Genomic DNA, 56,709 nt, shown 5'->3' on the forward strand with positions numbered 1-56,709 from the left:
TCTGTTTTGTCGCTCTTATTTCGCCGGAATTGAAAGAGAAGAATTAAATTCTTTTCTTTCGGCTTCAATAAGCGCGGACTTCGTAAAATTTTTGAGTCTCCGGAATCGTGAAATTCCGGCGCTCCTCAGGAGCTCCTCAAGCTTTCCGATGTTCACACTTATCGGTTCGTTGAATCTGATTTTTAAAGAACTGCGCTGCGTTTAAGCAGCGAAGGATTTGAATCATATAGAAGTCATATCCTTTTGTCAAGAGCTCAGGAAGAAAATTTTTAAATTCGCTTCAGAGCTGCTTGTTCTTTGCTGCCTCGTTTCCGAAGCAGGATGCGAATTATGAGGATGAAGAATCGATTTGTCAAGAGTGCGCAAAAAATATTTTTCCGTCCCTCGATGCCGCCTCAAGCTCCTCGTGCGTATTGAGGTTTGCGAAAGCCGACTCATCCGGGAAGGAAACAGCTTCGGCGCCAAGCGTTTTGTACCAGAAGCGGAGTCTGCGTTCATCCGCGTCAATCGACGCTTTTGCAAGCCCCAGACACTCCGTCCTCACGCAGGCGACCGCACTCTGATAGTGGCCGGAGGTCTGCGCGACGAAGGCTTTCGGATTTCTGCCGTCGTGAAGGGCAAGCTCTTCGGCTTCAGAGAAGCGCTCCACGAGATCCGCCGGGAGCCAGGGCGCGTCGCAAGGAGCGGTAAGCACCCACTCAGTCTGAATGAAGCCGGAAGCATAAGCAGCATCAAGCGCTGCGAGCGGTCCGGGGAAATTCTCCGTACGGTCATGAACGACATACGGTGAAAAAGCCCTGAAGGATTCCGGATCGCGGTTCGCGGAAATAACGAGGCGTGAAGTCTGCGGCCCGAGGCAATCCGCCACCCAGGCAATGAGCGGACGACTATTCATCTGAAGGAGCGCCTTGTTGGCGCCTCCCATCCTCGTAGCTCTTCCGCCCGCAAAGATGAGACCGGTCACATTCTCCTTACGTATTGCACCCATTTCGATCCTTTTCGATGATTTCCTCAGTGCCGGTACACAGGCTATCCTTCGCAAAAGCCAAAAGCCTTTTTATTAATGAGGCAGCGAATGACCGATTTCATCAGCATCGAGAAAGTCTACGGCATCCTTGAGGATGCAATTGCACCGGAAGCCTCCGTTGAAAGCTTCCCGCTTGAGAAGGCGCTCGGCCGCGTTCTGGCCGAAACGCTCACTTCTCCGGGCGATGTGCCGCCCTTCAATAATTCCGCCATGGACGGGTTCGCGTTTAATCGTGCCGAGCTCGCCCAGGGCGCATCGGTGCGGCTTCTCATCAGAGGCACTTCCTATGCGGGCACGCCCTGGGAGGGAACGCTTGCTTCCGGGGACGCCGTCCGCATCATGACGGGTGCGGCGACGCCCGAAGGCGCCGACACCGTCATTCCTTTTGAACGTACGGAAACAATCGAAGAGAACGGGAATACCTACGTCGTCTTTGAGGCCGGCCGCGTGCGGCCTGCTGAAAACGTCCGCCTCCGCGGCGAAGAGCTCCGCGCGGGCGACGCCGTCATGGAACCCGGCATCGTGCTCACGTCCGCCTATCTCGGTCTCGCCGCATCACTCGGCCGTGCGGAATTGCGCTGCAGGAAGCTCCGGGTTGCCGTTTTCTCTACGGGCGACGAATTGGTGGAACCGGGCACGGCCGTAGCTCTGCCTCCGGGAAAAATCTGGAATTCGAATTCTTCCGTCATCTCGTCGCTCGTGCGCACCTGGGGAGCCGAAGCCGAAGACCTCGGAATTCTTCCCGATGACCCGGATGTCATCAGGAAGGCGCTCTCTGAAGCCGCGGCCCGGTCGGACTTTCTGATCGCGAGCGGCGGCGTCGGAGAAGGCGAGCACGACTACACCTCGCGGGTGCTCGCGGAAATGGGGAGCGGAATCACTCACTATCACGTCAGCATGCGCCCGGGGAAGCCTTTCTCCTTCGGCCGCGTTGCCGGCGAACATGTCTGCTGGTTCATGGCACTCCCGGGAAATCCTGTGGCGGCAGCCGTTTCGGCGAAGCTTTTCCTGAGGCGAGCGCTCCGGCTCGCCGCGGGCTCCACGGAACCCCTCGGGCTGCCGGATTTCCCGGCAATCGCCGCTAAGGACATCAAGGGGCGCACCGGACGCACGGATCTTGTAAGAGGCCGAGCGGACTTCGTTGACGGGGAAATGCGCTTCACGCCCGCGCATTCCCAGAGTTCCGGCATGCTGACGACGCTTGCCGGCATGAACGCCATGGCGGTCCTCGATGTGAATACGGACCGCATTGCCGAAGGCGATGCGGTCCGCTGTCTCAGACTTCTTTCCTGACCGGTCAGCTTTTCTGACTCTTTTTACGCTGGAGGCTCATGCGCTTCCAGCGTCCGCCCGGAGCCCGCGCGGCAACTGCCTCGCCGAGCTCACGGTCGCGGCGGCGTTCGTGCCTCGCCGCTTCAGCGAGCGCCAGGTTCCTGCGTTCAGCCGCCTCGGCAATCCTCACCTCCTGCGCATCCTGAGGATCCATCAGAGGCACATGAAGAGCCGCCTTTTCCGCCGGCGGCGTCTCCGACTCCTCCTTCGATTCGAGAGGAGATGAAGGCGCCTTCATCGCCGCCCCGTGGCCTTCAGCCCAGCTGATCGCGTTCTCGAGCGCCGCAGCCTCCCGGGGATCAAGCTGCGCGGGAACAATCACTTCGCCGGTAAGGCTCGTAATCCCGCGGTATCCCACCCCCATCATGAGGATGCCGTGATGGCGCCCGTAGGTGCGATCTTCATGCTGATGCCCGTGGAAAGCCCAGCGTACGCCCAGCGCTTCCGCCAGCCGGTCGATCGCGGCAAAGCCCTTCCGGTGGCAGGAAGGCGCCTCGTGCGTGACGAGAATATCCGCACTCTGACGCATCAGATTCTGGTAGACCGACGGAAAGATCGTCGTGCGGTGACGGCGCGGCAGGCCGCCCCGCCACATGTTTCCGAGACCGACGCGCCGGATGAAGCTCGCCGGGCAGAAATAATTGGGCGCATCCTCCGGCATCCAGACCTGACCGCGGAAAACCCCGCCGAGTCCGGCAATTCTCAAGCCCGCAACATTCGCCACGCGCCCGTGGAGATTGTGGGCGGCGAGCGTGCTGCGCCAGATGTTGTCGTAGATCGAGTCCGTATCCGAATCGTGATTGCCCGGAATCCACCAGACGGGACAAACGCTCACAGCCCCTGCGAGGACGACCTCGAGGGGTGCCGGCGGCTGCATGTCGCCCAGGATGACGATGGCGTCAGGCTTATGCTTAAGCGCAGCTTCGTTGATGTGGTCAAAGGAGCCGTGCGGATCGCCGCAAAAGAAAATCTTCGGCAGCGTTTTCGGAATGCCGGCTCTGCGATGACGACGGGGACGACGCCTTTTTCTTCTGATTTCTTCTGTTGCCATTAATCCCGCGAGCCTGCTTTCGTGCTCTCCTTATAGAGAGCGGCGATGCGTTCGGCCTCGCTGCTGACCTGATCGCGCAGTTCCTGAGGTTCAAGGACCTCAACGCGCGCCCCCCAGCGAAGGATTTCGCCGACGATTTCCGTCGGATCAGAATAGGGGACCAAAAGCATCAGAGAACCGTCATCGAGCTGCTGAACGCGCTGCTTCGGATGCCAGGCTTCGCGGAGAACGTAATGCGCAGCTCTTCCGTCAAAGTGAAGCCGTGCAGTCTTGATCTCCTTGCCGTGGAAAATACCGTAGCCCGCGTCGAGCTCTCTCGCTACGTCGTCAAGCACCATGCGCTTCACGCTCGTAGTCAGAATTTCGGCGCTTTCGATGTTTTCGATCTGGAAGGTTTTGAGCTGCTGCGTGAGATGGCAGAAGGCGTCCACATACCAGCGGTTGCGGTAGTGAACAAGCCTCATGGGCGAGATTTCACGCGTTGAATGTTCATCCGTACGCCACGAATAGTAGGAAATCCGCACGCGGCGCTTTTCGCAGAGCGCGCACCCGATGGTTTCAAAAGTGGCGGGCTCCTGGAAAACCACGCGGCGCTCAACCACGCGCACGCGGCGCATGAGCTCCCTCGGGGTCGTGCCGCCGAGCGTGAAGAGCCCGAGCACGCGGGACCTCAGGGGCGGCAGCTCCGTTGCGAGCGCAGAGGAGCGGTCCACCTCGAGCGCTCCGAGAAGATCGTAGGTCGAGGTGAGAACGAAGAGCTCCTCGGACGAATACCACTGCTTCTTCGCAAGACGCGAGGCAATGATGTTGGGCCGGGTGGTGTCGTTGCCCTTGGCGGGCATGGCCTTGCCGCCCTTTCCGATGCGGAGCTTTCTTTCCTCAGAGGTCTGCAGAGCGCCCGAGGCGTAGTAATAGCCGTTGTGGGCGCGGGAATAGCGGATCGGAGCATGGAGCTCATCGCGCATGTACTGCAGATCGCGCTTGATCGTGGGAGCGCTCACCTTGAGAAGAAGCTCGAATTCCTCGAAGGCAACATAACCCTTCTCGGTCAGCAACTTGTCGATGATCAAGCGGCGCATATTGCTCTTCATGAACGTAAGCTCCCTTTAGGTAGGCGTCAGATGAACTGCAGGAAGCAAATCCTGCATTTCGGGAGGTCTTCCGTGCGCGCTTCTTTCAAAGCGCCGCCCGGAGGGGATCTCCCGCAGGGAATTCCTCAAAGCCGGGGAAGCCCGGCCGAGAACATTCCGGTCGAAAACATGATGAAGCCGGAAGAATCCGGCCTCAGGTGCTGATCATTCTACCGTATGACGAGAAGCTCCCGAGATCTGAAGGCTCCTCAAATGATCCTGAAAAACACCACACTGAGGCGTCAGGGGGCCTCGAGCACCTCAACGCCCTGAGGAACCTTGAATTGAAAACGCGAGCTCTCAGGCTTCGCACTCGCAAACCGCGTGAAGACGATCGTCGTCGTCTGCCCGAAGCTGTCGTAAAGGCTCAGGACTTCGGGGAACCCGGAACTGCCGAACTTCACCTCCACGCGCTCAAAGCCCCCCTGAGGCTCCTCGGGCGTCAGCGTGATCAGGTCGCCGGTGCTCTTTTCCGTCCAGCCGGCGGGAAGCTTTCCCGCGCCGAAGAGAAGCGCCGCAGGCGTTTGAGCGAGCGCATCACCCGCGGGCTTCACGGTCACCTGCATCAGATCCTCGTCGTAGACCCAGATGGTTTTCCCGTCGCTCACGATTCGCTGGCGCCAGGGCTTTTCATAAAGCCAGTCGAATGCACCAGGGCGCAGGAAGGCAAACGTGCCTTCCGCGGCATTCGTAATTTTCCCCGTTCGATCCCGGGTTTCCTGGCGAAAGGCGCCTTCGGCTCCGGACACCTGAGCCAGGAACTTTTCGAGCACGGCGCTCCCCTCAGCCGCAAGGGAGACCCCGGGGAGAAGCGACCCGAGCGCGGCGAGAAGCAGCGTGCGGCGCGGAAGAAAGAAATGGTTCGTCATCAGAAGACGCCTCGAAAAAATCAATTGCGGTCGGGCACAAGAATCGTGCGCTTGCCCATGGATGAAGGCTTGCTCACCAGGCCAGCCGATTCCATGGCTTCAAGAAGATTAGCGGCTCTGTTGTAGCCGATCCCGAGGTGGCGCTGCACAAAGGAAATGGAGGCGCGCTTTTCCTCGAGGACAAGCGCCACCGCCTTGTCGTAAAGCGGATCGCTTTCGCCCGAGCGCCGTCCGCCCGCATCCCCGGCCTCTGCGCCACCAGCCTCCTCTTCCGTTTCGGTAACGCCCGACACATAGGAGGGAGAGCCTTGTTTTTTAAGCTCCTCAGCAACGCGCGCAACTTCACCGTCCGCCACGAAGCATCCCTGAATGCGGGTGGCGCCGGGTGTGCCGGGGCGATGGAGCAGCATGTCGCCGTTTCCGAGAAGCTGCTCTGCGCCCGATTCTCCGAGAATCACGCGGCTGTCGGTCGCGGAAGCCACCTGGAAGGAAATGCGGGTAGGAACGTTCGCCTTGATGAGAGAAGTGACCACGTCGACCGAGGGGCGCTGCGTGGCGAGAATCAGGTGAATGCCCGCGGCACGCGCCTTCTGGGTGAGGCGCGTGATCTCGCCCTCGACTTCCTTCCGGTTCGTGAGCATCAGGTCGGCGAGCTCGTCGACCACGCAGACGATGTAGGGCCAGGGTTCGAGATTTTCCGCGAGCGGATCGTCCTTCGCCGCCATCGGATCGCGAATGGGTTCGCCCCTGCGGTTCGCGTCCGCCACCTTTTCGTTGAAGCTCGAAAACTGCCTCACGCCCACGCGGCTCATGACAGCGTAGCGCCGGTCCATTTCGCCCGTAAGCCACTTAAGCGCGGCGCTCGCCTTATTCATGTCGGTGACGACCGGCGTCAAAAGATGCGGAATGCCGTTATAAAGCGAAAATTCGAGCATCTTCGGGTCGATCAGGACGAGGCGGAGCTGCGTGGGGTCGTTCCTGAAGAGCATCGAGAGAATCATCGCGTTGATGCCGACCGACTTGCCCGAACCCGTCGTGCCGGCCACGAGGAGATGCGGCGTCTTTGCGAGATCCATGACGAAGGGCTTCCCGGCGATGTCCTTGCCGATTGCGAGGGTGAGCGCTGAACGACTCTTTTCAAAGGCTTCGCTCTTGATGATTTCCTTGAGGCGAACCATTTCGCGGACAGGGTTCGGCACCTCAAGTCCCACATAGCTCGTTCCGGGAACTGAGAGCACGATGCGCACCGCCTGCACGCCGAGCGCGCGGCGCAGGTCGTCGCGCACGTTTTCGATCTGAGATCCCTTCACGCCGGCGCCGGGTTCGAGCCAGTACTGCGTGATGACGGGTCCGGGCTGAGCGCCCATCACTTCCGAATCGATCCCGTAGCTCTTCAGCTTCGCGACGATGAGGCGGCTCGTCATCTGAATCGTTTCCTCATCGGTGCCGCGCCGCGCGGGATCCGCGTCGTCAAGGAGCATGAGGCTCGGCCGCTCGGAAGACGAGGACGTCTCCTTCGGGCTTCTCGTCGTCAGCACTTCCTCGGGGAAGAGCGACGCACCGGAATTCAAAGCCTCGGACGAAGGCTTCACAATCTCGATTTCCTGGGAAAGCGCTGAGGGCTCATACACCGGAATATCAACCCGGGGCCCCTCCGGCGCATCCTCGCCGGACTCAAGGTTCATCTCTTCCCCGGGCTTTTTGCGGCTCAGACGGGAAAGAATCCGCTCATCAATAAAACGGCCGATTTTTTCCGCCGCGTCGGTCCAGGAAAAATCCATCAGGAGCGAAATCCCGATGGCGGCAAGAAGGAGAAAGACGACGAGCGCAACCCCGGCGCCGACATAATGCATGACGGCGTAAGCCAGAGTATTGCCGAGAATGCCGCCCGGATTCCCGGGGAGCATCACGGGGGACTTGGCAATCCGCATGGCTTCGAACGCCGTCGATCCGATCATGAGGGCGCAGAGACCGAAAAAGGCCGTGAACTTTGGCGGATTGATGCGCTCGGGGTTGGTCTCGCCGCGCTCCGCTCTCAATTTCGAACGGAAGGCAAAGAAAGCAACCATGACGAGGCCGAGCACGAACCACCAGGCGGAAAGACCGAAAATCCCCAGCAGGAAATCCGCGCACCAGGCGCCCCAGACGCCGCAGAAATTCGCTGGCGTTCTGGCCGTTGCAACTGAAAAGGCCGGATCGTCGGGAGAATACGTGCCGAGCGCAAGCGCAAGGAGGAGCGCAGCGGGAACGGAGAACGCCCAGCTTCTCTCCCAGAGAAAGCGTGCGAGGCCGATGAAGGCTTCTGCGAAGCGCTCTCTCATTTCGCGGCGAGCCTGAGCCCTGCGGGCCTTTCTTTCCGCATCGGCCTCAGCGCGCTCGAGCGCCTCCACGGCCCTCGCGGAATCGAATTTTTCTTCCTCCGCCACGCCGGACTTCGAATTTTTCGTGCCCTTTGCGCGGGCGTTCTTCTTCGCCATCGGTAAAAAGATCCTTTCTCAATCCGATCTTTGATTGTACTTTGGGCAACCGCAATTTCCCGCAAAGCCCGCGATAATGGGAGTACAACCATTTCATTTGCCGGACGGCTCAGGATAGAAGCCGTCCGAAGATCCCAGAAGGAAAATTACATGTCGCATATCCAACACGCCCGCGTCATCATTCTCGGCTCCGGCCCCGCAGGCTGGACGGCTGCCGTCTACGCCGCCCGCGCCAATCTCAAGCCGGTCCTCATCACCGGCATGGAAGCGGGCGGTCAGCTCATGACGACGACGGAAGTCGACAACTGGCCGGGCGCCGCCGAAGGCATTCAGGGTCCTGAGCTCATGGAGCGCCTCCAGAAGCAGGCCGAGCGCTTCGGCACCCGGGTGGTCTACGACCTCGTGAAGACGGCGGATCTTTCGAAGCGACCCTTTACGCTCACGACCGACATGGGCGAAACGTGGACCGCGGACGCCCTCATTCTCGCGACGGGCGCCTCCGCCATGTACCTCGGTCTCCCGAGCGAAGAGGCTTATAAGGGCAAGGGCGTCTCCGCCTGCGCCACCTGCGACGGCTTCTTCTACCGCGGGAGGCCCGTGGCAGTCGTGGGCGGCGGCAATGCCGCCGTCGAGGAAGCGCTCTACCTCGCCAACATCGCGAGCCACGTGACGCTCGTTCACCGCAGAAACACTTTCCGCGCCGAGCCGATTCTCGTTGACCAGCTCATGAAGATGGTCGAAGAAGGGAAAATCACGCTCGAGCTTGACCGCGAAGTGGCTGAAGTGCTCGGAAACGGCAAGGCCGTCACGGGTCTGTCGCTCAAGAGCACTGCGGGCGAAGCGCCGAAGGAAGTCGCCGTCGAGGGCGTCTTCATCGCGATCGGCCACCGCCCCAATACGGACGTCTTCGCCGGGCAGCTGAAGCTCATGAACGGCTACATCGTGACGGCGGGCACGGGCAATTCCGCTGCCACCGCAACGAGCGTTCCGGGGGTCTTCGCCGCCGGCGACGTTCAGGATCCCTTCTACCGTCAGGCAGTAACCTCCGCCGCTGCGGGCTGCATGGCGGCGCTTGACGTTCAGCGCTTCCTTGAAGCCGAAGACGCCATGAAGCGCTGATCAATTCATTTTCAGATCCATAAAAAATGGCTCAGTATCACGATCTCTCTGATCTCAAGAAGCTCTCGCGCGACCTCAAGGCTCAGGCCAAGGCCGCCGAAGAGGCCAAGAAGAAGGCGCTTGCCGAATCAAGGAAGCTGAACGAAGCGGGCGACGCCTTCCGTGCGGCGATGAAGGAACTCGGGGTGAGCCCGAAGGACGTCACGCGCGGCCGCGTGGTGAAGCCCGTTCTGAAGCCCCAGCCCGTTGCCCGGCAGCATGAAGCCGAAAAGCAGGAGGTGCTCGAGGCTTCGCTTTCCGACGAATGCGATCCGGTGGTGTTTCTGGAGAGCGAGGACGGCCTCATGTTCCGGCGTCCCGACGTGCCGCCTGAAATCCCGAGGCGCCTCTACCGCGGCGAATGGACGGTCCAGGCCCACATCGACCTTCACGGACTCTTTGTCGACGAGGCGCGCGAAGCGGTCGCGAAGTTCCTCCGGAACGCGCAGATCCGCGGCGACCGGTGCCTGAGGATCGTCCACGGCAAGGGCTACAACTCCGAGGGCGGCCACAGCGTCCTGAAGGAAATGGTCCGCCGCTGGCTCAAGCAGCGCTCTGAAGTGATGGCCTTCGTCCAGGCGCCGCCGCACGACGGCGATGCGGGCGCAGTCATCGTGCTTCTTGATCAGAAGCGGCGCTTCACGCCCTGATCACAACTAAAAAGGAGACCCGCATGATCGGTGAACCCGTCTTTGCCGCACTTGCCCAGAACACGGCGCTTGTCGACGCGATCGGCATGCTCGGGTTCGCCCTTGCGGGCATCCTTGCCGCCCAGGGCCGGGGCGTCGACCCGGTGGGCGTCTTCATTCTCGCCTTCACGAGCGCCTTCGGCGGCCTCACGATCCGGGATCTGCTCCTTGATCTGAGACCCTTCTACTGGGTCGAGCATGAAGCGATCACGTGGCTCATTCTCGTCTTCACGATCTTTGCGCCGGCAATCGTGAAGCGCTTCACGCGCTCCTTTGCGCACGAACTCTTTCTCTGGGCGGACGCAGTGGGCCTCGGGGTCTTCTGCGCCTCAGGGACGCTCCTTGCCTGGGAAAAAGGCATTCCGCCCCTGTCCTGCACGCTCGTGGGCGTGGGCACGGGCATTCTTGGCGGCGTCATGAGAGACGTCCTTCTCAACCGCATGCCGGCAGCGCTTTCAGACAGAAAGCCCTACGGACTCGCCGGCTTCGTGGGCTGCTGGCTCTGCGTGATTCTGCTCTCCGACGGCGTGCGGCCCGAGGCGACGGTCTACGTGACCGCAGCCACGATCGTTCTCTTCAGGATGTTCACGCTCAAGGTGAACTGGGAAATCCGCTACCGGTCGGAACTCGCCAAAAAGATCTTCCCCGGAAACGGCCCGGTATCGCTTGCACGGATGCTGAAGGGCCGCAGACGCACGGGAGAGAACGGAAATTCCGCCGCGTCCCGCCCGAAGGAAGCCCGGCGCGAAAAGACCACACGGCGCGAGGACGCTGCGCACGGGACGCTGCCCCGCTATTCCGCCAATGTGCTCCCTCAGCGGCGAGACTACCCAAAAGAAAAGCCCGCCAACAAACCGTCGGCAGGCTCTTCTCAAAAGCCCCGCAAATAGAGCCCTGCAATAGAGCTCGCGGGCGCGGACCACCCGGGCGCTTTTATTTGGATCAGACCGCGGCTTCGCCGGTTTCGCCCGTACGAATGCGGATCACCTGCTCCACGTCGAAAACGAAGATCTTCCCGTCGCCGATCTTGCCGGTATGCGCAGCGCGGCGAATGGCTTCAACCGCCGTTTCCGCGATGTCGTCCGCCACTACCGTCTCAACCTTGAGCTTCGGCAGGAAGTCGACGATGTACTCCGCACCGCGGTAGAGCTCGGTGTGACCTTTCTGGCGGCCGAACCCCTTCACTTCGGTGACGGTGAGTCCATGCACGCCGGCCTCGCCGAGCGCTTCCCGGACGTCGTCAAGCTTGAAGGGCTTGATTACGGCGACGATCTGCTTCATTTCTGATTTCTCCTTTCGTGAAACAAGCAAAGGCCGGGCTTTTTCGGTTTGCGAAAAAGATTCCGGCCTTTCCTGGTCCAGTGAGCGCCTTTTAGAGACGGGTGCTCGTCATGGGACGATTACTTGTCAGCCTTCTTAGAGGCAGCCTTCTTCGTCGTGGTTTCGCCCTTGGCAGCCTTGGCAGCAGCCTGCGGCTTCACTTCAGCGGGACGACCGACGCGGTACTCGTAGAGCGACACGTCCTTCACGCGCACGCCGAACTTCGGATCGTTGTTCGGGGAGTGCCACACGTCGCGCTTCTGGCGCCACGCATTGATGAAGGCGATGACGTTCTGCGGCATCTTGGGCGAGTCCGAGAGTTCATTGATCGTGAACTGCTGACCGCCAACAAGGAAAAGCTGCAGCTGATGGATGAACGGTCCTTTTTCTTCAACCTTTGCGGGTTCCTGATTCTCTGACATTTGTCTGGATTCCTAATTCGGTCGTGCAATGGGTCAGAGAAAAATAGCCCGAACCAGAGGTCCGGAATGCGAACCGGCGCACGTGTGGGGGTGAACTTTATCACGCCTGATGCCCGCGCAAAGTCGCGCGCGGGCTAGAAACATAGAACTTTACAACGAAAGTGCCTCTGCTGTCTCGTTGGCGAGCCGTTCTGCTAACGCACTGTCGGAAGCTTCGACCATGATGCGAAGAAGCGGTTCGGTGCCCGAGGGGCGGATCAGCACGCGCCCGCGGCCTTCGAGCGTCTTTTCAGCACGCTCGACCGCAGCCATGAAAGCGTGATTCGCCTTCCAGTCGTAGCCTTTTTCAATTCTCTTGTTTACGAGGCACTGCGGCAACAGCTGAAGGTCCCCGGTCAATTCGGCAAGCGTTTTCCCGGTCCTTCGCATCGCGGCAAGAATCTGGAGCGCGCTCACAATGCCGTCGCCCGTAGTCTGTCTGTCGAGCGCAAGAATGTGGCCGGAGGTTTCGCCGCCGAAGCGCCAGCCGCGCTTCAAAAGCTCCTCAAGAACGTAGCGGTCGCCCACTTTGGCGCGCACGAATTCAAGGCCGAGTTCCTTCACGCGCTTTTCAAGACCATAGTTCGACATGAGGGTGCCCACGACGCCGAAGACTTTTCCCCGGCTCATGCGGTCCCTCACGAGAACGTAAAGGAGCTGATCTCCGTTGTAAACATTCCCTTCAGCGTCCGCCATGATCAGCCGGTCGGCATCGCCGTCGAGACTTACTGCAATCTGACAAGAGGCTTTCTTACACCTAATGGATAAGTCTTCAGTATGTGTTGCGCCAACGCCACGATTGATATTGAAGCCGTCCGGGGAAGCCCCTTCGGCGACGACGTCTGCGCCAAGTTCATGAAAAACATCAGGCGCAACATGGTACGCCGCACCGTTCGCGCAGTCGACGTAGATCCGCATGCCCTTGAGATCAATCTCCTCGCCGATCGTCGATTTGCAGAATTCGATGTAGCGGCCTGACGCATCGTCCAGACGCCGGGCTTTGCCGAGGTCCTTCGATTCAACGCAGGAGAAGCCTTCGTCGATCTCCTTCTCGATCTCAAGCTCCCACTCGTCGGGAAGCTTCTGGCCGGCGCCCGAAAAGAATTTGATGCCGTTGTCGTCGTACGGGTTGTGGCTCGCGGAAATGACGACGCCGGCTTCAAGGCGCAGAGCGCGCGTGAGGTAGGCCACCGCCGGAGTCGGAATCGGGCCGCAGAGGACGACGTCCGTCCCCGCAGCGGAAAAGCCCGCCTGAAGCGCGGCTTCAAGCATGTAGCCCGAAACGCGCGTGTCCTTGCCGATAAGAACAGTGGCGCGGCCTGTGGGACTGTGGCGCTTCAACACTCTGCCCGCAGCCTGGCCGAGCTTCATCACAAAGTCGGGCGTGATGGGGAGCTTCCCCACCTTGCCGCGAACGCCGTCCGTACCGAAATAACGCCGGTTCATAACGAATCCTTTACTGACAAAAAAGTTGCCGGAATACTTGAAGCCTGAAGTTGGAGAGAAGTCTCTCAGGAGCGCCCTCGCGCGTCAATGCGGATATCCGCTTGCCCGAAGGCTTTGAGAACGGCCAGTGCATCTGAGGTCTCCCTCACGTCGTGAACGCGCAGAATCCGGGCGCCGCGCTCTGCGGCAAGGAGCGCTCCGGCGACGCTTGCCGCGGCGCGCTCATGCGGATTCTTTCTTCCGGTGATGCGCCCGAGGCTACCCTTGCGCGAAAGCGCGGCAAGGAGCGGCCTCCCGGAAGCGAGAAAACGCCCGGACGCAGCGAGCACCTCGAAATTCTGCTCAAGCGTCTTTCCGAACCCGAAGCCCGGATCCCAGGCAATGCGTTCGGACTCAACCCCGGCCGCCAGAAGCGCTTCCTCGCGCCGCCCGAGATACCGGAATGCGTCCTCAACCACGTCCTTCTCCGGATCAAACGGTCCCTGATGCATGATGACGAGCCCGAGCTTCGTGGAAGCAGCGGCCTCAAGAGCTCCCGGCCTCTCAAACGCGCGCACGTCGTTCAAAATCGCCGCACCGGCTTCTGCCGCCTCGAGCATGATTTCGGGCCTTGAGGTATCGACCGACACGCAGAAGCCCTCCTTCGCGAGCGCCTTCACGACGGGAATCACCCGTGAGCGCTCCTCTTCGAGCGGCACCTCCGTCGCGCCCGGACGGGTGGATTCGCCCCCCACATCGATGATCCGGGCACCGTCGCCGCGCATCTTTTCCGCCCAGGCAAGCGCGTCAGGCAGGGCATTGTGTTCGCCGCCGTCAGAGAAGGAGTCCGGGGTAACGTTGAGAATGCCCATGATGACGGGCTCGTCCCTCAGATCAAAATCAAAGGGGCCGCAGCGCCAGAGTTCCTGAGTCATTGCTCGTCTCCAAAAAAGGAACAAAAAAAGACCGCGTCCGCCCGAAATCTGGGTTTTCAGTTCGGATGCGGTCTTGCTTTAAGGCTTGATTTTCACCCGGGATCAGCCGGCCTTGCCGGGGTCGTCCTTGCCGGCATCCTGGGGCTTGACGGATTCGTCAGTTTTCCCCGGGGCGTCGGCCTGAGGGGCCTCCGCTTTGGGAGCCTCGGGAGCCGCTTCGGCTTCAGGAGCTTCAGTCGTCTGAGCGGCTTCAGGCTTTTCAGCCGCAGCCGGCTCGCCATCCTTCGACCCGGTCTTGAAAGGCGGGAGCTCCACGCCCGAAGAATCCTTCGGCGGCGTCGGGAGCTTCCCTTCCATGATCTCGTCGATCTGCTCCTTATTGATCGTTTCCCACTGCAGAAGCGCCTGCGCCATGACTTCCATCTTGTCGCGGTTTTCCTCAATGAGACGGCGGGCAACGGCGTACTGCTCGTCGATGATGCGGCGGACTTCCTCGTCAACGGCCTGCATGGTGCGTTCAGAAACATGCGTCGTCTTCGTCACCGAACGGCCGAGGAACACTTCGCCCTCGTTTTCCGCATAGACCATCGGGCCCATGCGCTCGCTCATGCCGTAGCGCGTCACCATGTCGCGCGCGAGCTGCGTGGCGCGCTCGAAGTCGTTCGATGCGCCCGTAGTCATCTGGTGCATGAAGATTTCCTCGGCGATGCGGCCGCCGAAGAGAATCGCAATGCGCGTGAGGAGGTACTGGCGGTTGTAGGCGTAGCGGTCCTGCTCAGGAAGCTGCATGGTGAGGCCGAGCGCGCGTCCGCGCGGCACGATCGTCACCTTGTGCACCGGATCGGATTCCGGCAGGAGCCTTGCCACAACAGCGTGGCCCGATTCGTGATAAGCCGTGTTCTTCTTCTCGTCCTCGGTCATCACCATGGCGCGGCGCTCAGCGCCCATCATGATCTTGTCCTTGGCGTTCTCAAAGTCCTGCATGGAAACGACGAGGCCGTTCCTGCGGGCGGCGAAAAGCGCCGCTTCGTTGACGAGGTTGCCGAGATCGGCACCGGAGAAGCCCGGCGTGCCGCGCGCGATGACCGCCACGTCGACGTCCTTGCCGACGGGGATCTTCTTCATGTGCACGTTGAGAATCTGTTCGCGGCCGCGAATGTCGGGCATCGGAACCACGACCTGACGGTCGAAGCGCCCCGGACGCAGCAGCGCCGGGTCGAGCACGTCCGGACGGTTCGTCGCAGCGATCACAATGACGTTCGCACCCGTATCGAAGCCGTCCATTTCGACGAGCATCTGGTTGAGGGTCTGCTCGCGTTCGTCGTTGCCGCCGCCGAGACCAGCGCCGCGCTGGCGGCCGACCGCATCGATTTCGTCGATGAAGATGATGCAGGGAGCGTTCTTCTTGGCCGTTTCGAACATGTCGCGAACGCGCGCAGCGCCCACGCCCACGAACATTTCAACGAAGTCCGAACCCGAAATCGTGAAGAAGGGAACGCCCGCTTCGCCTGCGATCGCCTTCGCGAGGAGCGTCTTGCCGGTACCCGGGGAGCCGACAAGGAGAACGCCGCGCGGAATGCGGCCGCCGAGGCGCTGGTACTTCTCGGGGTCCTTCAGAAAGTCGACGATTTCCTGCACGTCTTCCTTCGCCTCGTCGCAGCCCGCCACGTCGCGGAAGCGCACGTGGTTTTCCTGCTCGGTGATCATGCGCGCCTTCGACTTTCCGAAGCTGAAGGCTCCGCCGCCGCCGGCACCGCCCTGCATGCGGCGCATGAAGAAGATCCAGACGCCGATCAGAAGGAGCATCGGGAACCAGGAGACGAAAATGGTCGTGAGGAACGAGGGCTCCTCTTCGGCCTTGCCGTAGACCTGCACGCCCGACTTTCTCAGGTCGTCGACCATCCAGAGGTCGCCCGGGCTCGTGAGCGTGTACTCAGCGCCCTGCTGCGGCGTAACGATGATGCGGCGGCCCTGAATGTCCACGCGGCGGATCTTGCCGGCCTTGGCGTCATCCATGAACTGGGTGTAGCTCGTCGTGTCGAGCGACTGCGTCGAATTCGTCTCGAACTGGCGGAAGACCGTAAAGAGCACCACCGCGACGAGAATCCATACGGCAATGCGGGCAAAAGACTTGTTGTCCAACTTTGAACTCCGGTCGCAATTAGGGACGAAGGGACGGAGAGGTCCCTCCGCCTGAGGTCCGGAGCGTCCTTCCGGGCGGAAGTTCGCCGGAACTCAGGAAATTGCGCTTGTTTCTTATCTTTGTTTCCATGGGCTCCGTCCGGATTTTTGTGCGGCGCCGCTTCCCATTTAGCGAAGCATTGCCGTCCGAAGGAGCAGAAAGGTTCAGCAATTGTAGCCGCGGGACTATTTCCCTACCCGTGGTTCCCCCGATTTTTGGCGAATGAACGCCCGGGAAAAGGCAAGCAGTTATTGCGGGTTCTTCGGCGCCTTGAGGTCGCGGGACACAAGATAGACCTCTGCCGAAGTGTCGCGCGAGGCGGCAGGCTTCTTGGCGGCGACCTTTTTGAAGACCTTTTTCAGGGCCTCGACATACTGCGAATAGCCCGACCCCTGGAAAGCCTTCGTCACAAAGACGCCGTGGGGTGCGAGGTGCTCGACGCAGAATTCGAGCGCAAGCTCGTTCAAAAGAAGCGACCTCGCCGCGTCCGCCGCGGCAATCCCTGAAAGATTCGGCGCCATGTCCGAAAGGACCACGTCGACCTTGTCTCCGTTTAGAATCGCGGCAAGCTGATCGGCCACCGACTGTTCGCGGAAGTCGCCCTGCAGAAAATAGACGTCCTCAATGGGATCCATCGGCAGGATGTCCATGGCGATGATGCGCCCGCGGACCTGACCGTTCTTGTCGATGAGCTTTTCGCGCACCACCTGCGTCCAGCTTCCCGGAGCCGACCCGAGGTCGACCACCGTAAGGCCGGGCTTGAGGAGATGCTCCTTTTCGTTGAGCTCAAGGAGCTTGTAGACGGAGCGGGCGCGATAGCCTTCCGCCTTGGAGCGCTTCACGTACGGATCATTGATGTGCCGTTCGATCCATGCGCGGTTGGACCTGAGTTTTTTATTCGAAACGGGCATTCTTGCCCTCCAAAAAGTTTTCTTTCTCGGATGCCGCCTTTTTACACGGCATCCGGCATTAGTGCTGAAATTTTATGAGTGAAATTACCCTTTCGCGCGACGCGCGCCTCACGCTGCGCTCGCAGGCGCATCATCTCGACCCCGTCGTTCTTCTCGGCGCCAACGGTCTTACCGAAGCGGTCATGAAGGAAATCGACCGTGCTTTGAAGTCCCACGAGCTCATCAAGGTGAAGGTTCCGACCGACGACCGCGAGGAACGCGAGGCGATCTTCGCGAAGGTTGCCGACGAACTCGGCGCCGCCCGCGTGCAGATGATCGGCAAGCTTCTCATCCTCTGGCGTCCTGCCGAAGATGAGGACGAAGCCCCCACGGCCGAAGAGTGGATCGCCCGCGCGGCCGCTGCCGCCCGCGGCGAGGACGCTCCGGCCCCGAAGGCAAAGAAGGTTGCCTCGAAGAAGCCCGGCGAAAAGAAGAAGAAGGCCGAGCCCCAGCCCCGCCGCCGCGCTCGTCCGAAGACGAAGCGCACGACGAAGAAGGCTGCGCTCTCGAATTAATGCCTTCCCTATAAAGCCCTGATCCAGGGGCGCCTGCGCGCCCCTATTCGCTTAAAACGGGAGATTCCCCTCGAAGGAATCTCCCGTTTTTGCGTTCGAGCGGGCGCTTCCCTGAAAGGACTTCAGCAGGAACCCTTCAGGGCGAAAGCGCGCATTACTTGTATTCGACCTCTTCGACCTCGAAGGTGACCTGGCCCTTCGGAGCCATGAACTTCACCGTATCGCCTTCGCTCTTGCCGATCAGGGCGCGGGCGATCGGGGAGGAAACGGAAATGAGGTTCTTCTTGATGTCGGCTTCGTCGTCGCCCACGATCTGGTAGGTCACGCTCGAATCCTCGTCTTCGTTGTAGAGCGTCACCGTGGCGCCGAAAACGATGCGGTCGCTCGCAACGGTCTTCGGATCAATCACCTGCAGCGCCGGGATCTTGCCCTCGAGCTCAGCAATGCGGCCCTCGATGTGGCCCTGCTCCTCGCGGGCGGCATCGTATTCCGCATTTTCAGAAAGGTCGCCCTTTTCGCGGGCTTCGGCAATGGCGGCAACCACGTTCGGACGCGCGGTCTTCTTGAGATATTCGAGTTCGGCCTTGAGCTTTTCAGCGCCCTTGGCGGTGATGGGGATACGGTTGAGCATGGTTCTTCCAGATTCAAAAAAGCGTTCGTGATCTGCACCGGATCTTCCTTCCTGCGAAGAAGGCGTACCGGAAGGAGATTCCCCGTGCAGACAAAAGTGAAGGGCGGCACCGCAAAGAAGCACCGCCCTTGGAATTGAATTCGTTCGAGGGAGGATTTTAGCAAATGGAGCTTCGTCCGGCTCAGACGGAGGCTGTTTCTCCGCACGAGCCTTCGGCATCCGGCGCTTATTCGTCCGTGTAGTTTTCCGGGTTGAGGCGGCGCTCCACGAGCTCGATGAAGATGTGGATACACTTGATGTGAAGCTCCTGCACGCGGTCGGCGTAGCGCCCGCCCGGCGTGACGATCGCCGCGTCGGACAGCGCCGCCATCGGATTCCCGGGCTTTCCGGTAAGCGAAATCACCTTCATGCCCTTTGCGCGCGCAGCTTCCGCGGCACGAATCACATTGCGGCTCGTGCCCGACGTGGTGATCCCGAGGAGCACGTCCCCGGGCTGCCCCACGCCTTCGACATAGCGCGAAAAAACCTCTTCGTAGCCGAAGTCGTTCGCGACGCACGCGAGGTGCGAGGCGTCGGCAATCGCGGTTGCGGCATAGGGACGGCGGTTCTTTCGGTAGCGCCCCGTCATCTCCTCGGCAAAATGCATGGCGTCGCAGAGGCTTCCGCCGTTGCCGCAGGAATAAATCCGGTGGCCCGCGCGGATCGCCTCGGCCATCATTTCCCCGGCGCGGTCGATTTCCGAGAGCATTGCCTCATCGGCAAGCAGATTGTCGAGCGCTTCGCGCGCTTCCATAAGCGCTGCCTTCACGTTGACGGAACTCATGCAGATAACCTCTGAAAGGAGTTGGAAACTTCAAAGTTGACCGGAAAGAAGGTCAAAGCCGGCGCCTGTCCTCAACAGCGCCTGCGATCGACGCGAGATCGGTGTACTCGATCTCAAGCCCCGAGGGAAGCCCGCGGGAGAGCCGCGTGATGCGAAGGTCCGGCCAGCGCTTCTTCACGGCGCCCATCAGATAGTACGCTGTCGCGTCGCCTTCGGGCGTGTAGGACGTGGCAACGACCACCTCGCGCAGGCCGTCCTCGCGAAGCCCGAGCTCAATGCGCTCAAGAAGCTGCGGGAGCCCGATCTCTGCGGGTCCTGCGTTGTCGAGCGGCGAAAGCCTCCCCGAAAGCACGAAATAGAGCCCCGGCCAGGAAAGCGACGCATCGAGCGCCATCTGGTCCTGCACGCTCTCGACCACGCAGATGAGCGAGCGGTCGCGCTTTTCATCGGCGCATACGGGACAAAGCTCCGCCTCGCACCAGGTGCGGCAGAGCCGGCAGCGGCGAATGGCCGCCGTGCCTTCGAGCGCCTTCTTGAGGGCCTCGAGCTTCTCCCTGCGCTCGGGCGCAAGGAGGAAGAAGGCCGCGCGCTGCGCGCTTCTCGGTCCGTACCCGGGCAATTCCTCAAGCGCCTTGATGAGCGCGGATATCGCGGGAGAGGTTTCTATCGCCATCCTTATCCTTCCTTCGGAATCTTCCGGGCGTCAGAGCCGCTCAAAGCGCATCTTGACGTCCTGCGGCGCGCCCCAGTAGGGAGCGCTCGTCACGAGAATATCCGCGCCCGCTTCCGCATAAAGCGCCGCATTTTTAGCGTTGACGCCGCCCGCAGCGGAAAGACGGACGTTCGGAGATTCCGCACGCGCGGCATCGGCAAAGGAGGCAAAAACCTCGGGCGAAAAACGCTCGCACTGAATGATGTCGGCGCCGAGCCGCACGAAAGTCATCGCTTCTTCGGGACTTCCGGCCTCAACGGCGATCTTTCTTTCCGGGCTTCTCGCCTGAAGCGCCCTGAAGGCGGCTTCGAAGTCGTCGCAGAAAACGCGGTGCTGATCAAAGACGAGAATCGAATCCGAGAGGCCGAAGCGGTGCACGATGCCGCCGCCTGCGAGGAGTCCGGCAAGCGCAATCCGCTTTCCGCCGGGCCAGTGCTTTCTCGTGCCGGCAACCTGAACCTTCGGGCTGACGGCGCGGGCGGCATCCACCATTTCGCGCGTGCGGAACGCTATTCCAGAGGCGTATTCCATCACGCACTGCGCGATCTTGTACCCCGCGTGGAGGCTCTCTGCCGGCCCCTCGGCCGTGAGAATCGTCGCTCCCGCCTCAAGCAGGTCGCCGTCGCGGGCGCTGAGGCAGACGGATGCCCCGGCGCGCGAAAGCACCGCCGCCGCAATCTCCGCGCCTGCAACAATGCCGGGCGTTTTGAATTGAGCCCGAATGCGTCCCGGCACGCTTCCGATGCCGAGTCCGACGGTTGTAAGGTCTTCGTGCGGACAGTCGTCAAAAAGCAGGGCGTCAGCAAAATTCTCTGGGAAAAGCGTCATAAGAACTCCGGAGCAGAAAAACCGAGGGAAAAAAGAAAAGCCCCGCAGCGCTTCAGCAATCCGTCGGGGCTTTTTCTCTTCTTGAAGGGTCTCTTTTCCCCTGATCAGAAGGGAAGCTTCATGCCGGGGGGAAGCGGCACGGCCTGGCGCATGGCCGCCTCGCTCTTTTCGCGGCAGACGGCTTCGGCGTTGTTGATGGCGAGAACAATCAGGTCCTCGAGCATTTCAATGTCTTCGGGATCAACCACCTTCGGGTCGATCTCGATCTTGCGGCATTCATGCCCGCCCGTGATCGTGGCCTTCACGGCGCCGCTCGCGGCTTCGCCCGTGAATTCCATCGCCTTCAGTTCTTCCTGAACCTTGGCGAGCTTCTGCTGCATCTTCTGGGCCTGGGCCATCAGACCGCCCATTCCGCCCATGCCACCCATGTTGCGCATTGTGTTTTCTCCAGAGTAGAAATTTTGATGCCGGGAAAGAGAGAAAGCGCTTCCGCTTCAGTCCTTTTCCGCCATCTCCTCCGGCGTGAGCGGCCGGATGGAATCTTCATCAATTTTGCCGTTGAAGAGCCGGACGATTTCCTGCACGACCGGATCGCTCTTGAATTTTTCAATGAGCTCGCGCCGCTCGGCTTCCTTTTTCCGGCGCTCGGCATCCGCCACGGTTGAACCGGCCTCCACCGTTCCGGCGAGGAATTCCACCCGGAAGGGACGGCCGAGCCACCCGCTGATTCTTTCCTCAAGGAGCTTTTTGTTGTGCTCGGTGAGAAGCGACTGCACGCCGAGGCGCAATTGTACGCGAGCATCCGTGAGCGAAATCACCTGCGACTGTGAAGCAAGCGACTTTAATGGACCCGTCAGGCCCGCTCCCTCGATGATGTCCCGCCAGCTGAGAGAGGCAGAAGGCCGCCTCCCGGGGAGCCGCTCAGCTGGCGCCGGGCTCTCCCCGTGCGCTCTCCGGCACCTCCATCCAGGGCGGGAGGTTGTCCGGAACCGGACTTGCCGCCGGTTTCGGGGGCGGCGTCGGCGCGGGTTCAGGAACAGGAGCCGATGCCGGCGCTGCGGGAGCTGCCGCTGGTGCGGACTGAGCGCTCTGAAGAGCCTGGGCAACAGGGGCAGCGCCCTGCGGGACTAAAGCGGGCTTCGCGCCGCCGTCGCGTGCGGCGGGCTTCATCCGCGACCCCGCGGGCCGGAAGGCGAGCATGCGCAGCAGCGTCATCGTGAAGCCCGCATATTCGTCGGGCGCGAGCGCGAGGTCGTTTCTGCCGTGAAGCGCAATCTGGTAGCAGAGCTGAATTTCCTCGGGCGTGAGAAGACCCGCGATCTCGGCCATCTCGGCGTAGCCCGGATCGTCTGCGGCAACCGCACTCGGCACGCGCTGCAGGAGCGCGATCTTGTGGAGCATGCCGGCGAGCCCGCGAAGCGCCTCGCCGAAGGAGACGCTTTCGCGCTGCATGTCGTCGGCGTAGCTCATCATCTTCGGGGCGTCGCCCGCAGCCAGCGCCCGGAGAATTCCGGCGAGCGCATTTTCCGACGTCATCCCGAGCATCGAGCGCACGGACTCGGCCGTGACGGAGCCGCCCGAAAAGGCGATCGCCTGGTCGAGAAGCGAAAGGGCATCGCGCATCGAGCCCCGGGCGCCCTCGGCAATAATGCGAAGTCCCGGGCGTTCGGCGGCAATCCCTTCTTCCTTAAGGATATGTTCGAGATGCTCGACGATCCCGGAGGGCGTCATGTTGCGCAGGCTGAACTGCAGGCATCGCGAAAGCACCGTGACCGGAACCTTCTGCGGGTCCGTCGTCGCAAGAATGAACTTCACATACTCGGGCGGCTCCTCAAGGGTCTTCAGCATCGCATTGAAGGCCGTGTTGGAGAGCATGTGCACTTCGTCGATCATGTAGACCTTGTAGCGGCCTTCGGTCGGCGCATACATCGCGCGCTCAAGGAGCTGCGTCATGTCTTCGACGGAGCGGTTCGAGGCCGCATCCATCTCGATGTAGTCGACGAAGCGCCCCTCATCAATCGCGCGGCATGCCTCGCAGACGCCGCAGGGGTGCGCGGTGACGCCGCCCTTGCCGTCGGCGCCGCGGCAGTTGAGCGCCTTGGCGAAAATTCGCGAGATCGTCGTTTTGCCGACGCCGCGGGTGCCGGTGAAGAGGTAGGCGTGGTGCAGACGCCCCTCAGTGAGGGCGCGCGTCAGCGCCGTGACCACGTGGTCCTGGCCGACGATCGACTCAAAGTCATGGGGGCGCCACTTGCGCGCAAGTACCTGGTAGCTGCTCATGGGATGAGGCTCATTCTTAGTGCTTCTCAGGCGCACATTCTAGCGAATGGGCCCGGGCGGTCCGCCTCGGGACGCTCTCGCGGATTTTCCAGATACGAAAATGGCGAGCCTTATCCTCGGCACTGCACGCACACCAGTATGGCTGCTTCGTTCCCGACCTGACCAGGTTTCCGGGGCGCGCATGCGAGGGGACCCGCCAAGGCGCGAGTATAGGGAAGATGAGCGGGATTTGCAAAAAATTACTTCTCGGGCCCCATGAAACTGCACTCCCGCTAGAGAGGCATCTTCCCGAGGTGATAGTATTCACGGCATCACTTCATCGGGCCTGCCGGCGCTTTTCCAGAAGGCGTTTTCCGTCGAGAGTTCTCCCTCTCCAGACGCTCATTTTTCTGCTGCCGGCTCTGAATGGCCTTTCAATTCTCTGCCTGACCGAGCCTCCCCCCGAAAGGGAATCCTCGCTGAGTCCCTCACGGAATCGCGGCTCTGACGGCAAAGCGACTTTTCACGAGCCAAGCTTCCCTTATGCCGGTCCGTTCTTCCTCGCGAGGAAGACGCGAGCGTCATTCATTAAAACGGGAAGCATCAGGCGAATTTATTTTTCCCTGGAGACATCCATGAGCGAAATTCTTCACATCACCGACGCCGACTTCGACAAGACCGTCAACAGCGACACCACCGTCTTCGTCGACTTCTGGGCCACCTGGTGCGGTCCCTGCCGCATGCTCGCTCCCCGCCTTGAGCAGGCTGCCCAGACCTTTGACGGCCGCGCCGTCATCGCCAAGTACGACTGCGACCAGTCTTCGGGCAAGGCCGCCGAGTACGGCGTGCGCGGCATCCCGACCATCATCGCCTTCAAGCGGGGCGAAGTCATTGACCAGCGCACCGGCGCCTGCGACCAGGCGACGCTCGACGCCTTCATCGAAAAGAATCTCTAAGATTCGCTTCCCTGCCCGCCTCGGTTTGAATGGGACGCCCTTCAGCCCGGCGTCCCCGGCGGGCATCTTCTCCCCCGCGGAATCTCTTCGCTGAGGAGAAGCATCAAAGCGCTCTGAAGCTTCTCCCCGGTCTCGTCGGGGGTACGCAAAAAAATACGAAGCTTCTGACCCGTATTCCTATTACTCAACACTCATCCGCCGACGGCTTTCTGAGTCCCGGCGCTTCCCGTCCGGCATGTCTGCCGATGCAGCAAAAGCGCCTCATGGATTCATAAAGCGGCGGAACACCCACCAACCCCATGCATCTTTCCGACCTCAAAGCGCTTCACGTTACGCAGCTTCTCGACATGGCTGCCGCCCTCGAAGTCGACAATGCCCAGCGCATGCGCAAGCAGGAGCTGATGTACGCCATTCTGAAGAAGAAGGCGAAGCTCGGCGAAACCATCTACGGCGACGGCACGCTCGAAATCCTCCCCGACGGGTACGGGTTCCTGCGCTGCCCCGACACGAGCTATCTCGCGAGCGCGGACGACATCTACATCTCTCCCTCGCAGATCCGCCGCTTCAACCTTCATACGGGCGACTCGATTGAAGGCGAAGTCCGCATTCCGAAAGAGGGCGAGCGCTACTTTGCGCTCGTGCGCGTCGACACGGTGAATGATCTGCCTCCCGAGGCGCTCAAGCACCGCATGCTCTTTGAGAACCTCACGCCGATCTTCCCGAACGAGCCTCTGATTCTCGAGCGCGACATGCGGGGCGACGAGAACCTCACGGGCCGCATCATCGACATGATTGCGCCGATCGGCAAGGGCCAGCGCTCCCTCATCGTCGCGCCCCCGAAGTCGGGCAAAACGGTGCTTCTGCAGCACATCGCCCACGCGATTGCCGCCAACTACCCCGACGTCGTCCTCATGGTGCTCCTCGTCAACGAGCGCCCTGAGGAAGTGACGGAAATGCAGCGCACGATCCGCGGCGAAGTCGTTGCCGCTACTTTCGACGAACCGGCCGTGCGCCACGTTCAGGTCGCTGAAATGGTGATCGAGAAGGCAAAGCGCCTCGCGGAATCGAAGCGCGACGTCGTCGTTCTCCTCGACTCCATCACGCGCCTTGCGCGCGCCTACAACCAGGTGATCCCGTCCTCGGGCAAGGTCCTCACGGGCGGCGTCGACGCCAATGCGCTCGAACGCCCGAAGAGAATCTTCGGCGCCGCACGCAAGATCGAGGAAGGCGGCTCCCTCACGATCATCGGCACGGCCCTCATCGACACGGGTTCGCGCATGGACGACGTGATCTATGAGGAATTCAAGGGCACGGGCAACAACGAAATCCACCTCGAGCGCCGCATGGCCGAGAAGCGCGTCTACCCGGCCATCAACCTCAACCGCTCGGGCACGCGCCGCGAGGAGCTCCTCCTCAAGCCCGACGTTCTCCAGAAGGTCTGGGTCCTGAGAAAGTTCCTCTACGACATGGACGAACTCGAGGCGATGGAGTTCCTCCTCGACAAGCTGAAGGCCACGAAGACCAACGCCGAATTCTTCGACGCCATGAAGAAGTAAGGCGCTTCCCGTCCGGGGGCGAGGCTTCCCGCCGCGCCCCTGAAGAAAGCGCCCCCAAGCAAAAACGCCGCTTCTCGTCCGGTTTTTCCGGGAAAAGCGGCGTTTTTATTTGGCTTCGGGCGCGGCCCCGGAATCAATGCCCGAGGTGCTTCAGAATATGCGCCTTCACCGTTTCGTCATCGGTTGAGGTGAACTCGATCTGAGAGAAGCCCGCTTCCTTGAGGCGCTTCTCGATTCTCGGATGAATCGCCACCGCGACGCCCGACGTGATCCAGTCGCGCGCGCCCGCGACAGGACGCACGGCATGCATGAGAACGTCGACCGCGTCGGTGCTCGTGATGTAGACCACGGGCGAAGGCCCTGCCACCGCGAGCTGCAGGCGGCGGAATTCCTGCGCATCAAGTTCGAGCGGCATGCGCACATAGGCGCAGAGAACGACGACGTCGCTCCCGATGCTTCTGAACTGTTCGGGAAGCCACTCGCGCCCCGTCTGGCCGCGAAGGAAAAGAACGCGCGACGGAGCGCCGTGCGCCTGCACGATGGGCCAGAGCGCTTCGGAACCCGAATGCTCCGCATCGCCCTCGGGGTAGATGAGCTTCACCTTGTCGCCCCAGGCGGCGCGGATGACGCGGGCCGTACCCTCGCCGACGGTGGCGAGCGTGATGTGCTCGGGCCACTCCCGCACCCAGTGCGCGACCGCCGTCACGGCTGCCGGACTCGGGAGCACCACCATCTCAACGTCGTCGAGGTTCGAGAGATGCTCCGTGATGAGATCGGTTTCCTGCGGGAGCTCAATCCTGAAGGCAGGCCAGCGCCACACGTTGTCCGACAGGGCTTCGAGCTGGTCAGCCAGGCGATTGTTGGCTTCGCCCGGCCGCATCAGAATGACGGGACGGCTCTGGGCCGCATCATGCGCATTCGAAAGGATCATTGGAGGCAGGCCTTGAGATATTCCTCGGCGCCCTGGCGGCGGAGGTCGGCAACGACCTTCGCGGCGAGCGCTTCAGGATCAGAAAGAGGACCGCGGGCTTCGGAGAAGACCGCTTCGCCGATGTGGTGGTTGCCGACCAAGGCGCGCAGCCACAGTTCACCCTCTTCAACGATGGCGTACGCGGCGAGCGGCACCTGGCAGGAACCGCCGAGCGCGCGCGACACGGCGCGTTCCGCAAAGCAGCAGGCGCGCGTTTCCGGGCTGTTGATGAAGGCAAGCGCTTCTTCCATCTTCTTGTCGCCCGCACGGATTTCAAGCCCGAGCGCGCCCTGACCGGGCGAGGGAAGGCTCACTTCAGCCGGGATGATCTGACGGATGCGCTCAGAGAGCCCGAGGCGCTTCAGACCGGCGCTTGCCATCACGAGGGCGTCGTATTCGCCTTCATCGAGCTTGCGAAGGCGCGTGCCCACGTTGCCGCGCACCGGCAGAACCTTGAGGTGCGGATAGCGCATGCGCAGCATCAGCTCGCGGCGCAGACTTGCCGTACCGACGCGCGCGCCCTCGGGCATTTCGTCGAGCGAGGCGTATTTCGGGGAGACGAAGGCGTCCCTCGGATCCTCGCGTTCGGAGACGGCAACAAGTTCAAAGCCTTCGGGGAGCTCCATCGGAACGTCCTTGAGGGAGTGCACCGCGAGGTCGGCTTCGCCATTCTGCATGGCAACCTCAAGCTCCTTCACGAAGAGGCCCTTGCCGCCCACCTTGGAGAGCGTGCGGTCGAGAATCTGGTCGCCGCGGGTCGTCATGCCGAGGAGCTCCACCGATGCACCCGGATAGCGGTCGCGCAGAAGCGCCTGAACATGAAGAGCCTGCCACATGGCAAGGGGACTTTCGCGGGTGGCGATGACGCAGCGGTCAAACTGGGACATGATGCTTTCGTGAACTCTTAAAGAAGTGTGCGGGAAGCGTTTCCCCCGGGAAGCCTTGATCGCTGATCCCCCGGGGCAAAGCGCTCTGAAAATCTTTCAAACGAAGTTTCATTCTAGTTTGCGCCCTTTTTTTCGTCCTTAAGGCTCTCCGCGCCCGCCGGGCTTTAAGGAGAAGTCCCAGTCATTCTGAAAAGAATCCTTCGCTTCTCAGCTTGCACTCTTTCGGCGCTTTAGGGATAATTGCCGGTCTTCCCAGTTGGCACGTGGGCCGGCATGCCCGTTAGAAGACCTCCCCAGGATTGGAGGCAGACGCGCAAGGCCGCCAGGGCGACCGACAACAAAAAACTAGGAAAATTCTTCAAAATGAAGCCGAATATTCATCCCGAGTACCGTCCCGTCGCTTTCATCGACCTCTCGATCAACAAGACGTTCATCATCCCGTCGTCCGTTCAGACGCGTGAAACCACGGTGATCGACGGCGTGACCTACCCGCTCTTCAAGCTCGATACGTCGTCCGCCTCGCACCCGTTCTACACGGGCGCCCAGACCCGCATCGTCGAAGCGGGCCGCGTCGAGAAGTTCCGCGCGAAGTTCGCCGCCAAGAAGCAGGCGCTCAACACCGCTGCCGAAGCCGCCAAGTCCTCCAAGTAATTTGGACGACGACCCCCGGCAGAAGCCTTCCTTCAGTGAGGCTTCGCCTCAGGCGCTTCCCGCAGGATGAATCCGCAGAAGGCTTTCTCAGGAAAGCTTTACTGCGGACGCAGAGAAAAGGAGAGATCCACATTGTTGGGCTCTCCTTTTCTTTGCGTTAACAGAAGCCTGCCATCCTCAAAGTGCGGCCTCGCTGCCGCACCTCCGCATTCGAGGATCCTCCGGTTAAGGGAAGCATTCCCTGCCGCCCTGGATCTCCTGAAAAAGGAACTTTCCGCATGCTCACACAGCGTCCCACACCCGCCTTCCTCTCGCAGGAGGCCGCCCGCAGACTGCCGCGCTTCGCGCTCTTTCTGCTCCTCGGCGCATTCATTCTTTCGGGCCTCTGGTCGCAGGATCTCTGGACGCTGCGCGATGCGGAAACTTTCGGCATCTCCCGATCGATGCTATCCGGGGGCCTCTCTGCCTGGCTTCTTCCTGAAGTTTCCGGGATGCCGGTATCGGCGGGGCCTGTGAGCGGCTGGATTGCCGCGGTCTTTACCGCGCTCTTTTCGGGTCTTGCGGGCGAAGTCGGCGCCTACCGGCTCGCGAGCCTCTTCTGGTTTGCGCTCACGACGGCCTCCCTCTGGTACGGCGCATACCGGCTCGCAAGACGCAACGAGGCCCAGCCCGTCGCCTTCGCCTTCGGCGGCCAGGCGGAACCGAGAAACTACGGGCGCGCGGTTGCAGACTGCGCCGTCCTTCTTTTCGTCGCGACCTTCGGCATCGTTGCTCGCCAGCATGAACCCATCGCCGGCACGGCGCTCCTTTCCTTCGCGGCGCTCAATTTCTTCGGCATCGCGATGACGCTGAAGCGCCCCGTTGCCGGAGCCTTCCTCTCCGGCCTCGCCTGCGGCTTTGCCGCCATCACGTCGGCCGTCACTGCCGGACTCTGGCTTCTCTGCGCCACGATCATCGTTCATGCCTTCGCCCGCACGTTCCCGGGAAGCCGCGACCGGCGCATTCTCTCTGCGCTTGCGGGCACGGCGCTTCCCGTCGTCCTCTGGGCGGGCGCAGCCTTCCTCCTTTATCCGGAAGCGGCCGCCGTCTGGTTTGAAAAGTGGGCGACCCATCAGGCGGAATTCTTTGATCTTGCGTCCTCGCACACCGTGCTCTGGCTCCTCAGAACCAGCGTCTGGTTCCTCTGCCCCGCCTGGCCTCTCGCGCTCTGGGCGCTCTACAGCTGGCGCCGGCAGCTCGACCGCTCGCAGATTCTGATTCCTGCCGCACTGGTTCTGACCGCTGCAGGCGCGGGACTCTTCACGGAAGAAGGCGCTGCGGAGCTGCTTCTCCTCATTTCCGTGCCGGGTCTCATGACGCTCGCCGCCTTCGGGCTCATTACCCTCAGACAGTCAAGGGAGAATCTCCTCGACTGGTTTGCCATTTCGGTCTTCTCGGTGACGCTCATCGCGCTCTGGCTCTACTGGCTGGCTTCGATGCTCGGGTTCCCGCCCAAGATGGCGCATTCGATCGCAATGCTTTCACCCGGGTTTGAGCCGACCTTCGGCTGGGGCGCGCTCACAGGCTTTGCCGCCTGCGTGATCTGGGTGGTCTTCGTCGCCTGGCGCCTCACCCACCGCCCGATCGTCGTCTGGCGCGGCCCCTGGCTCTCCGCTGCCGGCATGACCGCGACCGCCATCACCTTCCTCGGCCTCTGGCATCCGGCAATTGACATTGCCCGCTCCTATAAGGCCCCGGCGCTTGAGACGGCTTCTGAAGCGAAGCGCCTCACGGGCGAGGCGTCTCCCCTCATTGAAGGGAACCTTCTTTCTCCCGGCATCCGAACGGTCTTCACGCTCCATGGCGGCATCCATTTTGCGCCGGCGGGCGAAGGCGCGAAGCTCAGGCTCGTGCGCTACCGCGGAAGCGACGTTCCCCAGGAGGCGCTCACGCCGCCCATCTCGCGCCCACATACCGATGAAGCCTTCACACTCGTCCCCGGACGCAACCGCTAATTCTCGTTTTTAAAGCGTCATGCCGCAGAATCTTCTTCCTCCCGACATTTCGTTCAAAGCGCTCCTTCGTCTCGCCGGACCGATTTTCGTCGCCAACGTCGCCATCATCGGCAGCGGCACGATCGACACGATCATGGGCGGACAGCTCGGCGCCGAGCACCTCGCCGCCATTGCGCTCGGCATCGCTGCGACCATTTCCGTTCTCATGGGACTTGTGGGCATCCTCCAGGGGCTTTCGCCCGTTGCCGGCCACCACTACGGCGCCCGCAAGATGACCGAAATCGGCATTGACCTCGGGCAGGCGATGTGGCTCGTTGTCGGCTTCTCTCTCATCGGCGTCCCCATTCTGATGGCGACCGACTTCTGGATGGAGCTCGGCGGCGCCAAGGGCGAGGTTGCCCGGATGGCAACCCAGTACATGTTCTGGACGGCGCTCGCTCTTCCCGGCTCCATGGCGGCCCGCACCTTCATTGCGGTCAATGCCGCCGTATCGCGCCCGCGCGTCACGATGTGGGTGTCGCTCGCCATGCTTGCCCTCAAGGCTCCGCTCAACGCGGTCTTCATGTACGGGCTCTTCGGCCTCCCCGCGCTCGGGGGCGGCGGCGCCGGCATCTCGTTCTTCATCCTCACTTATCTCTCCCTCATCGCCTACTGGGTGATCTGGAATAAGGACAAGTTTTATAAGAAGATGCACGCGCCGGGCTTCGTGCGTCCCGAGTGGAAGCGCCTCTGGAACCTCCTCAAGATCGGCGTACCGATGGGTCTCTGCACCTTCTTTGAGGTTTCAAGCTTCACCCTGATGGCGATCTTCGTCTCGCGCCTCGGTCCCGACATCATGTCCGCGCACCAGATCGTCGCGAACCTCACTTCCATGTGCTACATGGTGCCGCTCTCGCTCGGCATTGCGACCTCGGTCCTCATTGCGCAGTCGCTCGGCGCCCGGTGGCCCTCTGTGGCCTATGAGTGCCTGAAGCGCACGCTGAAGCTCATGGTGACGATCGCCGTCGTGATGTCTGTGCTTCTCTTCCTCTTCCGAAGCTTCATTCTCTGGCTCTATACCAGTGAAGCGGAGGTGCACGGTCTCGCGATGTCGCTCATTCTTTTCGGGTGCTTCTACTACGTCTTCGACGCGATGCAGTCCGTTTCCGCCTTTGCTCTTCGCGGCTACCGCGTGACGGTGGCGCCGATGATCATCTACGGCATCATGCTCTGGGGCGTGGGTCTGGGACTCGGCTACCAGTTCGCCTTCCATGGCGAATGGGCGGGCGGCCCTTACGGCGTCTTCGGCTTCTGGGGCGCTACGGCAACCGGGCTCTTCCTCACCGGCATCAGCCTCACCATCATGGCGCTCTGGGTTGGCCGGCAGTTTGCGAAGGACGATTCGCACAGTCCCGATGAGATGAGGGCCGCCATTCTTGAGGCAGAGTCCCATAAGCCTCAGCCCTGAATCCTCAGCTCACGCTGAACTCCATTCCAACGGATCTTTCCTTACCGGGGAGATCCGTTTCCCTTTTGTCTCAGGATCAAGCACCCGTCATCCGGAAGGATCCCCTTGTGTTATGTTGGGGAATTCCTTTTTTGGCAGCAGCACTGCCTGAAACTTCCAGGGCAATTCATGTCCACGATTCTTTTCCCCAGCCCCATCTTCGGCCCCGTCCATTCCCGGCGCCTCGGCATTTCGCTCGGCATCAACCTTCTTCCTGCGGACGGAAAGATCTGTTCCTTCGACTGCATTTACTGCGAATGCGGCCTCAACGGCTCCCACCGGCCGCATCTGAAGATGCCTTCGCGGGCGCTCGTGCGCTCGGAACTCGAGGGAAAGCTTGCTGAAATGGCCGCAGCCGGCCAGAAGCCTGATGCAATTACCTTTGCCGGGAACGGAGAGCCCACAGGGCACCCGGAATTTGCGCAGATCGTTGACGACGTGATCAAGCTTCGCGACCGCTTTGCGCCCAAGGCAAAAATCAGCGTCCTCACGAACGCCTTCCATATCCTCAGGCCCGAAGTCTTTGCCGCCCTCCAGAGGGTCGACAATGCACTCCTCAAGCTCGACACCGTGAACCTCGAATACATCGAGCTCGTGAACCGCCCGCAGGGCCGCTACGACCTCGAGAGGCTCGTTGAAAAGATGAAGGCCTTTGAGGGCAACTGCATGATTCAGACCATGTTCATGAAGGGCTCCTGGGAAGGAAAGTCGGTCGACAACACGTCGGAGCGCTTCGTGGGACCGTGGCTTGCCGCCGTGAAGGCGATCCGCCCGAAGCTCGTCACGATCTACACGATCGACCGCGAAACCCCGGACAAGAGCCTCGAGAAGGCCACCCATGAAGAGCTTGACCGCATTGCCGCAAGGCTTCGCGAAGCCGGGCTCGAGTGCACGGTGAGCTACTGACCGCTCGGTCATTCCCCGAAGAGTTCAAAAGCCCGAACGCAAAAAAAGGCTTCCCCGGAACCTGATCCGCGGGAAGCCTTTTTATCTGGTCCTGCCGCCTTATCGAAGCGTCAGGACGAGAAGCGCATTACTGTGCGTTCGTGTAGCGGTGCTCGCGAAGCGCCGCAACGCGGTCTTCGATCGAGGGGTGGCTCGCGAAGAGCGAACCGATGCCGCCCGAGATGCCGAAGCCCTTGACGTTGCCCGGAAGCTCGTTCGGGGCAATGCCGCCCAGGCGCTGGAGCGCATTGATCATCGGCGTGGTGGAGCCCATGATGTCCGCGGCGCCCGCGTCCGCGTGGAATTCGCGGTAGCGGCTGAAGGCGGCGACAACCATCGAGGCGAGGAAGCCGAGGCAGATGTCGAGCACAAGCGAGGTGACGTAGTAGCCGACGCCCGGCGCATCGTCTTCGTTGCGAAGGATCTGACGGTCGACGACCCAGCCGATGATGCGCGAGAGGAAGACGACGAAGGTGTTCATCACGCCCTGAAGGAGCGTCATCGTGACCATGTCGCCGTTCTTCACGTGCGAAAGTTCATGCGCGAGCACAGCCTCAACCTCTTCGCGGTTCATGAGGTTGAGAAGGCCCGTCGACACGGCGACCAACGCGCTCGAGCGGGAGGCGCCCGTAGCAAAGGCGTTGGGTTCGCCGTCGTAGATGCCGACTTCAGGCATGGGGAGCCCCGCCTTCTGGGCTTCGCTGCGGACAACGTCGACGAGATAGCGCTCAACCGGGGACTGAGGGTTGTTCACGTCGATCATCTGCAGGCCCATCGACATCTTCGCCATCGTCTTCGACATCAGGAGCGAGATGATCGAGCCAGAGAAGCCCACCACCATCGCAAAGACGAAGAGCGTTCCGAGATTGAGCGACTTCCCGCTCATCGTCCCGAAGTTGATGCCGAACACCATCTGGATCACCGTGAGAATCACGGAGAGCATGATGAAGATGGCGAGATTAGCGAGTATTAAAAGGCCGATGCGTTTGAACATGGCTTTCTATTCCTTTCCTTAGCGTCCTCTGGAGACACAAATGCTTTTGTGAGAGATGACGAGCGCCGCTTCTTAGCATTCTTGGGGTGCGGCGCCGCAGGCATCCAGTAATTGGCGTGCGGATGCGTTAATGATGATTTTACGGATGGGGAGAAGGAATTCCCTTAACCGGCTTTCTCCCCTTTTGTAACAAATGCGCGGGAGATTCTTCGAGTTTTTAGACCGCGCGCTTCTTGTCCTCGATGCGCCGCGGGGAGAAGCTGTCCCAGGCGCCGCAGCCGAGGCAATGCCACGAGAAGCTTGAAGCCAGGAACCCGCACTTTCTGCACTGGTAGCGCGACCACCTGCGGGCATTCTGTTCAAGCAGCCCGGCGATCATCTTCGTCATCTCGTCGTCGGGATTGCCCTTCAACTTCATCTGCATCATGGCATTGAAGGCTGAAAGGCTCGGGTGTTCCTCGAGGAAGCGCCTCGCGATCTTCTCGGCCGAGGGCACGCCCTGCCAGGCGGCGATGCGCGTGAGCGTTGCTTCCATGACGTCGGCAGTGCCGAGCTTCTCCGTAACGTCGAGGAGAAGCGCGAAAGCGCCCGCCTGGTCGCCTTCCGCAGAAAGCGCATCCGCGAGATGACCGATGACGAGGGGCGCATAGTCCGGGCTCTTCTCAACCACATCCTTCCAGTAGCGGATGGCTTCCGGAGTCGACCCTTCGGCCAGCGCCACCTTCGCGACCGTAATGTCGACGCGGGGCGTTGTATCCTGGTAGCGCAGAAGGGGCGTGACAAGAAGACGCGCTTCCTCGAGGTTCTTGTGCTTCAGCGCGAGGTCGATGCGCTCGCAATAGAAATGAGCGATCTCCTCGGCGTGATTTTCACCGGCCTGGGTTTCGAGAAGACGCGCCGTTTCCGTGGCGGCCGCCCATTCATGTTCCGTGACGTAGATCTTCAGGAGTTCGCGAAGCGCATGGAGGTGCTCCGACGGGACGCTCGCGAGCTTCCTGTACGCTGCTTCGGCGCGATCGAAGAACCCGGCACAGAGGAAGTCGCGCGCAAGCTCCTTCAGGGCGAGCGCACGCTCTTCGTCCGGAAGATCCGCGCGGTTGTAGAGATGCCGGTGAAGCCGCACAGCACGCTCGAACTCGCCGCGGCTTCTCAAGAGATTCCCGAGCACTCGCTCGAGTTCCGTCAGTTCCGGGTCCACGCGCACGACTTCAATGAAGGCGTCAATGGCTTTGTCCGGAGCCCCGTCCAGGAGAAGTGCGAGACCGCGCGAACAGACTTCCGGCACCTTCGCCGCTTCGCCGCGCTGCCGCTGATCCCAGCCGCGGCACCACCAGCCGGCAAAGAAGAGAACCGGAACAAAGATCAGATACCAGTAGTCGAATTCCATCGCGCGGTGCTTCCCCGAAATTAATCAGCGTACGGCATTGGATATCGCCGCACGAAGTCAAAGAGAGAAATTTTACTGCGATCCGGAGTTTCCGAACTTTTTGAGAATCGTTCTTCTCTTTGTGAAATCCATTTTTCAAATGCTGAATAGAGAAACGGCGCACTTCCATCATTTAGGAAATGCGCCGTTGGCGTTCTTTTTATCCTGGCCCCGGAGAACCGAGGCTTCAGATCAGATCAATCTCAGAGGAGTGAGATTAGAACGTGTGAGCGAGGCCGACGTAGACGTTGCCGATCTTCTCTTTGTAGTCGCTGGCAAGAGATTCATCGTACTTATCAAGCGTGGCTTCTGCATAGCCGCCACCGACATAGATCTTGGTGCGTTCGCTCAGCTCATAGCCGTAACGGGCAGCAAGACCGTAGTACTTGGCGTCGAGATCCTTCTTGCCGTCATACTCAGAGGTGTAAAGATCTTCAAGGGTGGCATCCACGTAGTAGAGACCAACGCAAAGTTCGCCGCCGGCAACCGGAGCAACCGTGCCGAGGTGCAGACCGTAGCCCTTATAGCCCTTTTCGGTGGCGTAATACGAGGCAGGAGTGGTCTCGTCACCCTCGTTGTACACAATGGACGAGCCAACATCAAAGCTGTCTGAGAAGATGCTGCGGGCACCGGAGAAGTACTGAGCTTCAGCAAAGAGCTTCGCAACGCCGAAGTCATAGTTGCCGCCGACGAAGACGAGGTTGTGATCATCAGGTTCGAACTTGTACTCAGCGACACGATCCAGCGTGGAATACTTCGTGAGTTCATAGCCAGCCGCAAACTGGGCAGGACCATATTCACCCGTCACGCCGACGGAGAAATAACGTTCAGCCGTCGACTCGCCTTCGGTCATCGTCTTCTTATCGTCACGTTCGGCTTTGCTGTCCGTCTTGAAGGAGTACTGGACGATACCCTGGAGACCAGCAACACGCGGGGTGGCATAGGTGATCATGTTGTCGTAACGATCGCTGGCGTCAAAGCCCCAGACAGCGTTGTCGCCGCCGTCAAAGGATTCAACATAGCCGAGGAGATCATACGTGCCGGCCGACGAAGCGATGCCGCCCATGCGGCCGAAAGCGAGTTCACCGAAGGGACCGTAAACCGTCAGAGCGGCTTCACGACCGAAGAGGCGGCCATCCTGGCCAAGCGTGCCGTCATCAGTGCTGACGCCGTTTTCAAGCTTGAAGCCGACCTTGTAGCCGTTGCCGAGATCTTCGACGCCCTTGAGGCCGAATTTGCTGGCCGTATCAATGCCGGACGTCATTTCAAACGTATTGTCGCCGTCAACAACCTTCGATCCATCGAAGCCCTTGACGTCGCTGTAGGTATAGGAGAGGCCCTGGTCGATGGCGCCGTAAAGCGTCACATCAGCAGCCATGGCGGAGCCGGCAAACGCGCCGAGGACGGCGAGCGCAGCAAGAGTCTTTTTCATTTTCAGAAATCCCATTTAAAAGCCCGCCGGCATAGTGCTCTGATGGCGAAATGCTTCGGCGGACGTGAACGAACGCCCTCCGGGCATTCGCAGCACTGGCGTAGCGGACTTCTTGCACAAGACCGGAACGCCGATTGAACCGAGGTTCATCATAGGTAGAACGGAGGAGCTATTCGATGGTCAATTTTGGTAAATGAGAATTTTTCTCGATTTTTCAATTACCTCCTAATTGTGATTTTTGTCGGATAGAAGCAACAGCCGTAACAGTCCGTCATCGCCCGGACGCGTAAGAGAAAAGCCGCACTCCCTCGAAAAGGAATGCGGCTTTCAGGATGTTTTTTCAGAGAGATCCTCATTCAATGAATGAAGGATTTCCCGAAAATCATCTTTGGTCAGACATCAGATTCGCGGCTCTTGTCCACGCGCTCCCTCAGGCCCTTGCCGGCCTTGAAGAAGACGGTGTAACGGGCGCGCACAGCAACTGCCGAACCATCCTGAGGATTGCGGCCGACGCGCTCCGGACGATATTTCAGTCCGAAGGAGCCGAAACCGCGAATCTCGATGCGGCTGCCTTCAACCAGCGTGTCGGCCATCGTATTGATGATCACGGCAGCGGAATCCATGCAGTCGCGCTCGCGAAACGTCGGAAGACGTCCGTAGAACTCAGCAAGAAGTTCGGATTTGGTCATGGAATTACCCATGGTTGCCTCCTCTGACTCTGATTACTTCTGCTCGAGCTTGGCCTTGAGCAGAGCGCCAAGGTTCGTCGTGCCCGTGGCGGAGCCGGCGTCAGCGTTGACGCGATCGAGCGCAACGCGGGCTTCAGCGGCGTCCTTAGCCTTGATGGAGAGCTGGATGCTGCGGTTCTTGCGATCAAGGCTGATCACGGCAGCTTCAACTTCCTGGCCGACGGAGAGGACGGTCGTGGCGTCTTCAACGCGATCCGTGGAGATCTCGGAAGCGCGGAGGTAGCCTTCGACGTCGTTGCCGAGGTCGATCACGGCGCCCTTGGCGTCAACCGACTTGACGGTGCCCTTGACGACGGCGCCCTTCTCGTGCGTGGAAGCGAACGTGCCGAACGGATCGCCGCCGAGCTGCTTGATGCCGAGGCTGATGCGTTCGCGATCGGTGTCGATGGCGAGAACCATGGCTTCGACTTCGTCGCCCTTCTTGTACTGGCGGACAGCTTCTTCACCGGACTCGTTCCAGGAGAGGTCGGAGAGGTGAACGAGGCCATCAATGCCGCCCGGAAGGCCGATGAAGACGCCGAAGTCCGTGATCGACTTGATCTGGCCCTTGACGCGATCACCCTTCTTGTGGGACTGAGCGAACTCATCCCAGGGATTCGGCTTGCACTGCTTCATGCCGAGGCTGATGCGGCGGCGGTCTTCGTCGATGTCGAGAACCATGACTTCGACTTCATCGCCCAGCTGAACAACCTTGCGCGGATCGACGTTCTTGTTCGTCCAATCCATTTCGGAAACGTGCACGAGGCCTTCGATGCCGGCTTCGACTTCAACGAACGCACCGTAGTCGGTGATGTTCGTGACCTTGCCGAAGAGGCGGGTGCCCTTCGGATAGCGGCGGCTGATGCCGATCCACGGATCTTCGCCGAGCTGCTTGAGGCCGAGGGAGACGCGGCTCTTTTCCTTGTCGAACTTGAGAACCTTGGCGGTGATTTCCTGACCAACCTGAACAACTTCGCTCGGGTGGCGGACGCGGCGCCAGGCGAGGTCGGTGATGTGGAGGAGGCCGTCGATGCCGCCGAGGTCAACGAACGCACCGTAGTCGGTGATGTTCTTGACGATGCCCTTGACGATGGCGCCTTCCTGGAGCGTCTCGAGGAGCTTGGCGCGTTCTTCGCCCATGTTGGCTTCGACGACGGCGCGGCGGGAGACGACAACGTTGTTGCGCTTGCGGTCAAGCTTGATGACCTTGAACTCGAAGGTCTTGCCTTCGTACGGCGTCGTGTCCTTGACCGGACGGGTGTCGACGAGCGAACCCGGGAGGAAGGCGCGGATGCCGTTGGTCATGACGGTGAGGCCGCCCTTGACCTTGCCCGTGACCGTACCGGTGACGAGTTCGCCGGATTCGAGAGCCTGCTCGAGGTTCATCCAGGCGGCGAGGCGCTTGGCCTTGTCACGCGAGAGGATCGTATCGCCGTAGCCGTTTTCGACAGACTCAATGGCGACGGAGACGAAGTCGCCCGGCTTGACGGTCACTTCGCCATGGTCATCCTTGAACTCATCGATAGGCACGTAGGCTTCGCTCTTCAGGCCGGCGTTGACGACGACGAAGTTGTAGTCGACGCGGACGACTTCAGCGGTGATGACTTCACCCTGACGCATTTCCTGGCTGGCAAGGCTCTGCTCAAAGAGCTCAGCGAAGGATTCGGGCTTGTTGGTTTCGTTGGACATTGTGGAAAAAATAATGTTTGGAAGCACGCCGCATCCCTGAATCTCTGGATGCAGGAACGGGCGGAGTTGATGGAAAAATACGGGCGGCTGTCCGCTAATCCGGACACCACCCGAAGGAAACGTTTATGTTACAGCAACTTAGCGAGCGAGTTGCCACCAGTCGAGCACTTTTTTAACGACTTCGTCAATCGTCATGTCGGAAGTGTCGAGAAGCTTTGCATCCGCTGCGGGCTTGAGGGGCGCCGCGGCGCGTTCCCGGTCGCGACGGTCGCGCTCCTCGAGGTCGCGCGTAAGCGCTGCCCGATCGGCCTTGAGCCCTCTTGCCTCGAGCTGCTTCGCGCGCCGCTCGGCCCGCACGGCAGCGGATGCCGTCATGAAAATCTTGAGGGGCGCCTCAGGGAAAACCACCGTTCCCATGTCGCGGCCGTCAGCAACAAGGCCAGGCGCTTCCGCAGCATTCCTCTGCAGATCAAAAAGCGCCTTTCTCACGCCCGGAATAGCGGCCACCTGAGAAGCGGCAACCCCCACCTTTTCCGTGCGGATCGCTTCCGTCACATCGCGGCCTTCGAGCCAGATCCTTGAATCGCGAAAGAGGGGCTTCAGGTTTCTGGCAACCGCTTCCGCAGCCGGACCGTCAGAGAGGTCGATGCCGGCCTCAAGGGACGCCAGCGCGGCAAGCCGGTAGAGCGCGCCGCTGTCGAGATAATGGAAACCGAGCGCCCTGGCAGCGCGTTCGGCAATCGTTCCCTTGCCGCTCGCGGCCGGTCCGTCAATGGTGATCACTGGTACGGTCATTTTTCCCTCTCGCTAAGAAATCTGCTGCTCTCCGGTCTTATGCCGGAACGACGATCTTCGTTTTTGCCGGATGCCGGACGGCAAAGTTCCGCATGAAGTCGGCAAGCTTCACCGCCCCTTCAATCGGCATGGCGTTGTACATGGATGCCCGGATGCCTCCGACGGACCGGTGGCCCGCCAGATTAATGAACCCCTCTGCAGCGGCTTCCTTCACGAAGACGCTCGTCAGCGCCTCATCGCGAAGGCGGAAGACCACGTTGACGCGGCTTCTCGAACCCTCGGCGACATGCGACACATAGGTGTCGGAGAGTTCGCTGATGACGCTGTAGAGCTGCGACGAGCGGACGAGCGCGCGGGCATTGAGCTTCTCGAGCCCGCCTTCATTCTCAATCCACTCGGCCATGAGGTTCGCGACATAGAGCTGAAAGACGGGCGGCGTATTGGGAACGCTGTCGGTACGGCTGTAGACGCCGTAGTTGAGAAGCGTCGGCACCTCGGCAGTCGCGAGCCCGAGCAGATCACGCCGAAGAATCACGACCGAAAGACCGGCGATGCCGAAATTCTTCTGCGCGGCGGCCCAGATGAGGCCGAATCTATTGACGTCCACGGGCCTCGTCATGAAGTTGCTCGACATGTCCGCGACGAGCGGCACGTCGGGCGCGTCCGTCAGCATCGGAGGCGCCGGAAATTCCACGCCGTGGATGGTTTCGTTGTCGCAATACGCGCAGTAGCTCGATTCCGGAAGGACTTCGAGCTCTTCATTGGCGGGCGCTCTCGTGCCCGACCCGGAATAAGCGGTCTGCACGCGCCCGAACCGGAGCGCTTCCTTTGCGGCCGCCTTGCTCCAGGCGCCCGTGATGATGTAGGTCGAAAGCGTCCCGGCTCCCAGGAGATTCATGGGCACCATCGAAAACTGCATGCGCCCGCCGCCCTGGCAGAAAAGGATGTCGTAATTGTCGGGCACCTTGAGGAGCGAGCGGATCCGGGCCTTCAGGTTCCGCATGATCTCCGCAACCTGCGGTCCCCGGTGGCCTGCCTCGAGAATCGAAAAGCCGAGTCCCTGATAGTCGAGGAGCTCCGACTGGATCCGCGAGAGCACCGGCTCAGGCAGCATCGCCGGACCGGGAGCGAAATTGAAAGGTCGTTTCATGGGAACCCCCATCAGACTCAAGCCCGGCAGAAAGACCGGGCTTGATCGTTGAGTGCGTGGTGAATTAAGGCTTCGATTTGCCGGCTTCGTCGCCTGCATCGGACTTCTCATCCTCTCCGGCGTCGCCGGAATCTTCGGCATCATCCATCTCGAGATCCTCGGACTCCTCTTCCTCAGAAGCATCGTCCTCGGGGACATTCTCGATATCGAGATGCGTCACCTCGTCCTCATCCTCTTCGCCCGTGCGGTCGATGCGCTCAATGGTCGCAAGCGTATCTTTGCCCATGCGGATGAGAATCACGCCCTTCGTTCTGCGGCCCCGCACCGGGATTTCACCGGCACGGGTGCGGACAACCTTGCCGCCCGTCGAGAGAAGCATGATGTCGTCCTCAGGCGTAACGATGAGCGCCGCAACGAGAGAACCATTCTCCTCGGAGGTGCGGATGGCAATGCGTCCCTTGCTGCCGCGCCTGTTGATCGGGAAGTCCGAAATCGCCGTGAGCTTTCCGAATCCCTTCGAGGTCGCCGTCAGCACGAATTTGTCGGAATCCGCACAGGTCGCAAGCGCAATCACGCTCTGGCCTTCGGCAAGTCGGATGCCGCGAACGCCGTGCGCCGCGCGTCCCATGACGCGGACGTCGGTTTCCTTGAACCGCACGCAGAAGCCGTCCGTATTGAAGAGGAACACGTCGTCCTCGCCCGAAGTGAGCGAAACGCCGATCAGATGTTCGCCTTCATCAAAGCTCATGGCGCGCACGCCCTGCTGCAGACGAACGGCGCCCGCAAATTCAGAGAGCCTCGAGCGCTTCACCGTGCCCATATTGGTCGCGAAGAGCACGAACTTCTCGTCGTCAAAGCCCTGGATCGGCAGAATGAAGCTGATTTTCTCGCCTTCGTCGAGCGGAAGGAGATTCACGATCGGGCGGCCCCTCGAGCTTGCCTTCCCTTCGGGAAGATCAAAGACGTCGATGCCGTAGACCTGGCCCAGGGTCGAGAAGCAGAGAATGATGTCGTGCGTATTGGCGATGAAGAGCTTTTCAATTGCGTCGTCCGCAACAGTCGCCTGAACGTTTCTGCCGCTGCCGCCGCGCTTCTGGGCGTTGTAGTCGGAGAGTTCCTGACTCTTCACATAGCCGCCGCGGGTGATCGAGACCACCATGTCGCGGCGCGGGATCAGATCGCGCTTATTGAAGTTGGGGTCGCCCTCAAGATCCACGGTCGAGCGACGTTCGTCGCCGTAGGCTTCGCGAATTGCAAGAAGCTCCTCGCGGATGATCGCCGTCACGCGTTCGGGCTTTCTCAGAATGTCGATGAGATCAAAGATGCGCTCCATCATGGCCGAATAGTCGGCAATAATCTTTTCGCGTTCAAGACCCGTGAGGCGGCGCAGGTTCATCGACAGAATATTGTCGACCTGCGTCTTCGTGAGGTAGTAGAGCCCGTCAGGCTGAAGCCCCCGCGATGCCTCGAGCCCCTCGGGGTCGGCGTCGCGCCCGTAGCTCCTCGCCCGCTCCGTAATGTCCTTCGCAAACCCGAGCGGCCAGCCGCGGCTCATGAGCGACGTCTGCGCTTCCTCGACGGTCTTCGCCGCGCGAATGAGGCGGATGAATTCGTCGATGTTGGCAAGCGCAATCGCCTGGCCGGCAAGAATGTGGCCGGCTTCCCGGCTCTTTCTCAGACGGAAGACCGTGCGGCGCGTCACCACCTCACGGCGGTGCGCGAGGAAGTAGGTGATCATCTGCTTCAGATTGAGGAGCATCGGCTGGCCGTCGACGAGCGCGACCATGTTCATGCCGAAGCTTTCCTGCATCTGGGTGTTCTTGAAGAGGTTGTTGAGCACGACCTCCGGCATCGTCCCCGTCTTGAGGTCAATCGCAATGCGGATCTGGCGCGTCGATTCGTCGCGCATTTCCGAAATGCCCTCGAGCTTCTTCTCGCGCCAGAGTTCATGCATGCGTTCGTAGAGAACGCGCTTATTGACCATGTACGGAATCTCGTCGACCACAATGCGGGTGCGGCCGTTGCCGAATTCCTCAAGATGCGTTCTCGCGCGCATGAGGACGCGCCCGCGGCCGGTGCGGTAGCCCTCGTGGACGCCGCTGATGCCGAAGACGATGCCGCCCGTCGGAAAGTCGGGAGCGGGCATGCGGCGGATGAGGTCGTCGATCGTGCAGTCAGGGTGCTCGAGCGCGTGCACGCAGGCGTCGATGGTTTCCTTCAGGTTGTGGGGCGGAATGTTGGTCGCCATGCCGACCGCGATGCCCGAGGAACCGTTGACGAGAAGTTCCGGGAGGCGCGTGGGCAGAACCACAGGCTCCATTTCGGAATTGTCGAAGTTCGGGATGTAGTCGACCGTATCTTCATGAAGGTCGGCGAGCATCTCCTCGGCAATCTTCATGAGGCGGACTTCCGTATAGCGCATGGCCGCCGCGCTGTCGCCGTCGATCGAGCCGAAGTTGCCCTGACCGTAGATGAGCGGATAGCGCATGGAGAAATCCTGCGCCATGCGCACGATCGTCTGGTACGCGGCGCTGTCGCCGTGCGGATGGAATTTGCCGAGCACTTCGCCCACCACGCGGGCGGCCTTCTTCGTGGGCGAATTCCAGACATTCCCGATTTCCTTCATCGCGTAGAGCACGCGGCGGTGCACGGGCTTCAGGCCGTCGCGCACATCGGGAAGCGCGCGCCCGACGATGACGCTCATTGCGTAGTCGAGATACGACTGACGCATCTCGTTCTCAATGGCTACCGGGAGAAGCTCCTGGGCAATGGCATCGCCCGAGGTCGGGGAGGACCCTTCGGGCTGACCTTCCTCTTCGTTGATCGCCTCACCCTCGTTCTTCTTGTCTTCGTCCATCAGCTCACCTGTTAGAGATGCGCCGCTTCGATGTCAGCGCACAAAAGGCCGCGGGCGCCTCGAGGGCTCAACCGCATGCGCAACATTTGAGAGCATGCATGCGGGAGCCGGCCGCCTGCGGCAATATCAGAAACGAGTTATTTTATCAGCTTCCATCCATTTTCCATCCCGCACGAACGGGCGCAGAGAGAGCCTCTCCGGAGTCTCGCCGGCGCCTTCGCTCCTGCCGCCGTTTTCCTTTCCACAGAAGAGAAAAGAAGTGCTCAACGCAGATACGATCATTGAGGCCCGCTGGGTCATTCCTGTCGCCCCGAAGGGCGTCATTCTTGAGAACACCTCCGTCGTGATTGCCGACGGCCGGATCATCGATCTGCTTCCGATTTCCGAAGCGCGCACGAAGTACAGCGCCCCGGAAGTCGTTTCCCTTCCGGAGAGCGCGCTCCTCCCGGGCTTCGTCAATCTGCATTCCCATGCCGCCATGAATCTCGTGCGCGGCCTCGGCGCCGACCTTCCCCTCATGGACTGGCTCACGAAGAAGATCTGGCCCGCCGAAGGAAAGCTCATGAGTCCGGAATTCGTGCGCGAGGGCTCGTGGCTCGCGGGTCTCGAAATGGCCGCGGGGGGCGTGACGACGACTTCCGACCACTACTTCTTCCCGAAGGCCGCTGCCGAGGGGCTCCGCTCGGCGGGGCTTCGCTGCGCGGTCTCCGGAATCGTGATCGGCTTCCCCTCGGCCTGGGCAAAAAACAACGCCGAATACCTTGAAAAGTCCGAGGCGCTGATCCGCGAATTCGAGGGCGACCGCTTCATCCGCACCACCATTGCGCCTCATGCGCCCTATACGGTGTCGGACGACTCCCTCAAGGCCTGCGCGGCGATTTCAGACCGCTACGGCGTGCCGATTCACATGCATGTGAACGAAACCGCGGGAGAAGTGGCCGACAGCCTGCGCGACCACGGCGAACGCCCGATCGAGCGCCTTCGCCGCTGCGGTCTCCTGAACGACCGCCTTATTGCCGTCCACAGCGTGCACGCCAATGACGACGACATCCGCGCGATGGCGGCCGCCCGTTCAAGCGCCTGCCACTGCCCGTGCTCCAACCTGAAGCTTGCCTCGGGCTTCGCCCCCGTCGCCAAGTTCCTCGCTGCGGGCGTCAATCTCGGCATCGGCACCGACGGTGCTGCGAGCAACGACAAGCTCGACATGCTCGGCGAAACGCGTCTGGCGGCCATGCTTGCCAAAGCCGTTGCGGGCGACCCCACCGCCGCCCCCGTCTTCGACATGCTCGAGGCGGCGACCCTCGGGGGCGCACGCGCGCTCAAGTGGGAGAGGGAAATCGGCTCTCTTGAAAAGGGCAAGGCCGCCGACATGTTTGCCATTTGCCTCGGCACTCCGGAGTCGCTCCCTGTTCAGGACCCCGCCGCACAGATTCTTTATTCGGCCGGGCGCGAATGCATCACGCACACCTGGGTGGACGGAAGCCTCATCATGGAGAAGTCTCAGCAGACGGTCTATCCCGATCCTCAGGCGATTGAGCGCGCCCGTTCGCTCGCCGCCAAGTGGCAGAGTCGAATTTGATATTCCGATTCAGTTTTCCTGCCGCCGAGCATCCGATGTCGGGCCGCGGCAGGAAAAAACATCCGGGATTAAAACGCTCATCATTGATCTTGATGCAAAGATCCTCGAAGTGCTTTGTCTATAATGGGCGACGCTTGAAAATCTTCCCATGCTGACCCGAACAGCCGCTCTGAAATGCATCGAGCGGCCGAAGATCAGCTTGATTTCCCACTGCGGGATGACCAGTCAGTGCCGTCTAAAGAAAGGACAGGCATTCTTCCTCGTCCTGTTTTCTAAAAGGATCCTCAAATGAAGACTTCCGCGAAGCTTTGCGGCATTGCCGCCGCTCTTCTTCTCGCTGCTTCCTTCAATGCCTCTGCCGCCGAGACCGTGAACCCCTACGTTCATTCCTCCTCCGGCCAGATCGTGAAGAACAGCACCGATCTTTGCTGGCGCACCGGCTTCTGGACCCCGGCTCTTGCCGAGGCGATGGGTGTTGACGGCGCCGGCTGCGCTTGCGATGCCGACATCCTCGACAAGCAGGCCTGCACCGCTGTTGAAGCTCCTGTTGCCACGAAGTCCGCTGAAAAGGTGACCTTCTCGGCCGACACGCTCTTCAACTTCGACCGCGCCACGCTCAAGCCCGAAGGCCAGGCCGTCCTTGACGACCTCGTCTCCCGCATCGCCGGCGTTGACATCGAAGTCATCCTCTCGACCGGCTATGCCGACCGTATCGGCAAGCCCGCTTACAACGAGAAGCTCTCGCAGCGTCGTGCCGACGCCGTCAAGGCCTACCTCGTTCAGAAGGGTGTTGATGCCGCTCTGATCAAGACCGAAGGCAAGGGCTCCGCTGACCCGGTCGTCAACTGCCCGAACCCCTCCAAGGCCGGTCAGATCAAGAACTTCCGCGCGCTCGTTGACTGCCTGCAGCCCAACCGCCGCGCCGTCGTTGAAGTTGTCGGCTCCCGTCCGGCCATGTAATCTTCCTCAGATGCCCCATGCATCTGTAGGCTGATCGCAACAAAGCCCCTGTCTACCGGCAGGGGCTTTCCTTTATGTGAAAAAAGAAAATCATGATCCCCGGCCTCTTTCTTTTCGACCTTGACGGAACGCTCGTCGATACCGCGCCCGATCTCGGGGGCGCCGTGAACGACATGCGCATTGCCCGCGGTCTTGAGCCGCTCCCGCTCGACCTCCTTCGCGAACCTGCAGGGCACGGTGCTCCGAAGCTCCTCAAGGCGGCCTTCAACATGGAGACGACGGATGAAGCGTATCCGGCGATGCGTGCGGAGTTTCTGAAGAACTACGCGGCGCGCGGCGTATCCCATTCGCCGCTCTTTGCCGGCATCCGGGAGCTCCTGGAAGCGCTCCGCGAAATGCATGTTCCCATGGGCGTCGTCACGAATAAGCCGCAGGAACTCGCCGACAGGGTCTGCCGGGAACTTGATCTCAGCGACTTCATGGAGGTCGTGATCGGCCTCGGGCCCGAAGGCACGAAACTGAAGCCCGCTCCGGATTCGCTGCTCCTGGCGCTGAAGCGGACCGGGATCCCCGCGGAAAAAACGCTCTATGCGGGCGACAACACCAAGGATGCGCTCGCGGCTCAGGCGGCCGGAATGCCCTTTGCCTTTGTCGCCTGGGGCTGCCAGCAGGAACTGCCTGATAGAGCGCTCTATGAATGCGCTGCCCGGACCCCTGCAGACCTCCTCTCCTGGATGCTCCGGCGGTAAGCGAAGCCGTTATGCTTTGATTTGTTGTGTAAACACCCCTCGGTTACTTTGCGTTTCAGACCATTCCTGCACTACCGGGCGTCTTCAGGGTATGATTCGCGTCACCACATCCGGGGGCGCCTTGGTTTCGACGAGGATACTGACGCTGTCCGGTGCATGCCGAGGTGCAGTCACCTCGTAAATCCGCTGCAATCAATTAAACGCCAACAACAAGCGTTTCGCTCTCGCGGCTTAATCCCGCGGGATGCTGCACTGATTTGACTTTGGGTCAGGCAGGGCAACCTGCTGCAGCATCAAATTACAAAGCCTAGGTTCGCCGGCTGTCGTCGACGGCGTTCCGAAACTTAGATGACTGGGCAGCCGCTGGCCCGCCGATTGGCAAAACGGCTGTCGAGATCCAAATCATTCGGCTACGCATGTAGATCCGCCAGAAAACGATTTTCGGACGCGGGTTCAACTCCCGCCGCCTCCACCAATTTTTAAAACCGCGACGCGCTTGAAGCACGCCGCGGTTTTTGCATATTGGGAAACCGGTAGCCCTATCGAATACCCGGCTTTTCGGGCTCCCGGAGCGCCGCATCGGCGCCGCGCCTTCCTTAAACCTCCTGGTGATTGCTAGGATTAAGAGGCGTCTCAACATTCTCCTGAGACGCTTTCCTTTTAAGTACCCGATTCTTTACTTCTGAGCGAAGACCCCCGATGCCCACAGAAAACACCTTCTCCGCGCTTCAGCCCGCCTTTGACGCCCTTGCGCTCCTCTTCCTCCAGCCCGAAACGCTCGGCGCCGCCGCGCAGCTCCCGCAGGCGGCTGAAGTCATTCTTGAAGCCGGAGCCAGTCTTCCTCAGACGCTCAGAAGCCGGCTCGACGAAATTGCCGCCCGCACACCTGTAAGCGATCTTGCGCTCGCTCAGGCCTATGCAAAGCTTTTCCTCGGCGTGGGCGAGAAAACCATTCCGCTTTGCGAGAGCGCCTGGACGAGCGCTCAGCACCTGCTCTGCCAGGGGGCGGAACTTGAATGCCGCCGGGTCTATGAAGATGCCGGCCTCGAGCTCGCGGGCGGCTCCGTCGTTCCCGAGGATCATTTGGGGCTCATGCTCGGTTTCCTCGCGGTATCGGCGCTTCGCGGCGACGCCCGGACGGGCTTGAGCTTCTATCAAACGCACGCCGCTCCGCTGCTCCCGGCGATTGCCGATGCCATCCGTCAGCGCGGCGAAGCTGCCGGCCCCTATCTCGATGTCGCCGACCTCCTTGAAGGCATTCATCAGACTCTCGCCTGAAGAACTCGCCTCAAGGACCCGAACTAAGAAAGGCCGCCCGAAAGGATTTTCTCCCGGGCGGCCTTTCCGTTATGCCTTGAGACGAAGTGTTCAGAGCTTCAGCTCATAGGACTCCACATCCATATGGGTTGCGATGTAGCGGATCTTGGGCTTTGTGCCCGCCTTCACGTTCATCGCCTTCGCCTGAGCAATGAGCTTTTCCATTTCGGGCGTGGGCGACTCGTAGTCAACGAGCGTCATCGCGCCGATGCCGCAGGCTTCAACGCAGGCGGGCTTCAGGCCCTTCGACGTGCGGTGCGTGCAGAGCGTGCAGTGTTCCGCGCGTCCGGCCTTATGCTTCTGCCAGGGCTCGAGGTCGCGAATCGCGAGCGGCGCCTTGTCGCCGAAGTAGTTGGTGACGCCGGAAGTATTGAACTGCGGGACGCCGTAGGGGCAGACCCTCGCGCACATCTGGCAGCCGATGCATTTTTCCTCGTCGACGAGCACTTCGCCCGCCGGGCCCTTGTGGATCGCCTTTGCAGGACAAACCTTCATGCAGGCGGGATTGTCGCAGTGCTGGCAGGAAGCGCGGAAGTAGTTGATGACGTTCGCCTTCGCGTCTTCAAGCCTCTGGATCTTTTCATAAAAGATCCCGGGCGCCACCTGATTTTCTTCCTTGCAGGCAATGGCGCAGGCATGGCAGCCCACGCACTTGTCGATATTGACAATGATTCCGTAGCTCGACATGTCTTTCTCCTTTATCAGGCGTTCTTCGCCGCATCAGCCTTGACGACTTCGACGCAGACGTCGTTGCAGCAGGGGTAGCCCGAAATCGGGTCCCAGCCCTTTCTCGGAATAAGACCCTGCGTTTCCTGATCGCCGCGCCAGCCGTACTGGGCGTCGATCATGCCTTTCCTCGCAAGGATCGTGACGCGCACGCGGGCGCGCACCTTGTCCTTCGAGTAGGGAGAAATCATCCAGACCTGGTCGCCTTCCACTAGATTGCGGGCGGCGGCATCGGCCGGATGCATGTTGATGTAGGACTCGGGCTCGAGCTCGAGGAGATACGGCTGATCGCTTCTCGTCTTCGAGTGCGTGATGTAGGGACGACGCGTGCCATTGAGGAGCTTCAACGGATACTTTTCCGTCGGCTGCGGCGCCTTCTCGTAGACGGGGAGTCCGGGGAAGCCGTGCTTCGCCAGAACGGACGAAACGAATTCGATCTTGCCCGAAGGCGTTCTGAAGCCGGGCTTGCCGTCAAAGCGCAGGATGCCCTTCGCATACTTTTCGGTCGCGGGCTTCGGGAACCATTCGCAGACCTTCACTGCCGGGAGCATCGCCTGACGCTCGGCATAGCTCGTGCCCCAGCCGTTCAGGATCGAATCGCAGGCCTTCACCGGGTCGCCGCCGAAGAAGAGGTCGCTGTCGCCCGTCACGGCCGCGCCGATCGTGAGCGCAATCTTCCAGTCTTCCCAGGCTTCGCCGAGAGGCTTCACGGGCTTTCTGGCGCTCACGGCGCGCCCATGGACGCCAAAGGGCGCATAACGCTCGAAGTTCATTGCGGCCGGAAGCACCAGATCCATGTCGTGGTGCGTCTCGTCGCGGTAGAAGTAGTCGGTCGCGAACGAGAAGTCGAGCTTTCTGATCGCTTCCTGATATTCGGCCGGGCTCGGCCAGATAAGAAGATTCGTGCCGAAGCCGGCAAACGCCTTGATGCGGCCTTCCTCCACCATTTCGGGGAGCTTGTTCGGGCTGCAGAGCACCTGCATTTCGTTCCAGACGGGAGCGAATTCGCGGTCGATGCGGCGCGCCTTCTGTTCGGGCTTGTTGAACCAGGCCTGATCAATGAAGGTCTTCGTATAGCCTTCGTCCCAGCGGATGTAGTCCTCGGGCCAGTTGTTGAAGGTCGAGCCGCCGGCGTTGTCGACGTTCCCCGTGAGGGCCATGAGGAGCGAATACGCGCGCACGTTGTTGCAGCCGTTCCCCTGATGCGGGATCGACTGCCCCGGGAGCATCATCGAGGAGGGCCCGTCGGCAAACATGCGGGCCGCCTTCACGACGTCGTCCGCCGGAACGCCAGTTTCCTTTTCCACGTATTCGGGCGTAAAGGCTTCGCAGTATTTGACGAGCTCTTCATAGCCCGTGCACCACTTGTCGACGAACTCGCGCTTCACGAGTCCTTCCTTCACGAGGACGCGGATCATGCCCCAGGCAAGCGCGCCGTCGGTGCCGGGCTTCACCTGCAGGTGAATGTCGGCCTGTTCGGCAACCTTCGTGCGGCGCGGATCGGAGACGATGAGCTTCAGACCGCGCGCCTTCTGCGCGAGGAGATTCCTGAAGAACCCGTGGGGCGAAGCCCAGGAGCCGTTCTTGCCGACGATCATGCAGCACTTCGTCTTCGGGCTCGGACCGCCTGCGATTTCAGCGCCGTAGGAAAGCTCGAGCGCATGCACGTATGCGAGGTTGCAGGCCACCGAACTTTCGCAGCAGTAATTGGGGCTGCCGAAATAGCGCGCGAGACGCATGACGGGAGGACGGGGCTCCTTCGGGTCGCCGCAGTAAAAGAGCACGCGGTCGGCGCCGTTCTTTTCCTTCACGGCATTGAGCTTCTCGGCAATCGTCTTGATCGCCTCGTCCCAGCTGATGCGCACCCAGCCCGGATCTGCCGCCCCCTTGGGCGCCGTGCGCTTCATCGGGTAAAGGAGCCGGTTGGGGTTGTAGAGCCTCTGGAGCGTCGAAATGCCCTTCGAGCAGAGGAAGTGATTCGGATGTTCGTTCCAGTTTTCAATGCGGATCACGGTATTGCCGCGCGCCTTGAAATGGATGCCGCACATCGGCATATGGTTGCAGGAATCGCAGATGGTCCAGCCGGACCAGTCGGTCTGAGATTCCTGAGAGTCTGCTGCACGGACAGCAGGCTGGAAAAGCGCGGCGGCAAAGCCCGCGCCCGCACCCTTCATCAGGGCGCGGCGTGAGACGGACAGGGTCATTTTGTTCTCCTTGCGCTTTCTGTTTTTGTTTTGGAAATGCGCAATTTTTTGAATTGGTCCTTTTTCCATCCTAGGAGAACTTGTGAGGCACTTCTATTCGTAAATATCCTAGAGCCGCTAGTGATTCAAACGTGCTATGGGTCCAAGCGGGTAAACAGAACCGCCGCCTGAAGCCGCCCGATGCAAATTGCGAGCAAATGTTCAAATTTCTCCTCTTTCTTCCCTCGAGCCGATAATGTTCTAAACACATATCCCTACCGAAACAGGAATTCTCTATGGCGAAAGTCCTCAAATTCACCGCATGCGCCGCTGCGGTTGCCGTAGCGCTTTACGCCGGCGCCGGCTACGTCGGCGTTCCCTATGCGACGCGCACCGTTCTTGAAAAAGTGGTGTCTCAGGAGCTCGGCCGCGAAGTAACGCTCTCCGACGTTTCCTTCAATCCCTGGACGCTCGTTTATGAACTCAAAGGGCTCTCGATCCCGGAAGCAGGGAGCGACCCGCTCCTCAGGCTCGACCTCCTGCGCGTCGACGCCTCGATTCAGACGCTCTTCAAGCTTGCTCCCGTCATTGAGGAAGTCACCATCGACGGCCTTCGCATCAATGCCGTCATGAATGAAAAGAACCGCCGGGATGTAGAGCGTCTGCTCGGCAAATCCGGGACATCCGAAAAATCAGACGGCGCGGCTGCTGAAAAGAAGAGCGAAGCCTCCTCCGGGCTTCCTCAGTTTGCGGTCTACAACATTTCCGTCACGAACAGCTCTCTCAGCTACCGCGACGATGCGCAGAAAATCAATCAGGCGCTCACCGACCTGACGCTGAGGCTCCCCTTTGTTTCCACGATGGAAAGCGCTTCGGAAAGTCTCGTGACGCCGGAGCTCGCGTTTAAGCTCAACGGCTCCCAGATTGAGGCGACAGGCTCTACAAAGCCCTTCGGCACCACGCTCGAAGCGCGCCTCAACTTCAAGGTTTCCGCCCTTGACGTGGCCGAACTTGCGCGCATTGTTCCCGCGCTCAATTCCGACAACCTGCGCGTTGCCGATGCAAAGCTTTCTTCCAACCTAACCTTCGTCTTCCGCAACCCGACGGGCGGGAACCCGGCAAAGATGCTGCTTTCGGGCACAACCTCCCTCGCGAACGTTTCCGTCACCCAGAAGGAGAGTCCGATCGTCACGCTCCCGAAGGCCGAGCTCAACCTCAACGAACTTGACCTCGTTGACCAGCGCGCCGTCGTGGAGAATCTGACGCTCACAGGGCTCAGGCTCGACGTCAGGAATTCCAAAGCGGGCATCAACCTGCTCGCGGCTGCTGAAAGCGCTGCCGGCGGCACGGAGAAAGCCAAGCCTGAGGCGAAGACAGAAGCAGCGCCTGCTGCCTCTTCCTCCGCTTCGCCCTGGACCTGGAAGGTGGTCGCGGCTTCGCTTCGCGACGCCAATATTTCCTGGACCGACTCCACGCTTTCGCCGGCCGCAAAAATTACCGTTGCGAATCTCGATGCCTCCGTGAAGAACCTTTCTTCGGACGCTGAGAAGGCGGGGAGCTTCTCCGTTTCGGCTGAACTTTTAGGCGGCAGAATCGAAAGCTCCGGCACCGCTCAGATTTCTCCGCTTGCCGTCTCGGCTGCCGCCAAAGGCACGAGACTTTCCCTCAATGCAGTCGCTCCTTACATAACTAAGGCGCTCGGCGCAGACGTAAGAGCTGGCATTGCCTTTGACGTCAAGGCGGATCTGAAGGGTTCGGATGCTGCCGCTTCAGGCACCGCCACCCTGAACGACTTCACGCTGAAAGAAGGAAAATCAACGCTTGCGTCCTTCAAGACGGCGACGCTCAAGCTCAATTCCGTCGACACCGCGAAGCGCTCCGCCGATGTGGCGCTTGTCTCGCTCGCGAGCCCCGTCGTCAATGCCGTCATGACGAAGTCGGGCATCAATTTTGCGAAGCTTGCCGGCTCCGGATCGGAGTCGAAGACTCAGACTGAAGCAAAGCCAAGCAGCAAGGCTGAAGCGAGCGCCCCCGCCTGGTCGTGGAAGGTTGCTCAGGCCTCCGTCACCAACGGCACGCTCAACTATCGCGACGAAAGCATCAGCCCTGTCGGCACGGCATCGATTCCGAAGCTCAATCTGACGGTCAAAAATCTTTCCTCGGCCAAGGGAAGCCTCGGCACGGTCGACTTCTCGAGCGGCTTGGGCGGCGGCAGCCTCAACGCTGCAGGCAAATTCGGCATCTCCCCGGTTGCTGCCGATATTGAAGTCAAGGGCAGCAAGATCGGCCTCAAGCCTTTCTCCGGCCTCATGACCGGCTACGCCGGCATCGGCGCCAAGTCCGGCACCTTCGATGCGTCCGGCCGCATGAAGCTTGCCTCTCAGAAGGAAAAGACCATTGCCGGCTGGAAGGGAGATCTTTCCCTCTCGACGCTCGATCTGACGAACAGCAAGGGCACCGGGCTCATGAGCTGGAAGAAGGCGTCTCTTACGGGGCTCGAGGTTGAAACCACGGAACCCATCCACCTTGTCGTCGCCAAGGCTGAAATCGATCAGCCCGCGCAGAAGCAGGTCGCGGCCGTGAAGGAAATCGCAGGCATTGCGTCCCTGATTTCGTCCCTCACCGGAAAAGACAAGACTGCTCAGAAAATCGAGAAGTACAGCGAGAAGATTCCCGACAAGATCACGCTTGAAAACGTTCGCTATGAAAACGGCAAATTCTCCGCCGAAGGCGTGAGTGCAGCTTCCGTCGGCGGCATTCTTCTCAACAAGCTCTCCGAAGCCATGAGCGAAAAACTCGGCGGAAGCTCTTCCGCGACCAGTACGACAAAGTAGCTTGTGAAGCCAGCCTGCAAGCAATGAAAACTTGCCGCAGAGGAGTCCTGCTTCAGGATTCCTCTGCAGGAGTGCGGCATGAAGACGGGCATTAGCGCCGAATTGAGAATGCCGAAATAACAGAAAGCCCAGACTGCTGAGAAAGCAATCTGGGCTTAGGAATTGGTGCCGGAGAAGAGATTCGAACTCCCGACCTTCGCATTACGAATGCGCTGCTCTACCAGCTGAGCTACACCGGCAACTCTCAATCATCGGCCGTTTCGAACCGGCCTTGTGATCGGAGGAGACGAATTATGCAGAAGTGAATAGCTTGCGGCAAGAATGTTTTACATATTTTTACATTTAGCGCTTTTGCCGTGTACATCTGCATTCGGGATAGCGCAGGCGCTTCCTATGTGTTCGAAATGTATCCGCAGGCCTCGGACGGCATATGGCGCCGACTAAAATCTCAGAACTTTCCCCGTCTCTCATTACCTTTCTCTCTTCGGAGACACCGTTGACCGATCGATTCTCTGCGTCTCTTCCCGCGCCGGCAGACACCGACCATCTCGGCGCCCTGCTCGCCGATGCTCTTCGCTGCGCGAGTGCCGGCATCCTTGCCAGTGGCCTCGCCCTGCGCCTCGAAGGCAATCTGGGAGCCGGAAAGACAAGCCTCATCCGTGCGGCGCTTCGCCGCCTCGGCTGGGAAGGCGCCGTGAAGAGCCCGACCTTCACGCTGCTCGAGACGTATCCCTGCGGCGAATTCACGATCAATCACTTCGACTTCTACCGCTTCGAGGAGCCTGAGGAATTCGAGGATGCCGGGTTCCAGGATGAATTCCGTCCCGGCGCTGTATGCGCTACGGAATGGAGCGAAAAAGCCTTTCCGTATCTTCCGCCCGCCGACATCACCGTGGCGCTCTCGATTGAGGGTCTGGGCAGGCGGGTCGAGATCACGGCGCAGTCGCCCCTCGGCCGGGAAATTCTTGCTTCGATTTCGGAATCATGGAATTCGACCGCCGCCGCCTGATATCCGCCGCCGGCGGTACGCTTCTCCTCTCGCTTGCTCCCTGGCAGATCGCGAGCGGCGCAAAGCTTGTCAACGTCCGCATGTGGCCGGCGGAGGAATACACGCGCGTCACGATCGAAACAGACGAACCTCTGAAGTTCAAGCACTTTTTCGTGCGCTCGGCTTCGCCCCTGAGGCTCGTGATCGACATTGAAGGGCTTGCGCTCACCGAGCGCATCAAGCGCCTCATCGCCGACGTAAAGCCTGACGACCCCTACATCAGCGCCATGCGAATCGGGCAGTTCAAGCCCGGCGTCGTGCGGCTCGTGATGGACCTCAAGACGGACGTGAAGCCCGAAGTCTTCCTTCTGAAGCCCTTCGCCAACTATCAGTACCGTCTCGTCTTCGACATCTACCCGGTGCACCCGAAGGACGAGATCGGCGCGATCCTCGCGGGCTCGCAGGATGGGAATCTGCTCACGGACTCCCTTTCATCCTCAGCTTCCGAAGATCCGCTCGCCGACGTGCTCGCGGGACTTGCCAATCCGGACGCCCCGAAAACCCGGCCGGCGCTCTCGGCCTCCAAAGGGAAGGATGAGAAGGAGACGAAGAAGCCCTCCGCAGCAAAGGAGACGCAGACGCCTTCAAAGACGGTCCCTGCCAAAAAGAGTCAGAACGATGATCAGATCATCATCGTGGTCGATCCGGGGCACGGGGGCGAAGACCCCGGCGCCATCGGACGAAGGAAGACGCAGGAAAAAGTCGTCGTACTTCAGATCGCAAGGCGCCTCGCCAAGCTCATTTCTGCCGAACCCGGCATGAAGGCCGTGCTTACGCGCAATTCCGACCACTTCGTGAGTCTCGGCGGACGCGTGGCGATTGCCCGCCGCGTCAAGGCCCATCTTCTGGTGAGCATCCATGCCGACGCCTGGGTGAAGAGCAACGTAAGGGGGTCTTCCGTCTTCGCGCTCTCCCAAAAGGGCGCCACCTCGGCGGCTGCGCGCTGGCTCGCAAAAAATCAGAACGAATCCGACCTGATCGGCGGCGTCAACATCTCCACCGTCAACAAGCAGGTGGCGAGCGTGCTCGTCGACATGACTTCAGCCTGGACGATCGGCTACAGCCTCGGACTCGGCACGGCCGTGCTTCAGGAACTGCGCGCCATCAACAGGCTCCACAAAACTGCCGTGGAGCAGGCGGGCTTTGCGGTGCTGAAGGGCCAGGGCATCCCGTCGATCCTCGTTGAGACGGCCTTCATTTCGAACCCTTCGGAAGAGCAGCTTCTCAAGAACGCGGATCACCAGCAGAAGCTCGCCCGCGCGATTCTTACGGGCATCAAGAAGCAGCTTGCCGCCGACACGACGCTCACGCGCCAGGGCTGACGCATTCCGGGGCCTTGAGGAGCCTCCTCCGTGCCCCGGAGGACCTCGACCGAAATCCTCCGCACCATTACAATGCGGGGGAAGCACAATCCGACGCGGCGCCCCCGTGCCGAAACGCCGTAGAGGCCCCTTCCGCAGGGAAGGACAGGCCTCCGGTTTTTGCGGGCGCGCCCCTCATCCACCTTGGAGTGAAAACGCAATGGCTCTTGTTTCCATGCGACAGCTGCTTGATCATGCGGCTGAAAACGGCTACGGCATTCCCGCCTTCAACGTCAACAACCTCGAACAGGTTCAGGCCATCATGGAGGCGGCGAGCGAAGTCGGCGCTCCCGTGATCATGCAGGCCTCTGCGGGCGCTCGCAAGTATGCGGGCGAATCGTTCCTGCGCCATCTCATTGAAGCCGCGGTCGAAGCCTATCCGGACGTCCCCGTCTGCATGCACCAGGACCACGGCCAGAGCCCTGCCGTCTGCCAGGGCGCCATCCGCTCGGGCTTCACGTCCGTCATGATGGACGGCTCCCTCATGAGCGACGGCAAGACCATCTCCACCTACGAATACAACGTCGACGTCACCCGCCGCGTGGTTGAAATGGCCCACTGCATCGGCGTTTCCGTCGAAGGCGAAATCGGCTGCCTCGGCTCGCTCGAAACGATGCGCGGCGACAAGGAAGACGGTCACGGCACCGATGCCAAGATGACGC

General features: G+C 60.8%; 50 protein-coding genes, 1 tRNA gene and 2 other RNA genes (1 of these 53 only partly in view). 21 read left to right on the plus strand and 32 right to left on the minus strand.

All coding sequences use genetic code 11. The features are described 5' to 3' along the window. On the plus strand, positions 1-205 hold a 205-nt coding region (locus tag GBM95_RS12490), incomplete at its 5' end, for a hypothetical protein (protein ID WP_226963094.1). A gap of 147 nt (positions 206-352) precedes the next feature. Here the strand turns inward: GBM95_RS12490 and mobA are convergent. Next, entirely contained in the window at positions 353-988 is a 636-nt protein-coding gene (mobA, locus tag GBM95_RS00575) for a molybdenum cofactor guanylyltransferase MobA (RefSeq protein WP_152157306.1), read from the minus strand. 87 nt (positions 989-1,075) lie between these two features. On the opposite strand from mobA, the gene GBM95_RS00580 reads away from it, so the two are divergent. Then, entirely contained in the window at positions 1,076-2,320 is a 1,245-nt protein-coding gene (locus tag GBM95_RS00580; protein WP_152157307.1) for a molybdopterin molybdotransferase MoeA, read from the plus strand. Between the two features lie 4 nt (positions 2,321-2,324). Here the strand turns inward: GBM95_RS00580 and GBM95_RS00585 are convergent, their stop codons facing one another. The 4 genes from GBM95_RS00585 to GBM95_RS00600 form a co-directional block, all read right to left on the minus strand. After that, positions 2,325-3,410: a metallophosphoesterase family protein gene (locus tag GBM95_RS00585; RefSeq protein WP_152157308.1), complete on the minus strand. Its 1,086-nt coding sequence runs from the start codon at positions 3,408-3,410 to the stop codon at positions 2,325-2,327. Beyond that, on the minus strand, positions 3,410-4,501 hold the full coding sequence (locus GBM95_RS00590) for a helix-turn-helix transcriptional regulator (protein ID WP_152157309.1): 1,092 nt from the start codon (positions 4,499-4,501) through the stop codon (positions 3,410-3,412). The genes GBM95_RS00585 and GBM95_RS00590 overlap by 1 nt, the downstream gene beginning before the upstream one ends. A 281-nt stretch (positions 4,502-4,782) precedes the next feature. Continuing rightward, positions 4,783-5,409 (minus strand): outer membrane lipoprotein chaperone LolA, encoded by a 627-nt coding sequence (gene lolA, locus GBM95_RS00595; protein ID WP_152157310.1) that lies wholly within the window; start codon positions 5,407-5,409, stop codon positions 4,783-4,785. A gap of 20 nt (positions 5,410-5,429) precedes the next feature. Continuing rightward, positions 5,430-7,886 carry a DNA translocase FtsK gene (locus tag GBM95_RS00600; protein ID WP_152157311.1) on the minus strand — a complete coding sequence of 819 codons (2,457 nt, stop codon included), beginning with the start codon at positions 7,884-7,886 and terminating at the stop codon, positions 5,430-5,432. Between the two features lie 150 nt (positions 7,887-8,036). Here GBM95_RS00600 and trxB point away from each other — a divergent pair, with 150 nt between their 5' ends. The 3 genes from trxB to GBM95_RS00615 are packed head-to-tail and all read left to right on the plus strand — an operon-like array spanning position 8,037 to position 10,623. Continuing rightward, positions 8,037-9,005 carry a thioredoxin-disulfide reductase gene (gene trxB / locus GBM95_RS00605; protein WP_152157312.1) on the plus strand — a complete coding sequence of 323 codons (969 nt, stop codon included), beginning with the start codon at positions 8,037-8,039 and terminating at the stop codon, positions 9,003-9,005. 26 nt (positions 9,006-9,031) lie between these two features. Then, complete coding sequence (locus tag GBM95_RS00610; RefSeq protein WP_152157313.1) at positions 9,032-9,694, plus strand: Smr/MutS family protein; 663 nt, start codon at positions 9,032-9,034, stop codon at positions 9,692-9,694. Positions 9,695-9,717: 23 nt separating this feature from the next. After that, complete coding sequence (locus GBM95_RS00615; RefSeq protein WP_152157314.1) at positions 9,718-10,623, plus strand: trimeric intracellular cation channel family protein; 906 nt, start codon at positions 9,718-9,720, stop codon at positions 10,621-10,623. Between the two features lie 52 nt (positions 10,624-10,675). Here GBM95_RS00615 and GBM95_RS00620 read toward each other — a convergent pair whose 3' ends face one another. The 6 genes from GBM95_RS00620 to GBM95_RS00645 all read right to left on the minus strand — a co-directional run bounded on the left by GBM95_RS00620 (position 10,676) and on the right by GBM95_RS00645 (position 16,967). Next, a complete protein-coding gene (locus tag GBM95_RS00620; protein ID WP_139688019.1) occupies positions 10,676-11,014 on the minus strand; it encodes a P-II family nitrogen regulator in 339 nt (112 codons plus the stop codon). Between the two features lie 119 nt (positions 11,015-11,133). Then, positions 11,134-11,475, minus strand: coding sequence for a hypothetical protein (locus tag GBM95_RS00625; RefSeq protein WP_152157315.1), 342 nt, complete (start codon positions 11,473-11,475; stop codon positions 11,134-11,136). Between the two features lie 150 nt (positions 11,476-11,625). Then, a complete protein-coding gene (gene glmM, locus GBM95_RS00630) occupies positions 11,626-12,960 on the minus strand; it encodes a phosphoglucosamine mutase (protein ID WP_152157316.1) in 1,335 nt (444 codons plus the stop codon). Positions 12,961-13,025: 65 nt separating this feature from the next. Continuing rightward, the gene (gene folP / locus GBM95_RS00635) at positions 13,026-13,874 is read right to left on the minus strand and encodes a dihydropteroate synthase (protein WP_152157317.1); all 849 of its coding nucleotides are present in this window, start codon (positions 13,872-13,874) and stop codon (positions 13,026-13,028) included. 102 nt (positions 13,875-13,976) lie between these two features. Continuing rightward, entirely contained in the window at positions 13,977-16,016 is a 2,040-nt protein-coding gene (gene ftsH, locus GBM95_RS00640; protein WP_152157318.1) for an ATP-dependent zinc metalloprotease FtsH, read from the minus strand. A 288-nt stretch (positions 16,017-16,304) separates the two neighbouring features. After that, positions 16,305-16,967, minus strand: a complete 663-nt coding sequence (locus GBM95_RS00645; protein WP_152157319.1) for an RlmE family RNA methyltransferase — start codon at positions 16,965-16,967, stop codon at positions 16,305-16,307. A 74-nt stretch (positions 16,968-17,041) separates the two neighbouring features. Here GBM95_RS00645 and yhbY point away from each other — a divergent pair, with 74 nt between their 5' ends. Then, positions 17,042-17,521, plus strand: coding sequence for a ribosome assembly RNA-binding protein YhbY (gene yhbY / locus GBM95_RS00650; RefSeq protein WP_152157320.1), 480 nt, complete (start codon positions 17,042-17,044; stop codon positions 17,519-17,521). Positions 17,522-17,675: 154 nt separating this feature from the next. On the opposite strand, the gene greA is transcribed toward yhbY, so the two are convergent. The 8 genes from greA to ffs all read right to left on the minus strand — a co-directional run bounded on the left by greA (position 17,676) and on the right by ffs (position 22,993). Further along, positions 17,676-18,152, minus strand: coding sequence for a transcription elongation factor GreA (gene greA / locus GBM95_RS00655; RefSeq protein ID WP_152157321.1), 477 nt, complete (start codon positions 18,150-18,152; stop codon positions 17,676-17,678). A gap of 226 nt (positions 18,153-18,378) precedes the next feature. After that, a complete protein-coding gene (gene gmhA, locus GBM95_RS00660) occupies positions 18,379-18,975 on the minus strand; it encodes a D-sedoheptulose 7-phosphate isomerase (RefSeq protein ID WP_152157322.1) in 597 nt (198 codons plus the stop codon). A gap of 52 nt (positions 18,976-19,027) precedes the next feature. Continuing rightward, complete coding sequence (gene recR / locus GBM95_RS00665; protein ID WP_152157323.1) at positions 19,028-19,648, minus strand: recombination mediator RecR; 621 nt, start codon at positions 19,646-19,648, stop codon at positions 19,028-19,030. 30 nt (positions 19,649-19,678) lie between these two features. Next, the gene (gene modD, locus GBM95_RS00670) at positions 19,679-20,515 is read right to left on the minus strand and encodes a ModD protein (RefSeq protein ID WP_152157324.1); all 837 of its coding nucleotides are present in this window, start codon (positions 20,513-20,515) and stop codon (positions 19,679-19,681) included. Between the two features lie 104 nt (positions 20,516-20,619). After that, the gene (locus GBM95_RS00675; RefSeq protein WP_226963095.1) at positions 20,620-20,952 is read right to left on the minus strand and encodes a YbaB/EbfC family nucleoid-associated protein; all 333 of its coding nucleotides are present in this window, start codon (positions 20,950-20,952) and stop codon (positions 20,620-20,622) included. Between the two features lie 57 nt (positions 20,953-21,009). Then, positions 21,010-21,555 (minus strand): DNA polymerase III subunit gamma/tau C-terminal domain-containing protein, encoded by a 546-nt coding sequence (locus GBM95_RS00680; protein WP_226963101.1) that lies wholly within the window; start codon positions 21,553-21,555, stop codon positions 21,010-21,012. Beyond that, a complete protein-coding gene (gene dnaX, locus GBM95_RS00685) occupies positions 21,437-22,795 on the minus strand; it encodes a DNA polymerase III subunit gamma/tau (protein ID WP_152157325.1) in 1,359 nt (452 codons plus the stop codon). The genes GBM95_RS00680 and dnaX overlap by 119 nt, the downstream gene beginning before the upstream one ends. A 99-nt stretch (positions 22,796-22,894) precedes the next feature. After that, positions 22,895-22,993: signal recognition particle sRNA small type (gene ffs, locus GBM95_RS00690), an RNA gene on the minus strand. Positions 22,994-23,409: 416 nt separating this feature from the next. Here ffs and trxA point away from each other — a divergent pair. Both trxA and rho read left to right on the plus strand, forming a co-directional pair. Further along, positions 23,410-23,730: a thioredoxin gene (gene trxA, locus GBM95_RS00695; protein WP_152157326.1), complete on the plus strand. Its 321-nt coding sequence runs from the start codon at positions 23,410-23,412 to the stop codon at positions 23,728-23,730. Between the two features lie 299 nt (positions 23,731-24,029). Continuing rightward, complete coding sequence (gene rho, locus GBM95_RS00700) at positions 24,030-25,286, plus strand: transcription termination factor Rho (RefSeq protein ID WP_152157327.1); 1,257 nt, start codon at positions 24,030-24,032, stop codon at positions 25,284-25,286. Positions 25,287-25,419: 133 nt separating this feature from the next. On the opposite strand, the gene GBM95_RS00705 is transcribed toward rho, so the two are convergent. Both GBM95_RS00705 and hemC read right to left on the minus strand, forming a co-directional pair. Next, positions 25,420-26,217, minus strand: a complete 798-nt coding sequence (locus GBM95_RS00705) for a uroporphyrinogen-III synthase (protein WP_152157328.1) — start codon at positions 26,215-26,217, stop codon at positions 25,420-25,422. Then, positions 26,214-27,143 (minus strand): hydroxymethylbilane synthase, encoded by a 930-nt coding sequence (gene hemC, locus GBM95_RS00710; RefSeq protein ID WP_152157329.1) that lies wholly within the window; start codon positions 27,141-27,143, stop codon positions 26,214-26,216. The genes GBM95_RS00705 and hemC overlap by 4 nt, the downstream gene beginning before the upstream one ends. 363 nt (positions 27,144-27,506) lie before the next feature. Here hemC and GBM95_RS00715 point away from each other — a divergent pair, with 363 nt between their 5' ends. The 4 genes from GBM95_RS00715 to GBM95_RS00730 all read left to right on the plus strand — a co-directional run bounded on the left by GBM95_RS00715 (position 27,507) and on the right by GBM95_RS00730 (position 32,180). Continuing rightward, positions 27,507-27,794: a type B 50S ribosomal protein L31 gene (locus GBM95_RS00715; protein ID WP_152157330.1), complete on the plus strand. Its 288-nt coding sequence runs from the start codon at positions 27,507-27,509 to the stop codon at positions 27,792-27,794. 278 nt (positions 27,795-28,072) lie between these two features. Then, a complete protein-coding gene (locus tag GBM95_RS00720) occupies positions 28,073-29,788 on the plus strand; it encodes an ArnT family glycosyltransferase (RefSeq protein ID WP_152157331.1) in 1,716 nt (571 codons plus the stop codon). A 19-nt stretch (positions 29,789-29,807) separates the two neighbouring features. After that, the gene (locus GBM95_RS00725) at positions 29,808-31,235 is read left to right on the plus strand and encodes an MATE family efflux transporter (RefSeq protein ID WP_152157332.1); all 1,428 of its coding nucleotides are present in this window, start codon (positions 29,808-29,810) and stop codon (positions 31,233-31,235) included. 168 nt (positions 31,236-31,403) lie between these two features. Continuing rightward, complete coding sequence (locus GBM95_RS00730; protein ID WP_152157333.1) at positions 31,404-32,180, plus strand: radical SAM protein; 777 nt, start codon at positions 31,404-31,406, stop codon at positions 32,178-32,180. 127 nt (positions 32,181-32,307) lie between these two features. Here the strand turns inward: GBM95_RS00730 and htpX are convergent, their stop codons facing one another. The 8 genes from htpX to gyrA form a co-directional block, all read right to left on the minus strand. Continuing rightward, a complete protein-coding gene (htpX, locus tag GBM95_RS00735) occupies positions 32,308-33,213 on the minus strand; it encodes a protease HtpX (RefSeq protein WP_152157334.1) in 906 nt (301 codons plus the stop codon). A gap of 217 nt (positions 33,214-33,430) precedes the next feature. After that, positions 33,431-34,600: a lipopolysaccharide assembly protein LapB gene (locus GBM95_RS00740; RefSeq protein ID WP_152157335.1), complete on the minus strand. Its 1,170-nt coding sequence runs from the start codon at positions 34,598-34,600 to the stop codon at positions 33,431-33,433. Positions 34,601-34,856: 256 nt separating this feature from the next. After that, the gene (locus tag GBM95_RS00745) at positions 34,857-36,071 is read right to left on the minus strand and encodes a porin (protein WP_152157336.1); all 1,215 of its coding nucleotides are present in this window, start codon (positions 36,069-36,071) and stop codon (positions 34,857-34,859) included. Between the two features lie 392 nt (positions 36,072-36,463). Then, positions 36,464-36,772, minus strand: a complete 309-nt coding sequence (locus GBM95_RS00750) for an HU family DNA-binding protein (protein ID WP_152157337.1) — start codon at positions 36,770-36,772, stop codon at positions 36,464-36,466. A 21-nt stretch (positions 36,773-36,793) separates the two neighbouring features. Continuing rightward, the gene (gene rpsA / locus GBM95_RS00755; protein WP_139689151.1) at positions 36,794-38,488 is read right to left on the minus strand and encodes a 30S ribosomal protein S1; all 1,695 of its coding nucleotides are present in this window, start codon (positions 38,486-38,488) and stop codon (positions 36,794-36,796) included. Between the two features lie 138 nt (positions 38,489-38,626). Further along, on the minus strand, positions 38,627-39,283 hold the full coding sequence (cmk, locus tag GBM95_RS00760; RefSeq protein WP_152157338.1) for a (d)CMP kinase: 657 nt from the start codon (positions 39,281-39,283) through the stop codon (positions 38,627-38,629). A 37-nt stretch (positions 39,284-39,320) separates the two neighbouring features. Then, positions 39,321-40,433 (minus strand): 3-phosphoserine/phosphohydroxythreonine transaminase, encoded by a 1,113-nt coding sequence (serC, locus tag GBM95_RS00765; RefSeq protein ID WP_152157339.1) that lies wholly within the window; start codon positions 40,431-40,433, stop codon positions 39,321-39,323. Positions 40,434-40,497: 64 nt separating this feature from the next. Next, on the minus strand, positions 40,498-43,290 hold the full coding sequence (gene gyrA / locus GBM95_RS00770; RefSeq protein WP_152157340.1) for a DNA gyrase subunit A: 2,793 nt from the start codon (positions 43,288-43,290) through the stop codon (positions 40,498-40,500). Between the two features lie 259 nt (positions 43,291-43,549). Here gyrA and GBM95_RS00775 point away from each other — a divergent pair, with 259 nt between their 5' ends. The 5 genes from GBM95_RS00775 to GBM95_RS00795 all read left to right on the plus strand — a co-directional run bounded on the left by GBM95_RS00775 (position 43,550) and on the right by GBM95_RS00795 (position 47,856). Further along, positions 43,550-44,869, plus strand: a complete 1,320-nt coding sequence (locus GBM95_RS00775) for a TRZ/ATZ family hydrolase (RefSeq protein WP_226963096.1) — start codon at positions 43,550-43,552, stop codon at positions 44,867-44,869. 288 nt (positions 44,870-45,157) lie between these two features. Beyond that, positions 45,158-45,829: an OmpA family protein gene (locus GBM95_RS00780; RefSeq protein WP_152157342.1), complete on the plus strand. Its 672-nt coding sequence runs from the start codon at positions 45,158-45,160 to the stop codon at positions 45,827-45,829. A gap of 92 nt (positions 45,830-45,921) precedes the next feature. Continuing rightward, a complete protein-coding gene (locus GBM95_RS00785) occupies positions 45,922-46,578 on the plus strand; it encodes an HAD family hydrolase (protein WP_152157343.1) in 657 nt (218 codons plus the stop codon). 112 nt (positions 46,579-46,690) lie between these two features. Continuing rightward, positions 46,691-47,053: a transfer-messenger RNA gene (ssrA, locus tag GBM95_RS00790) on the plus strand. 224 nt (positions 47,054-47,277) lie between these two features. Further along, the gene (locus GBM95_RS00795) at positions 47,278-47,856 is read left to right on the plus strand and encodes a TorD/DmsD family molecular chaperone (RefSeq protein WP_152157344.1); all 579 of its coding nucleotides are present in this window, start codon (positions 47,278-47,280) and stop codon (positions 47,854-47,856) included. 90 nt (positions 47,857-47,946) lie between these two features. On the opposite strand, the gene GBM95_RS00800 is transcribed toward GBM95_RS00795, so the two are convergent. Together GBM95_RS00800 and GBM95_RS00805 are read right to left on the minus strand one after the other, a co-directional pair. Next, positions 47,947-48,582, minus strand: coding sequence for a 4Fe-4S dicluster domain-containing protein (locus tag GBM95_RS00800; RefSeq protein ID WP_152157345.1), 636 nt, complete (start codon positions 48,580-48,582; stop codon positions 47,947-47,949). A gap of 14 nt (positions 48,583-48,596) precedes the next feature. Beyond that, a complete protein-coding gene (locus GBM95_RS00805) occupies positions 48,597-50,825 on the minus strand; it encodes a molybdopterin-containing oxidoreductase family protein (RefSeq protein ID WP_152157346.1) in 2,229 nt (742 codons plus the stop codon). A gap of 275 nt (positions 50,826-51,100) precedes the next feature. Between GBM95_RS00805 and GBM95_RS00810 the strand changes: the two genes are divergently transcribed. After that, positions 51,101-53,638 carry a DUF748 domain-containing protein gene (locus GBM95_RS00810; protein WP_152157347.1) on the plus strand — a complete coding sequence of 846 codons (2,538 nt, stop codon included), beginning with the start codon at positions 51,101-51,103 and terminating at the stop codon, positions 53,636-53,638. 163 nt (positions 53,639-53,801) lie between these two features. Here the strand turns inward: GBM95_RS00810 and GBM95_RS00815 are convergent. Beyond that, a tRNA-Thr gene (locus GBM95_RS00815) sits at positions 53,802-53,877 on the minus strand. 257 nt (positions 53,878-54,134) lie between these two features. Between GBM95_RS00815 and tsaE the strand changes: the two genes are divergently transcribed. The 3 genes from tsaE to fba form a co-directional block, all read left to right on the plus strand. Further along, positions 54,135-54,647: a tRNA (adenosine(37)-N6)-threonylcarbamoyltransferase complex ATPase subunit type 1 TsaE gene (tsaE, locus tag GBM95_RS00820; protein WP_226963097.1), complete on the plus strand. Its 513-nt coding sequence runs from the start codon at positions 54,135-54,137 to the stop codon at positions 54,645-54,647. After that, on the plus strand, positions 54,623-56,008 hold the full coding sequence (locus GBM95_RS00825; protein WP_152157349.1) for an N-acetylmuramoyl-L-alanine amidase: 1,386 nt from the start codon (positions 54,623-54,625) through the stop codon (positions 56,006-56,008). The genes tsaE and GBM95_RS00825 overlap by 25 nt, the downstream gene beginning before the upstream one ends. A gap of 199 nt (positions 56,009-56,207) precedes the next feature. Continuing rightward, a protein-coding gene (gene fba / locus GBM95_RS00830; protein ID WP_152157350.1) for a class II fructose-bisphosphate aldolase crosses the window boundary here: on the plus strand, positions 56,208-56,709 show its start. Its footprint extends 563 nt past the window's final position; only the first 502 of its 1,065 coding nucleotides appear in the window; the start codon lies at positions 56,208-56,210; the stop codon falls past the right edge of the window.

The sequence above is a fragment of the Sutterella seckii genome (genome assembly GCF_009183815.1).
Taxonomy (GTDB): domain Bacteria; phylum Pseudomonadota; class Gammaproteobacteria; order Burkholderiales; family Burkholderiaceae_F; genus Sutterella; species Sutterella seckii.

Coding starts and splice junctions, on each gene's coding strand:
- mobA (WP_152157306.1), bottom strand. CDS start 988: ATGGGTGCAATACGTAAGGAGAATGTGACCGGTCTCATCTTTGCGGGC.
- GBM95_RS00580 (WP_152157307.1), top strand. CDS start 1,076: ATGACCGATTTCATCAGCATCGAGAAAGTCTACGGCATCCTTGAGGAT.
- GBM95_RS00585 (WP_152157308.1), bottom strand. CDS start 3,410: ATGGCAACAGAAGAAATCAGAAGAAAAAGGCGTCGTCCCCGTCGTCAT.
- GBM95_RS00590 (WP_152157309.1), bottom strand. CDS start 4,501: ATGAAGAGCAATATGCGCCGCTTGATCATCGACAAGTTGCTGACCGAG.
- lolA (WP_152157310.1), bottom strand. CDS start 5,409: ATGACGAACCATTTCTTTCTTCCGCGCCGCACGCTGCTTCTCGCCGCG.
- GBM95_RS00600 (WP_152157311.1), bottom strand. CDS start 7,886: ATGGCGAAGAAGAACGCCCGCGCAAAGGGCACGAAAAATTCGAAGTCC.
- trxB (WP_152157312.1), top strand. CDS start 8,037: ATGTCGCATATCCAACACGCCCGCGTCATCATTCTCGGCTCCGGCCCC.
- GBM95_RS00610 (WP_152157313.1), top strand. CDS start 9,032: ATGGCTCAGTATCACGATCTCTCTGATCTCAAGAAGCTCTCGCGCGAC.
- GBM95_RS00615 (WP_152157314.1), top strand. CDS start 9,718: ATGATCGGTGAACCCGTCTTTGCCGCACTTGCCCAGAACACGGCGCTT.
- GBM95_RS00620 (WP_139688019.1), bottom strand. CDS start 11,014: ATGAAGCAGATCGTCGCCGTAATCAAGCCCTTCAAGCTTGACGACGTC.
- GBM95_RS00625 (WP_152157315.1), bottom strand. CDS start 11,475: ATGTCAGAGAATCAGGAACCCGCAAAGGTTGAAGAAAAAGGACCGTTC.
- glmM (WP_152157316.1), bottom strand. CDS start 12,960: ATGAACCGGCGTTATTTCGGTACGGACGGCGTTCGCGGCAAGGTGGGG.
- folP (WP_152157317.1), bottom strand. CDS start 13,874: ATGACTCAGGAACTCTGGCGCTGCGGCCCCTTTGATTTTGATCTGAGG.
- GBM95_RS00645 (WP_152157319.1), bottom strand. CDS start 16,967: ATGCCCGTTTCGAATAAAAAACTCAGGTCCAACCGCGCATGGATCGAA.
- yhbY (WP_152157320.1), top strand. CDS start 17,042: ATGAGTGAAATTACCCTTTCGCGCGACGCGCGCCTCACGCTGCGCTCG.
- greA (WP_152157321.1), bottom strand. CDS start 18,152: ATGCTCAACCGTATCCCCATCACCGCCAAGGGCGCTGAAAAGCTCAAG.
- gmhA (WP_152157322.1), bottom strand. CDS start 18,975: ATGAGTTCCGTCAACGTGAAGGCAGCGCTTATGGAAGCGCGCGAAGCG.
- recR (WP_152157323.1), bottom strand. CDS start 19,648: ATGGCGATAGAAACCTCTCCCGCGATATCCGCGCTCATCAAGGCGCTT.
- modD (WP_152157324.1), bottom strand. CDS start 20,515: ATGACGCTTTTCCCAGAGAATTTTGCTGACGCCCTGCTTTTTGACGAC.
- GBM95_RS00675 (WP_226963095.1), bottom strand. CDS start 20,952: ATGCGCAACATGGGTGGCATGGGCGGAATGGGCGGTCTGATGGCCCAG.
- dnaX (WP_152157325.1), bottom strand. CDS start 22,795: ATGAGCAGCTACCAGGTACTTGCGCGCAAGTGGCGCCCCCATGACTTT.
- trxA (WP_152157326.1), top strand. CDS start 23,410: ATGAGCGAAATTCTTCACATCACCGACGCCGACTTCGACAAGACCGTC.
- rho (WP_152157327.1), top strand. CDS start 24,030: ATGCATCTTTCCGACCTCAAAGCGCTTCACGTTACGCAGCTTCTCGAC.
- GBM95_RS00705 (WP_152157328.1), bottom strand. CDS start 26,217: ATGATCCTTTCGAATGCGCATGATGCGGCCCAGAGCCGTCCCGTCATT.
- hemC (WP_152157329.1), bottom strand. CDS start 27,143: ATGTCCCAGTTTGACCGCTGCGTCATCGCCACCCGCGAAAGTCCCCTT.
- GBM95_RS00715 (WP_152157330.1), top strand. CDS start 27,507: ATGAAGCCGAATATTCATCCCGAGTACCGTCCCGTCGCTTTCATCGAC.
- GBM95_RS00720 (WP_152157331.1), top strand. CDS start 28,073: ATGCTCACACAGCGTCCCACACCCGCCTTCCTCTCGCAGGAGGCCGCC.
- GBM95_RS00725 (WP_152157332.1), top strand. CDS start 29,808: ATGCCGCAGAATCTTCTTCCTCCCGACATTTCGTTCAAAGCGCTCCTT.
- GBM95_RS00730 (WP_152157333.1), top strand. CDS start 31,404: ATGTCCACGATTCTTTTCCCCAGCCCCATCTTCGGCCCCGTCCATTCC.
- htpX (WP_152157334.1), bottom strand. CDS start 33,213: ATGTTCAAACGCATCGGCCTTTTAATACTCGCTAATCTCGCCATCTTC.
- GBM95_RS00740 (WP_152157335.1), bottom strand. CDS start 34,600: ATGGAATTCGACTACTGGTATCTGATCTTTGTTCCGGTTCTCTTCTTT.
- GBM95_RS00745 (WP_152157336.1), bottom strand. CDS start 36,071: ATGAAAAAGACTCTTGCTGCGCTCGCCGTCCTCGGCGCGTTTGCCGGC.
- GBM95_RS00750 (WP_152157337.1), bottom strand. CDS start 36,772: ATGGGTAATTCCATGACCAAATCCGAACTTCTTGCTGAGTTCTACGGA.
- rpsA (WP_139689151.1), bottom strand. CDS start 38,488: ATGTCCAACGAAACCAACAAGCCCGAATCCTTCGCTGAGCTCTTTGAG.
- cmk (WP_152157338.1), bottom strand. CDS start 39,283: ATGACCGTACCAGTGATCACCATTGACGGACCGGCCGCGAGCGGCAAG.
- serC (WP_152157339.1), bottom strand. CDS start 40,433: ATGAAACGACCTTTCAATTTCGCTCCCGGTCCGGCGATGCTGCCTGAG.
- gyrA (WP_152157340.1), bottom strand. CDS start 43,290: ATGGACGAAGACAAGAAGAACGAGGGTGAGGCGATCAACGAAGAGGAA.
- GBM95_RS00780 (WP_152157342.1), top strand. CDS start 45,158: ATGAAGACTTCCGCGAAGCTTTGCGGCATTGCCGCCGCTCTTCTTCTC.
- GBM95_RS00785 (WP_152157343.1), top strand. CDS start 45,922: ATGATCCCCGGCCTCTTTCTTTTCGACCTTGACGGAACGCTCGTCGAT.
- GBM95_RS00795 (WP_152157344.1), top strand. CDS start 47,278: ATGCCCACAGAAAACACCTTCTCCGCGCTTCAGCCCGCCTTTGACGCC.
- GBM95_RS00800 (WP_152157345.1), bottom strand. CDS start 48,582: ATGTCGAGCTACGGAATCATTGTCAATATCGACAAGTGCGTGGGCTGC.
- GBM95_RS00805 (WP_152157346.1), bottom strand. CDS start 50,825: ATGACCCTGTCCGTCTCACGCCGCGCCCTGATGAAGGGTGCGGGCGCG.
- GBM95_RS00810 (WP_152157347.1), top strand. CDS start 51,101: ATGGCGAAAGTCCTCAAATTCACCGCATGCGCCGCTGCGGTTGCCGTA.
- GBM95_RS00825 (WP_152157349.1), top strand. CDS start 54,623: ATGGAATTCGACCGCCGCCGCCTGATATCCGCCGCCGGCGGTACGCTT.